This is a genomic window from Halomonas ventosae, assembly GCF_004363555.1.
In the GTDB taxonomy this organism is placed as follows: Bacteria; Pseudomonadota; Gammaproteobacteria; order Pseudomonadales; family Halomonadaceae; genus Halomonas; species Halomonas ventosae.
The window spans coordinates 54723-110720 of sequence record NZ_SNZJ01000010.1 but is presented as its reverse complement, the minus strand read 5'-3'; the positions used below and the strand labels follow the sequence as shown (position 1 = coordinate 110720).

The following is a 55998-nucleotide window of genomic DNA, read 5'->3' as shown; positions in this document are numbered from 1 at the left end:
CGGGCCATAGAGGCCGGCGGGGATCGAGGCCCGCGTGAAATAGGGGTAGGCATCCACCAGCAGGTCGACGAAGTCGCCCTGCACGTCGACGATCTCGGCATCGCACAGCCGGATGGCCTGGGCCACAGAGGCGTTGGGATGGCCCACGGTATAGACCATGGCGTCGATGTTGCCGTGGCAGAGCTCCATGGACTGCTGGTCGGCCGGCAGGTCGTGGGTCTGGCGGAAGTTGGTGCGGCTCCAGCCCCGGGCATCCATCAGCCTGAGCATGGTGCCGCGCTGGCCGGAGCCCGGGTTGCCGATGTTCACCGAGCGCTGCTGGAGGTCCTCGAAGTCGCGAATCCCGGCATCACGGCGCACCACCAGGGTGAAGGGCTCGCTGTGCAGCGAGAAGACCGAGCGCAGCGCCTCGTTCGGGCCGTCATTGCGGAACCCTTCGGTGCCCAGGGTGGCGTACAGGTGCAGGTCCGACTGGGCCATGGCGAGCTGCAGCTCGCCGCGACGCAGCGCGCGCAGGTTGGCACTGGAGCCGTCGCTGGGCTGCGCCCGGCAGGGCGTCTCGACGACTCGGCACAGCGCCCGGCCGACCACGTGGTAGACCCCGGCAGGGCTGGCGGTGGCGATGATCAGGGGATCGTCGGCCTGCGCCGACGGCGGGTTCCAGAGGAACAGGCTGGTAACGCCGATGCCCAGCAGCCTTGCGGTAATTCCATGATTCCAGAGCTTCATGACTCACCTCGCGTCAGTGAGTCGGCCAGAGGCACTCCAGAACCAATGAGGGGGCTGGGCGGAAGCCGAAGGGCGGGACTTCGCATCGCGTCTGGTCGACGTAGCGTATTGTTCTGTTGATCTTGTCGTGTCTTGTTGTTGCGCGATCAGCCGATGCGGCATTCGACAAGGCCCGAAAATTCCTGCAAGTAGACGGGCCTGCTTGAGGTATAGCAGGTGCATAAAAACCGGAAGGGACTATCGACGGAATTTTATCGAATATGGTTAGAGCACGCCTGCGTCCAGCCCCGCGGCCATCGCCATGCCCAGTTCCTCCACCTGGTCGACGAAGGCCTCTTGCCACTCGCCGCGCAGGAGAAGCGGCGCCTGCAGGCCCGAGTGATTGCGCAGGAATCCCAGATACCCGAGTGTGAACACACCTTACGCGCAATGCATGACGACGATAAACTCAGGAAAGCCATCTGCACTAGCTGCTAATGAAAGCCCGTTTTACCGGAACTGCGGACGGCCAAGATAGAAGAAGATCGAGTCATAGCCCCCTTCGGCATGCCCGTAGCCGAGGTAGAGCGGGCCGATAGGACTGTCGGCACCCAGGAAGACACTTCCTGAAGATATGGCGTCATCGAAGAGGTCGCCCTTGTCCTCCCAGACGCCGCCGTACTCGAACGACCCCCCCAGGTACCATGACAGGAAGGGGAGGGCCTCGAACCGCCTGTAGTAGATGGCAGTGAGCACGCCTGCCTGCTGGCCGCTCAGGCTGTCTTCCGTATAGCCCGACAGGTTGAGAAATCCGCCGAGTCGAAAGCGGTCCTGGATGTCTGCCGATCCACTGATGGTCGAGTTGACCAGGCCACCAAGGCCTACCACATGGCCATTTCCGAGGCTGGTAAAACCATTGGCGACTAGCCTGACTTGTTCAAACTCGCTATCGCCACCGAGGTCTTCCCGAGCGATGTCGTACTCGACGGCGCCCAGCCAGCCTTCTTCCGGGAAGTTGTAGTTATCCAGGCGATCTACCGCAAGGCGAGCGAAGGCATTCCCGCTTTCATAGCTGAACTCGGGCAGCTCGGGCGAACCTGTCTTGACGTCGACTTCACCGTCACGATAGCGATAGCCGAGCCGGGACTCGCCATAGACGCTGAGCTCTCGCCCGAGGGCAAGCTCGGCACGTGCCTCCTTGACCCGGTATTCCGCGACCGCATCCCGCCGACCATCGAAGACATCCACGTTGGTGGCACCGTAACGGGCCCCGGTGTAGACGAAATAGCGTGACAGGCTATCGAGGGGTTGGTGCCACTCCGCCGCTAGCAGCGGGTCCTGGCCGATCTGTGTCGCCAGGCGGATTTCGCCGCCCAGGGGGTTGATCCCTGTGCGAAGGTAGGCTGCCCCCAGGTCATAGCTGTTGGTGCCCCGGATATCGCTGGACAGGTCCAGGCCGAACTGGAGGTAGTTCGGCCCCCAGCTCTTGGCGCGTGCGTCGACCAGCAGGCCGGTCTCACCCTGCTCCTCGACGAGGTCGTAGCGAACGTTCTGGAACAGTTCAAGGCCGTAGATGTGTGCGATGTCCTGTTCCAGCTGTTGTCGGTCAAGCGGTTCGCCGGTCCGTTGGCGTATGCGGTCATGAATCATGGCGTCGGATATCCCGGCGTCGTTCTCGATGCGGACGAACTGGATGATGGGCAGGTCACGCGGGGGCCTGGCGGTGCGGGCGGCCAGATGAGCCTGGTAGTCGCCTGCTGGCAGTGACAGCCGCCGCAGCTCGCTCCTCTGCGCATCGGCGGCCTGGTAGCCGATGGGCACCGCATCAGTAGCATTCACGAAGTCGGAGCTGGAGAAATCCCCGAGGGCAGGAATGATCAGGACGTCGGCTTCCGTCAGTGTCGCCAGCTGCTCCTCCACGTTGTTGCGGGTCAGGAGTGACGTCAGCTGGCCCGTGATCGCGAAGAGGTTGATGACCTCTTCCGCCGGCTTGATGGGGGTGCTGATATCCACGGCAATCACGATATCGGCGCCCATCTCCCGCACCACGTCCACCGGCAGGTTATCGGTGATGCCACCGTCCACCAGCAGGCGACCATCGACCTCGGCGGCGGCGAAGAGGCCGGGGACCGCCATGCTGGCACGCATTGCGGTTGCCAGGTCGCCTTCTCCGAGCACGACCTTCGCTCCACTGCCGATATCAGATGCCACCGCGCGGAACGGGATATGGAGGCGGTCGAAGTCCGTGGTATTGGTCACCGGCAGGGAGAGCGCTCGCAGCGCCAGGTCGAATTTCTGTCCCTGTATGGCACCGGTCGGGAAACGCGGCTTGCCGTCATCGGAAATCCCCAGCCGGGCCTTCACCAGGTAGAGGTCGTCGTCACGCTTGCGCCGGAAGGAGCGCTCGACTCGGGGTGGGGCGTCACTGAAGATATGCTCCCAGTCCATGGTCTTGAGGGCTTGCTCGATCTCATCCGGCGTCATCCCCGAGGCGTAGAGCCCACCGACGATGGAGCCCATGCTGGTGCCGGCGATATAGTCGATGGGGATCTTCATCTCCTCCAGCACCCTGAGCACCCCGAGGTGGGCTGCGCCCCGTGCGCCGCCGCCACTGAGGGCCAGGCCCACCTTCTGGCGGCCCGGCTGCGCGGCCTCGATGTTTGCCGCTACGGCCTGGGGAAGCAACAGCCCCCCCAGGCAGCAGCCGAGCACGATCAGGGTTCTTGTCACCATCTTGATCATCGTTATCGCCTTCTATCCCCTGGGGTATCGCGGATGCGCGGGATGGGGGCGCCGTCAACGGCCGGGCTGTATCCGGCTGAAGCGGGTTCCCTTCGCTGACCAGCCGCCCATCAACCCCTCGCTGCCGAACGCAAAGGCGGCTACGGCCCCCTGGTTCCTGAGGGTGTCGGCCGAGATGCCGGTGCCCACCTCGACGAGGGTCAGTCCAGCCTCGGCGCCTACCGTCCAGCCATCGCCGCTGCGAAACTTCTCCAGGGCGTCGTCGGTGAAGAAGATGAAGACCTGATTGGTCTTCTGGTAGCCGGCCTGAAAGCCGGCAGAGCCGGCCTCCATCTTGTAGTAGTCGGTGGTGCGCCCCTCCACCTGAAGGGCGCCTGTTCCCCACTGGGCCGCTACCAGGAAGCCGACCTTCCTGACATCCGGGATGACCAGCACGCCCTTGGCCTCGCTGAGGTAGTCGTCGGCACCGTCGACCTCGTCGCGAAACGCCCTCAGGGCGTTGGCGACACTGGCCTCGATCTCCGCCGCCGTGGGCGTAGCGGCCTGTACGCTGGTCGTTGTCACCATCAGGCCGGCAAGGACGATGGCCAGCAAGGCGGTCAGAATAGGTGTCTTCAGGGCTTTCATGTCAGGTTCTCCACGAGGTCATGGGCTACCCATCCATCGGTACGGGGCTAGTTCGGAAACACCAGGGTATAGGTCAGACGCCATCCCCAGCCGTCGGGCCCAGCTTCAGGGGCATCTGCCCAGTAGCGTGTTCCCAGTTGTAGGGACATCGGCTGCTGACCGACACGGAACAGCTGGGTGGCCAGCAGGTTGACCGGAACCGACCACGCCTCGGCCTCCCAGTCGTAGGTGGATTCGCTGTTCAAGGTTAGGGTCGTTAGCGTCGGGGTCGTGTAGGCCAGGAAGGGCTGCATGAACGTGGCACTGACGTCATTGCGATCATCGTCGCCTGCAAACGACCAGACATGATTCACCAGTCCGCCATAGGTCCAGCCGTTCTGCTGCTTCAGGGCCACGGCGGTTGGTCCCGCCGCCCACTTCTCTGCACCCAACAATTCATCACTGGCTGTCGGCAGCAGTAGCGCCGGCCCGGCCCCCCAGATCCAGCCACCGGCCGTCGGCGACTTGGGCGAGAAGAACACGCTCTGGAAGACATCCCCCACGCCGCTCTCGTCGGTGCCGGGTGGGAGATCCTGCTGGTCGATCAGCGGCAGGATGGTGCGGGAGATGACATTCCAATCCGCATTCAGGCTGAAGGGGATCACCGGCTGTATGTTAAGAACCCAGCGGCTTCCCTTGTCCGTCACGCCGATGTTCTCGTCGTAATTGAATTGGAAGGGCACGCTGGTCAGGGACGCAATCGGGTTACTCAGCTTCTTGGCAATTTCCAGGTCATCGCTGGCGGTCGCGGCCATGGTGAAGGCGCAGCCGACCGCTATTGTGGCAACCCAGGCAGCGTAGCGACGACTGCCAGCTTTGGTATCAATTTTAAGTGCCATTTTTTTTTGCTCCGTACCCCTCAGCATGCCTCAAGCAGTCGCAGCTGCTGCACCTCGCTGGTCGACTGTTTATTCCATCAGCTCAATCTCGCGGAGCCTCCGGTCCTTATCGAACCAGGGCTCGAGGCCCGTAGAGCTGGAAGATCGCGTTCCAGCCACATTTTTGAACTCACTGCGCGATCTGCATGCGCTGTTTGAAGCGCCCAGCATAGTAGGTGAGGGTCTGGCTGATGGAGTCCCAGGAGAGGTTCTCGCCATCCGCTGAGCTCGGTGCCTTGTCGGTCAGCACCCCCAGCCGCTTGCCACTGACCGAGTCAAGGACTTCGACCTCAAGGACGGCATCGCTCAAGATGATGCGTGCTCCCGCCGCATTGGCGGCCGCTGTGACAACGAAACCGATGGGGGTATACCCCATCAGGCCACGCTTCTTGTTATCCATTTTCACGTCAACGAGAGCCGCACGAATGTAGAGCACTCCAGGTCCAGGCTGACTGACCACGGGAACCTCCGGCTCCAGTGAAATGGTTACCGCTTCCACGAATCCGTCTGCCAGTGCCTTGAGCTCATTGGCCCTGAGCCCCTTCTCCTTGGACTCGGGACTGATATAGATGGTGATCGGCTCTATCATCACCCGGGTGTAGTCTTCTCTCCTGAAATCAGGGCTTTCCCAGATCATGGCCCCGGCACGATCCGGGTCCTGGGAAAGCTCGGGCATCTCCTCGATAAACTCGGACGCCCCGGCCATGGAAACCTGCAGGGCGACAAGCAACGTTCCTGTGGCCAGCGCCAGACGTCGCAGGTGGAATGACACTCTCATCTGACTCTCCTTGTGTTTCTCACGTTTTGCTGTCGCCCGGGCATGATCCCGAAGCGGTGTCGTGTGACTCAGCGGATGGTGTAGCCACGCCCTTCCATGCAGGCGGCGTAGGCGCGGCTGAAGGTGTCCATCTGCTGTTGCTGCTGACTATGTGTCTGCTGCTGCTGGACCTGTTGCTGCTGCATCTGCTGTTGCTGCTGCCGTGCCCGACGTCCCCCAGCCATGGTGCCGACCACGGCGCCGATGGCGGCCCCTTCGCCGGCATCGTCGTTGGCGATTTCGCCAATCAGCGCGCCACCCGCAGCTCCACGCACGGCGCCGCGAAAGCGCTCACCGCCACTGCCCGATGTCGTCCCAGCTTGTGGCGAGGATGGAGTGGGGCTTTGGGTGACGACTGCAGGGTCTATGCCTGTTGACTGCTTGGCCCATGCATGACAAGCGGCCTCGTCACTAGCTTGTTGTGTTGCTGTTTGTCCCTTGGCTGGGTAGACAATTGACTGTTGGGCCGATACGGAAAACCCGAAGCATAGAAACGAAACCCCAAGTAAAATTCGTGGCACAATGTTCATTCAATGGCTTCCATTGACGTTTGAATGTAACTTAATACTGTTTCTTTGATTTTTAGCCAACCCTTTTTTCTGGGTTGAGTTAATCATTATGATCGCCTTTCCAAAATGGTTCTTCTAAGATTTTTGTGAGCCGTGCAACCTTGCCTACATGCTAACCAGAGTGCTGTTGTTTATTTGGCAATAGTTCAGCTTTTTAGATTGACTAAAAGAACATGAGTTCTGATTATGCAGTCGTGGACCCGCGGCTGGACGTTCCGCGACTGTTGGCGGGACGGGTCGCTACTTCAGGGCGGTCAGATTTGTGAACTCTTGTCCCCTTCGCTCCAGCGATGGCGTACCGAACCAAGGCACGCCACACGCTTCGATGCGTCCTAGGGGAAAAACTTCAGAACAATCCGCCAAAGCCGACCACTAAGCCATGAAACGCGGCATCGAACTCGTTCCCGGCGTCTCCCTCAATGTCGTAGTGGAGACGGCGGTAACCGATGCGTGCCGCCCAGGTGTCCGTAATCTTGTACTGGAACTGCGGCCAGAGTTCCCACGTGCTATCGGAATCCCCTGTACCGAAGGAGAGCGTGGGGTTGAAAAGCCAGCGCTCGTTGATCGGCAAGCTGGGCCGAACCACCACCACAGCATCCGTATAGTCCTTGTCACGCGTGAAGGTACCAACGCCGCTGATGGAAAGCTCGTTGTCCAGAGAAAGTTGCCGTGCACCCAACATGACGTCGACGTGCTGGCCAGGCATCCAGCCATCAAATTGGTAGCCCGCCGCCAGCGTCCAGATGACGGAATCGGTCTCCAGCTCAGCGCTCGCGCCGGATGGCGTATCCACTGCACCAGTGCTCAGGCTGAAGTAGTCAACCTGGCCCCAGAACACCAACCTATCCCGTCTCAGCACCCCCAGTACCGAACCGGCGAGGTCAGTGTTGTCGAGAAGGTCATCAAAGCCAACATCGATCTCGACGTCATTACCTTGAACCGTCGCATCACCGTCAATACCCGCCGCCCAGAGGTAGGGAGTGATTTCACCACTCCACTGAGCATGCGCTGTTGAAAACCAGACCGACCCGATTGTCGCTACCCCGGCTACGATAACCGTAGGAATGATCGTTCGCATTTGAGATCCCTCAGTTCACTCCAGATGCCAGAATTTAGGTATAGAGCATTCAGGCGGAAGCGTTCATTGGACCTTGGCCCTACTTGATCCTGCATAATTCGTGCGCCAGAAGGAGTCTGGTCACTCGTACATCGGCTATGAGCAGCCGGGGCGGTTGTCTTTGGAGTCTTGTGGGCAGCCAACCTCACCCGGTCAAGGCTGCCCACCAGCAGGAAGCGAGCCTTGGGTTGGTACGGGTGACCCTGCGGGCGAAGCAATGGGGTAGAGCCCTCCCCACCCGATACAGGCGCTGTTGCGCCCCAATGACAGAAGTGAGGGCCACTGCCCTGCCCACGGTTGAGGAGCCTATCCCATGACCACTTCTCGCGTCGGTGTCGGTATTACCAAGGCGGTCTTCCATACCACGCTGTTGACCGCCATGACCAAGCACAGTAGCGCGGCGAGTATGGCCGTATTCAGGCTCGTTAACTGGTGGCCGTGAGTCACTCCGGAGGTTCTTCCGGCAAGTGCGGGCCGACAATGCCGAGCATCTGACACTGTCTCGCCAACTCTGCCACGCTGCGGACGCGCATCTTCGCCATGACCCGGCTGCGGTGCACCTTCACGGTCTTCTCGGCAATGCCGAGGTCCGCGGCAATCTGCTTGTTGAGCCATCCACCGACCACATGTTCCAAGACTTCAAGTTCGCGTCGGGTGAGCCGAGCCATCGCCTCGCAGACCCGCTGCTCGGCGGCCAGCCTCGCCAGTGTGCAGGCACTTCGCCGCAGGGCTTCGCGGACTACCGGAAGAAGCGTCTCCTCGGAGGCCGGCTTGATGAGGTAGTCGACGGCGCCATGCTTCATGCCGTTGACGGCGGCACCAAGTTCGCCGTTGCCCGTGAGGAAGATCACTGCCAACGCCGGACTGTGGGTGGCCAGTAAGGCTTGCAGTTGAACCCCGTCCATGTCCGGTAAGCCAATATCTAACAGGGCGCATCCCGTGGAATTCTTCGGCAGCGTCGTGAGCATGCTCTCGGCGCTTTCATGACAGGCCACCGCGTAGCCGTTGGCCATGAGAAGTCGCCCGAGGGACCGACGAACGCTGTCGTCATCCTCGACAACGTACACCCGAGGCTCGCTCGTTGCCTGGTTCGTCATGACCTGTTGCCTCGTCCTTCGGCGCGCTGACTCGCGAATTGCGACTCTTGGGCGGGTAACGTAAACCGGAAGGTGGTACCTGGCTCCGGCTCGTTACTCTCTGCCCAGATGCGCCCGTCCTGCCATTCGATGATGTTGCGACAGACGGCCAGCCCGATTCCCATGCCCTCCGGCTTGGTGCTGTAGAAGGGGGTGAAGAGGCGGTGCATCTCGGAAGCCGGTATGCCCTGCCCGCTATCCCGTACCGAAACCTGCACCGCCCCGGACTCATCCAACTCGGCGCGTACATCGACCCGGCGGGACCCTTCGGGCTGCTGTTCCACGGCGTGGATGGCGTTGAGCAGCAGGTTGAGAAGGACTTGCTGGATCTGCGGCTTGTTCGCTGTCGCGATGCAACTCGGTTCGAGGTTCCTGCGGCAGACAACACCTTTCAGTGCCATTTCGGCACCCAGCATGTCGAGAACCTCGCGTACCGCCTCCGAGAGGTCGTCTGGCTCGTGCGGTGATGGCGTGTGTCGCGTCATATCCCGCAAGGTTCTCACTATCTGGCTCGCACGCTTTGCATCAGCGGCGATGTCGGCCAACACTTCGCGGATAGGCTCCATCGACAAGGGGTGAGCCTCCAGAAGTCGCAGTCCCGCCTGAGCGTTGCTCAGGGTTGCGGTGAGCGGCTGCATGAGTTCGTGGGCGAGGGAGGCGCTGATCGCGTCGAGTCGTGTGACCCGCTCCATGTGCGTGAGTTGCTGGCGAAGCTCGAGCGCTTCCAGGTCGGCATTCCGCGAGGCTGTCACATCCTCCGAGACGCAGCCGTAGGCCCAGATGTGGTCGTTGGAATCGAATACGGGGAAGCGCCGCGAGCGCAGGAAGCGGATACCATCCGGTGACTGCACCCTCTCCTCCGTCTCCACTTCGTCCCCCTTCGTGAAGGTATCGGTGTCGGCCTGGTGGCTCGTCGTGAGATCCTGGCCCGGGAATAGCTGCCGATCCGTGCGACCCCGCAGCCTGGCCGTGTCAAGACGGTACTCATCCGTGAATGCCTTGTTGGCGAGCAGATACCGTCGATTCCGGTCCTTCAGGGTGATCATCGCCGGGACGTGGTCCAGCAGCGCCTGCATCCAGTTCAGGCGCTGATCTTGTCCTACCGCCGCGCTCATCAGCACGAGCGCGGGAAGCAGACTCAGCTCGAAGGCCGGGGAGGTGTCCGCCAGCTTCAGCAAGCGCATCAGCTCGAGCAGGGTACCCACGGTGAACACGGCGAGTGCCACGCCGACTGCCAGGTGGCGGCCTGCCGTCCCCGACCGATACCGCCGTCGGCAGGCGAGGATGCCGTCAAGCTGGGCCGTTACCAGCCCCAGGAGCAGGGCGGTATAGAGGAGGGTGGGGGCAGAGAGTGGGGCCTCCGGTTGTTCCGCGGCATGCCAAGGGGCCAAGCCATCGGCAAGAGGCCCCGTGGCGGGAACACCAGCCACGCCGAGCGCAATGATCAGGACGTAGAGACTCAGCGCGATACGCGGCCATCGGGGCCGAGCGTTGGTGAATTCGACCAGGAACCAGGGCAAGACGGCGAACGCCATTGCGGCGGTGATGACCTCGGCGCGCCACCCGCCCGTGAGGGCATCATACGAAAGCGTGTGATGGCCGATGGCTCGCACGGCGAGATGTCCGGCCATCAGCGCGCAGAAGACGGCAAACAGCTGCTGGGAGCGCTCGACTTGTCGCCCACGGCTCAACATCCCGTGGTGGAAAGCCCCGAACAGCCACACGCCCGCCAGCACGAAGAGGGCTGACGCGTAGATCTCGTCCTGCATATTGGGCACCTCACAAGCACCGCCACCAAGGTTGGCAGCGATGCTTGCCCCGAATTCCTTCCAGACTAGCCCAGATTCCCAATAGGGTGTTGATGCAGATCAAGTCGTCATCACCCTGGCCGACCACCAGGGAATCAGCGCCTGAAGGGGAGGGGCGGCGATGGGGAGGGCGTGCGTCGCCTTCCGTGATATCGAGATGGGCCCGAATGTCGGGCGCCCCCGGGCTCCATGCCAGCCCGTTGTGGGTGCCGACTCGTCCATTGCATCAGCCATCGTTCTGGTTCAACGCGGTCACCCACTCGATGGCGTCGAGCAATGCCTTGTCGTCGACAGGCTTGCTGAAGAACAGTTTTGCCCCGCGGCGTTTGGCCATTCGGCGGGTGAGCTCGTCGTCAGTCGCCGAGAGGGCAATCACTGGTATGTCAATGCCCCGCTGACGCATGCGTTCGATCGTCAGTAGCCCGCTTGAACCCGGCATGGTGATATCCAGGAGCAGGCAGCAACTATCTGTCTTGTTGAAACGCACGGCGTCGAGAAAGTGGTCGGGAGCGTCGAAAACGGCGACCTGGAACCCGGCGGCGCCTAGCAGTCGCAACAGGCTACGACGCACGGAAGCATCGTCATCGACCACGAACACGGACACATCTGAGCGATTCGATGCCAACTCTTGGCCCTCCTGCATGAACTAGAAGGTTTAGACCTTTTCCAGTCCTGGCGTCATTGGCCCTTGGTCCCACTCAGCATTTTCGTGCCTGGCGATTCGGCCAGCGCGGATCAGCCGTTGCCCACTTTCCGAAAGAGCCAGTCGATGATCGGCAGTGTGTCGATGGTACGTGTTTTCAACTTCTACCCAACGCCAGGCGCTGAGAGCGGCACGGAGCGAAGAAGCCTTTGCCAACCCTATGTTTCCGACAGGGCCGCGATGAAACGCGATGGGACCAAGGTCCAACTACCGCCTACCAGGCCAAGTGCCTAGGCTTTTTCCAGCGACGAGTCGTGTGCCATCAACATTCGGCTCCCGATTTCAGGCGTACCGATAACTAGCCATTGCTGAAAAAAGCCGCATTCGGCTCGATAGCGAGGCATGTCATTCCTGGTCGGAAGGCACAGGAGTCGTCATACGGCTACTGCTGTGAAAGGGCGCCGCTTCGGCTGTGGGGCGCTGATCCTGTCCAAGATCGTGTAGGTGAGGTAATACGCACCCTCGGGGACCTGGGAGGAGTGCTGATATGCGTGGGTGGTTGTTAGCTGTCCAGTTTTTAATCCCGTTCAACAGCAAAGGACACACAAGATGACAAGACTCACAAGACTCATCGCGCTGGGGTGCATCACGGCGCTGCTTGCGCTTCCACAGATCCAGGCTCACGCCCAAGATAAGATCAGTGCTGCGGAAGCACGCGCCATCGCCAAGGAAGCCTACATCTACGGTTATCCCATGGTGGACGGCTACCGCATCCAATACGGCTACTTCGTTGACAAGACCGACCCCGAATACAAGGGACAGTGGAATGAGATCCACAACATCCCGCGCGTCTACACCCCGGAGGACAAGGCCGTCCAGACGCCCAATTCCGACACGCCATATTCCTTTATCGGTGCAGACCTCCGGGCCGAACCGCTCGTTCTGACGGTCCCGGAAATTCCAGAAGGTCGCTATTATTCGATTCAGTTCATCGACGCCTATACGTTCAACTTTGCCTATGCCGGCAGCCGAACCACCGGTAACGAAGCGGGTAGCATCATGCTGGCTGGCCCGAATTGGAATGGCGAGAAACCGCAGGGAATCAAGAAGGTCATACAGTCCGAGACCGAGATAAACGTGCTCATCTATCGCACTCAACTTTTTGATCCGTCCGACATCGACAACGTGAAAAAAATCCAGGCCGGATACAAGGTGGAGCCGCTCTCGTCCTTTCTCGGTACCGCAGCGCCTACCCCGGCCCCGGCCATCGACTACATCAAGCCGATCAGCCAGGAAGAGCAGAAAAGCTCTCTAGAGGTGTTCACTATCCTGAATTTCATCCTGCAATTCAGTCCGACTGTTCCGTCCGAGAAGGAGCTCATGGAGAGGTTCGCCAAGATTGGCATCGGCGCCGGAAAGACCTTTGATCCCAAAAAGCTTTCCCCTGAAATGAAGAAAGCCTTCGAGGAAGGCATGGTCGACGCTTGGAAAGAATTTTCGGACGGCGCGAAGTTATTGGCGGAAGGTAAAATTACCGCCGGCGATGTCTTCGGCACGCGCGCATCCATGAAAAACAATTACTTTTATCGCTGGCTTGCAACCATTGGCATCTGGGGAAATTCAAAACATGAAGCGATGTACCCTATTTATTTTACTGACGCTAGCGGCCAAAAGCTCAACGGCGCTAACCGCTATACTCTGCATTTCCCCAAGGGGAAACTGCCACCAGCGCATGCATTCTGGTCGCTCACCATGTATCAGCTGCCGGAGAGCTTGCTGGTAGCCAATCCCATCGACCGCTACCTCATCAACTCACCGATGTTGCCGGACATGAAAATGGATGACGATGGCGGCCTCACGCTCTACATCCAGCACGAGTCACCCGGAAAGAACATGGAATCGAATTGGCTTCCTGCACCCAAGGGACCATTTTCATCTTACCTGCGTATCTACTGGCCGAAGCCCGATGCGCTCACCGGAAAATGGAACCCTCCGCCGGTAAAGCAAGTGCCCTAGCACAATGAATCGGCCTGACATTGGGATTCGTCAGGCCAGCTAACAAGTCGATCAACCGGAGCGGCGGTTGGGCGCGGAATCTATAATCAATGCCTCTGTCGCCGCCCGGTTAGCTCAGGCGTTGGACGGCATGATACAAGGACTATTCTATGCCCGATATAACGGCTATTCGCGACATCTCGCGAACCTGGCCACTACCGAGGCGTGAGGGGCGGTGAGTTTCCAGCAGATACTTGATTCACTGCCGATCGGTGGCGTCTTCGTAGCGTTCGGCATCTTCGCGCTGACCGTTATCGAGGTTGGTTACCGCTACGGGTATTGGTGGCAGGAGCGCACGCATGACGAGAAGGAGGGCCCCACGGGCATGATCGTGGGCTCGCTCCTGGCCCTTATGGCGTTCCTGCTCGCGGTCGCGATGGGGATGGCATCCGATCGCTTCGACACGCGCCGCGGGCTCGTGCTGGCCGAGGCGAATTCCATAGGTACCACTTACCTCAGGGCCGGCTACCTGCCAGAGCCGGCCTCGAGCGAGATCCGGGATCTGCTCCGCGAGTACGTTCCCCTGCGCATCGCGACCGACGATCTGGCGGACGTCCGAGTGAGAATAACTCGATCGGTCGAGCTTCAAGAGAAGCTCTGGTCAGTCGCCGAAGAGTTGGCCCGCGCCACACCCGAATCTGACGTCCTGGCTCTGTTCATTGACTCACTGAACGAGACGATCGACCTAAACGAGACGCGGGTAACGGCGGGCATCTACGCACGCGTACCCGAAACGATCATCCTCCTCCTCTTCTGCGGCTCGATGCTGACGCTGGGGATGGTGGGCTACAACGCAGGCTTGATCCAGCGGCGCAGCCCCATTACTACCATCGTGCTGATCGCCCTCCTTGGTGCGGTTATCACCCTTGTGGTCGATCTCGATCGACCGCGCGACGGATTCCTCAAGGTGAGCCAGCAGCCGCTCATCGATCTGCAGGAGCAGGTCGGAGCACTTCCGCCAGCGAATCCACCTAAGTAGCTGGCGTGCCACCCAACAAGGCGCGCCAGCCGACGGCCAACCCGCTTCGCGAGCTGTCTGCGGCTGAGCTGAAACGTTATCTGGCCTATCAACTGCGTAGTTCAATACGGAGTTCAACGAGAAGGGGAACACCATCATGAGAACTTGTACCGGAATGGCTCTTTCCTGCCTTCTGCTTCTAACGCCCATATCATCGTTCGCGAGTGCCCAAGTCGAAGCAGGACCGGAGGAAGCCCGCGAGATCGCCAAGGAAGCCTATATCTACGCCAATCCGGTGGTAGATAACTATCGAATCCAGTATGCCTACTTCGTGGACAGGAAGAGTCCGGAGTTCAGGGCGCCGTGGAACCAGATCTATAACATGGCTCGGGTTTTCACGCCTGATGACAAAGCGATTCAGACCGCTAATGGTCAGCCTTTGTCGGAAAGCGCCTGAAGTGTCGTTAACCGTGGGGGAACAAGACCCGATGGAACTGAGAAAAAAGCTGACCCACGAGCTAAAAGCGGTGGGACTGTTAACGCTCTATTTTGGCTGCTGGTTGGCCGCCTTTCTCTTGCTGAAGCAGCTCATTCTGGCGGAATACCATATCGAATTCAGTGGTATATCCAAGGCGGTTGTGGGCGCGCTGATCCTGTCCAAGGTCGTGCTGGTGATGCAGCACGTACCCCTGGGGACCTGGGTGCGGCGGCAATCAGCTTGGGTAGATGTTGTACTGCGTACCACCTTGTACGCCCTTGGTGTACTGGTCGTCCTGCTGCTGGAAAAGGGCTTCGAGGGAAGGCACGAGTATGGCGGCTTTATTCCCTCGCTGAGTGCGTTGTTCCGGGACCTGGATATGCCCCACGTCTGGGCGAACGTCATCTGCCTGTCTGGTGCTTTGCTGGGCTACAACGTGTTGTCCGTGATCCGCACACGCCTGGGCGCGGGCGTGCTGGCGAGGATGTTCCTGACGCCCCTGCCGGAAGAGCCAGAAGGGAACGGCGACTGAGCCGTGGTCAAGAATACCGGGTAACCTTGCAGGTCGCCTATCGGTTTGGACCATTTCCCCAACAACTGCCTCATCCAACCGGTTAACGCTCGGCCTGTGCTGCAGTAGTTATAAAGACTGAGTGCGGTGCAGGGGCGCCGCATTCAGCCCCGATGGCCACATCTTGCGTCCTACGCCATGAGGTAGGGGTGGCCCTTGAGGCGCTGCTGCAATATTAAGTGGGCCCAAGGTCCAACTACCGACCTCGCGGCGAAGCACCTAGGCTTTTCCAGCAGAGAGATTAGCCTACAAGTTCCCGGTGCACCCTTAGGGCGCAATGGTGAAGTCCTTCTCTGGCTGGCTATCTCGCACTCGTGATGGTTGGCGGTTTTTTATGCCCATGGAGGGTATCGGACATGCACTCCAGACAGTCCATCGTATCGCGGATCGCGAGGGAACCCTTGGTGCACTTCCTGCTGATCGGAGGAGTGCTCTTTGGAGTCTATGGCGCGACGGCAGATCCGGAAGCCAATTCGCCTGACAACCGGATCGTGATGACGGCGGGGGATATCGAGCGGCTGGAAACGCTGTGGCAGAAGCGTTGGCAACGGCCCCCGACAGAAGCCGAGGTCGCCGGCCTCATCAATGAACAGGTTCGCGAGGAGGTGCTCTACCGCGAGGCGCTAGCGCTCGGGCTCGACCGCGACGATACGGTGATTCGCCGTCTGCTGAGACAGAAGTTCGAGTTCGTCACCCAGGACCTCGCCGCGTTGCGCGAACCTTCTGCCGAGGAACTCGCCGGCTGGTTTGAGGCGAACCGCGAGCAGTATCGCACGCCGCCCCGGCTCTCCTTCACTCAGGTCTACTTCGACCTGGATCGGCGCGGCGCGGCAGGCGAGCAGGCGGCTCGAGTGGTGCTGGCAAGCCTGCGCACGGGCGATGCCGGTCCGGACGGGTTGGGTGACGGCAGGCTGCTCGATCGAACCTATCGTGGCAGCACGGCACAGGAGGTCGCACTCCTGTTCGGACAGGACTTCGTGAACGCGCTCATGCGACTTGAGACGGGCATCTGGTCCGGGCCGATCGCGTCCGGCTATGGATTGCATCTGGTCCGACTGGAGGGGCGGCAGGCGGGCGTGACCCCGCCGCTCGCGGAGATAGAGGCGAAGGTCAGGGCAGACTGGGCGCACGCGCAACGCCAGCAAGCGAACGAGGCGATCTATCGCCAGCTCCTCGCCCGCTACGAGGTGGTGATCGAGGAAGAAGCCGACGCAATGCCGGCTGGGCTGGCAATGGGCAGGGGGCGGCCATGATCGCCCGGCTCGCTATCGCATTGGCCGTGCTGCTGTTCTGGGCAACGCCCGCAAGCGCCCATGAGTCGCGCCCGGCCTATCTCGACATTCGCGAGTTGCCATCCGGCCAGTATGAGGTGCTCTGGAAGCGGCCGGCACGCGGTGACCAGGCGCTGGGCCTTTCGGTCGGCTGGCCTGGGGCCTGCTCCGAGGTTGCCGCCGGCACCGGCCCTGCCGTCCCCGGCGCGCTGGTCGAGCGTGGCCTGATCGACTGTGGCGCGGATGGTATCGTCGGTCAGCGCGTCGTCATCGAGGGGCTTGAAGGCATGCGCACCGATACGCTCGTCCGGGTCGCATTCGGTGATGGTACCGCACAGACCAATCTCGTGAAGCCATCCGCCCCGTGGGTGGACATCGAGGGCCCTCGCCCCGCGCTTGCCGTCTCCGGCGATTACTTCGTCCTGGGCATCGAGCATATCCTGCTCGGGCTTGACCATCTGCTCTTCGTGCTCGGATTGACGCTGATCGTTCGAGGAACCGCGTTGCTGGTCAAGACCATCACCGCCTTCACGATCGCGCACAGCCTGACGCTTGCCGCCGCCACCCTCGGCGTCGTCGCCGTGCCGCAGGCGCCGGTCGAGGCGGTGATCGCGCTCAGCATTCTCTTCCTGGCGAGCGAGCTGGCGCGGCAGGGGCGCGGGGAGCCGGGACTCACCGCGCGGCATCCTTGGATCGTGGCATTCGCCTTCGGTCTTCTGCATGGCCTCGGATTCGCGGGGGCCCTGGCGGAGGTCGGCCTGCCCTCCGCTGATATTCCGCTGGCGCTGCTGACCTTCAATCTCGGTGTCGAGGCGGGACAGCTCGCCTTCGTCGCCGCCGTCGCCGCCTGCCTTTGGGCCTGGCGTCGTGTGAGTGTTGCACCCTCGCGATGGGGGGCGGGAGCGTCCGCCTACGCCATCGGCTCGCTGGCGGCCTTCTGGCTGATCGAGCGCGTGACAGGCTTTTGATGAGCACCGCGGATGGGACTGTACGACCAACCCTTTTGATTCAAGCGATGGAAGGAGAAAGACGATGTCCTGGGTAACGCTTCACCGAGTTCTACTTGCCGGCTCAACGGCGGCCGTATTGAGCCTTCCGGCCGTGGCGCAAGAACGTTCGACCGTGGGTATCAACACCAGCACGATGGATGAGGAGGCACTTCAGGGTATCCAGCAGCCGCGACCGTACTCGCCTTATGCCGGGCGCAATTTCCCCACGCGACCGTTTTTCGGCGACACGCACCTGCACACCGGCATGTCCATGGACGCCGGTGCCGCCGGCGCGCGGCTCATGCCGCAGGACGCCTATCGCTTTGCAAAGGGTGAAGAGCTCATGGCCTCGAGCGGTCAGCAGGTGAAGCTTTCGCGCCCGCTCGATTTCCTGGTCGTCGCCGACCATTCCGATAACATGGGGTTCTTCCCGCAACTGCTCTCGGGCGCCCCTTCCTCGCTGGCGGATCCAACGGGAAGAAAGTGGTACAACATGGTCCAGTCCGGCAAGGGGATGGAGGCGGCACTCGAGATCGTCAACTCTTTCTCGGATGGATCCTTCCCGAAGGATCTGCTGTCGATGCCGGGCGCGAGTGTCTATCGCTCGGCCTGGGAGGAAACCATCGAGGCGGCCGAGGCGGCCAACGAGCCGGGCCGTTTCACCGCCTTCATCGGCTATGAGTGGACCTCGAACTCCGGTGGCAACAACTTGCACCGCAACGTCATCTACCGCGACGGCGGGAGCTATGCCCGGCAGATGGAGCCCATGGTGACCCTGGCGCCCTGGGGCAGCGACAACCCCCGCGAGCTTTGGAAGTGGATGCAAGCCTACGAGGAGAAGACCGGCGGCGACGTACTCGCCATTGCGCACAACGGCAACCTCTCGAACGGCCGCATGTTCCCGCGCATCGAGTCCTTCACCGGTCAGCCAATCGATGATGCCTATGCCGAGGGCCGGGCCCGCTGGGAACCGCTCTACGAGGTGACGCAGATGAAGGGTGACGGCGAGGCCCACCCCTTCCTCTCGCCGAACGACGAGTTCGCCGACTACGAGACCTGGGACAAGGGCAACCTGGTCCTGAGCGAGGCGAAGACGCAGGACATGCTGGAGTTCGAGTATGCCCGCTCGGCGCTGAAGAACGGGCTGGCCCTTGAGCCGGAGCTCGGCACGAATCCCTACAAGTTCGGCCTGATCGGTTCGACCGATTCGCATACCGGCCTCGCCACCGCCGAGGAGGATAACTTCTTCGGCAAGGTCTCGAGCATGGAGCCGGGGCCGGAGCGGATCAAGCGACCCTTCATGAGGCGAGGTGACCTGCAGATCATGGAGTGGGAGGTGACCGCCTCCGGCTACGCCGCCGTGTGGGCCACGGAGAATACCCGTGAAGCGATCTTCGATGCCATGGAGCGGCGTGAGGCCTATGCCACCACCGGCAGTCGCATTATCGTCCGCTTCTTCGGCGGCTGGGATTATACGCCCGAGGATGCGCACAGTCGGCTCCCGGCCGAGACCGGCTACACCAAGGGGGTGCCCATGGGCGGGGACCTCAGCGATGCGCCGGAGGGCAAGGCCCCGACCTTCCTCGTCGCCGCGCTCAAGGACCCGATCGGCGCCAACCTCGACCGCATACAGATCATCAAGGGCTGGGTCGATGCCAACGGCGAGACGCAGGAAAAAGTTCATGACGTGGTCTGGAGCGATGCCGATGAGCGCGAGCTGGGCACCGATGGCACGCTGCCCCCGGTCGGCAACTCGGTGGATGTGGCCGAGGCGACCTGGACCAACACCATCGGAGCCCCCGAACTGATCACGGTCTGGACCGACCCGGACTTTGACGCCTCTCAACGCGCCTTCTACTACGCCCGCGTTATCGAGATCCCAACCCCGCGCTGGACCGCCTACGACGCCAAGTTCTACGGCTTGACGATGCCGGACGAGGTGCCGATGACCACGCAGGAGCGGGCCTACACCTCGCCAATCTGGTTCACCCCGAAGGGCTGAGTGTTAACCAAGAAGGCGGTCCCAGGACGGCCGCCTCTCGGACCTCTCCTCGAGACCGTGTTTCTGCGCTCGAACAAGCGGCACTGATCACGAGAGGAGGGCCGATGGATGAGAGCATATGGAAGGATCTCTTGACCAAATTATCTACGCGAACGTGAGAAACAGCACACTAGAGAATCCCGCTTTCCAGCCCTGCGGCCATCGCCATGCCCAGTTCCTCCACCTGGTCGACGAAGGCCTCCTGCCACTCGCCGCGCAGGGTCAGCGGTTCCTGCACCCACTTCCAGCGCAGGCCGGTGACGATCCCCTCCACGGCCCGGCGGGTGCCGGTGCCGTCGCGGCCGGCGCGGATATAGAGCGCGCAGGGCAGCCCCTGCTTCTCCTCCAGCACCGGGTAGTAGCTGCGGTCGAAGAAGTCCTTCAGGGCGCCGCTCATGTAGCCCAGGTTCTCGGTGGTGCCGAGCAGGATGGCATCGCAGCCCAGGACATCCTCGGGGCCGGCCTCCAGGGGTGGCTTCACGGTGACCTCGACGTCTTCGATATCGGGGTGGCGGGTTCCACGCTCGGCGGCCTCGCGCAGCCGGAGGGTATTGGGCGAGGGGGCATGGGCGACGATCAGCAGGCGAGGCATGGCGGTCTCCCGGGTTGAACTCATGGCTTGCGGCCATCATGCCATGGAGAGGTGGCGTTGACAGGCGCCGGGCTTTCTCCGACGCTGAGTCGGCGCTGTCTCACCGTCTTGCCAAAACGCAGACATCTTCAACTCTTGGATATCCAGGGAGGTTGATCACCATGGCCTTTGCTCTCTCGACCATGCAGCTCGAAAGCTCCGCCTTTGCGGCGGGGGGTGCCATTCCGACGAAATACACCGGGGAGGGGGACGACGTCTCGCCGGCCCTCAGCTGGCAGGGCGCCCCGGAGGGCACCAAGGGCTTCGCGGTGATCTGCCATGACCCGGATGCCCCCCTGGTGCAGAACGGCAGCTACGGCTTCGTGCACTGGGTGCTCTACAACCTGCCCGCCGCCACCAGCGAGCTCAAGGAGGGCAGCGGCGAGGGGACCCCCGGGCTCAACGACTTCGGCAAGACCGGCTACGGCGGCCCGATGCCGCCGGAGGGCCACGGGGTGCACCAGTACTACTTCTGGGTGCTGGCGCTGGACAAGGCCACCGACCTGCCGGAGGGCCTCTCTCTGCCCGAACTGCTCAAGCAGGCGGAGCCCCACCTGATCGGCATGAACCGCCTGGTGGGCACCTACCAGCGCGACTGATGGGCGCGGCGCCTGATGGCGCTTCGCCAGAGCAAGGCGGGCCCGTGTCGCTGGACGACGCGGGCCCGCGGCGTCTATGGCCCATGACTCAGGTGACGGCCTCGCTCGGCGCCGGGGCGGCCACGTCGTCGTGGTCGATCACCAGGTGCTCCAGTTCCTCGCAGAAGGCTTCCAGGGCCTCGCTGGTATGCCCCGGCCGGCGGTGCAGCTCGATTTCCACCTGCCCCAGGGGCGGCAGGCCTTCCGCCTCGCCGACGATGCGACACCCCTCGGGCACGCTGCGCGGGGTCTTCACCGTCATCGCCAGGCCCGCCTGGACCGGCAGGTTGATGCCGGTGGGCGACTGGCTGGAGTAGTGCACCTCCCAGCGCCGCTCCTCGCGGCCCAGGGCCGAGAGGGCATGGGCGCGGAAGATGCATCCCTCCGGGTTGAGTGCCAGGGGCAGGGTCGCCCAGTCGGCCGGCGAGACGCCCTCGGCCACCACCCACACCATCGGCTCCCAGCCGAGCAGCTGGCCCGACTGGGTCGGCAGGTGGCGGATCGACAGCACCACGTCCAGCAGGCCCTCCTGGAAGCGCTTCACCAGGCTGGCGCTCATGTCGCAGTGGATCTCCAGGCGCGTGTCGGGGAAGCGCTCGGCGTAGCGGGGCAGCAGGGCGGGCAGATAGGCGGCGGCCTGCTCCTCGGAGGTGGCGAAGCGGATCAGCTCGCCGCGCCGCGTGTCGCCCAGGGCCTCCCGGGCCTCGTCCTCGAGCTTGAGCATGTGACGGGCATAGGGCAGCAGTCGCTCCCCCGGGGCGGTCAGCAAGACGCTGCGGCTGGTGCGTTCCAGCAGCGCCTGGCCCATCTGGTCCTCGAGACGCTTGATCTGCAGGCTCACCGCCGACTGGGTGCGATGCAGCACCTTGCCGGCGGCGCTGAAGCCCTGGCACTCGGCCACGGTGACGAAGGTGCGAAGCAGCACGGTATCCATGAACAATGAGCTCTTGAAATTGGTTGTATCTCAATCATTCATTTTCATTATGAATGAGGCGTCACTATGCTGTCCAGCGACATCCCGCAACACTCAGGAGCAGGAGAGCCATGCAGGCAACCGCTGACGTCCAGACGACCAACACCCTCGATGGCCTGATCGACCTGGCCCGCTATCCCGTCAATGACCTGGACGGCGAGGCCGGCCGCGCCCTGATCGAGCAGTGCCGTCGCCAGCTCGACGAGGACGGCTGCGTGGTGCTCAAGAACTTCGTCCCGGAGGACGCCCTGGCGCGGCTCGAGCGCGAGACCGAACGCCTCTCGCCGGAGGCGCACTACAACCAGACCGAGACCAACCCCTACAACAGCGCCGGCGATGCCGAGAAACCGGCCAGCCATCCGGTGAACCGCTTCGATGACCGCACCAACGGCTTCGTGGCCGGCGATCGCATCGATGGCGACACCATCATCCGCCAGGTCTACGAGCATCCCGACTTCCAGCGCTTCATCGGCGCCGTGGTAGGCATGGAGGAGATCCACCAGTACGCCGACCCGCTGGCCGACCTGGTGGTCAACGTGCTGCGCGAGGGCTGCCAGCATCCGTGGCACTACGACACCAACGAGTTCATCGTCACCATGATGACCCGCCAGTCCCACGGCGGCGGCCGCTTCGAGTATGCCCCGGGCATCCGCAGCCCGGAGGGCGAGAACTTCGCTGAGGTGGAGAAGGTGATCGACGGCGACCGCACGCGCCTCAAGTCGCTCGACCTCCAGCCCGGCGACCTGCAGGTCTTCTTCGGCCGCTATTCGCTGCACCGGGTCACCCCGGTGGAGGGCGACAAGGAGCGCCATACCGTGATCTTCGCCTACGCCAAGGAGCCGGGCTTCATCGGCCGCCCCGAGCGCGCCCAGCGCATCTTCGGCCGCATGGCGCCGGTCCACGAGCGGCTCCTCGAGGAGGGCATGGACCGCTCGGACAGCCTGGCCGACTGAGCCCCGACGTCGCTTCCTGCTACCTCCCTTGCCGATGGCCGCGCGTGCAGGCGGCCATCCCCCTGACGACACAGCGAGAGACCCCATGAGCATCGTAGAGTCAGAGAAACTGACCGACAGCGAACCGGACCACATTCCGGTGGTGCCGTCCGCGCCGATGGCCAACGGCGACAGCATCCCGACCGCCTTCGACCCCGTGCAGCTACGCGCCGGGCGCCTGGCGCGCCTGCGCGCCATGATGGCCGAGCAGGGCTACGCCGCCCTGGTGCTGTTCGACCCCAACAACCAGCGCTACGCCACCGGCTCGCGCAACATGTTCGGCTACTTCCTGCGCAACTCCACGCGCTACATCTACGTGCCGCTGGAAGGCCCGATCATCCTCTTCGAGTATCCCGGCAGCGCGCATATCTCCACCTGGCTGGAGACCATCGACGAGTCGCGCACCTCCAAGGTGGTGTGGTCAGCGGTGAACCAGCGCGATAACCTCTCCTCGGACCCCTTCGGCCTGGAGATCGCCGAGCTGGTCCAGGAACACGGCCGCGGCAACAAGAAGGTGGGCCTGGACCGTTGCGCGCTCAACCTGGCCCGCTCGCTGGAGGCCCAGGGGCTGGATGTCTTCGACTGCATGCAGGACACCCTGCACTGCCGGCGCATCAAGACCCCCGAGGAGATCGCCTGCCTGGCCCAGTCCATGGCGGCAAGCGAGGCCTCGGTGGCCGAGGTGGAGGCTGCGATCAAGCCCGGCGTCACCGAGAACGAGCTGTTCGCCATCATGTACGGCGAGGTGATCCGCGGCGGTGGCGAGTTCATCGAGACCCGCCTGCTCAACTCCGGGCCGCGCACCAACCCCTGGTTCCACGAGGCCAGCGACCGCAAGATCCGCCCCGGCGAGCTGGTGGCCCTGGACACCGACACCATCGGTTGCCACGGCTACTACTCCGACTTCTCGCGCACCTTCCACGTCGGGCCGGGCCGGCCCAGCGCCTACCAGCGCGAGCTCTACCGCATGGCCTATGACCAGGTGCACCACAACATGGGCATCCTCAAGCCCGGCATGAGCTACCGCGAGATCGCCGAGACGGCCTGGAAGATCCCCGAGCGCTTCCTGGATCGCCGCTACCCCTCGATCATCCACGGGGTGGGCATGCACGGCGAGACACCGCTGGTGGCGCACCACATGGACTTCGACCGCTTCTCCAAGGACGGCGTCCTCGAGCCCGGCATGGTGGTCTCGGTGGAGAGCTACATCGGCGAGGTGGGCGCCGCCGATGGCGTCAAGCTAGAGGAGGAGGTGCTGATCACCGAGACCGGGGTCGAGAAGCTCTCCCGCTACCCCTTCAACGAGGCCCTGCTCGGCCGTGAAGTCTGACCCACAAGGACGCGACATGCAGATCCTGACCCACTGGATCGGTGGCGAGCGCCTGGACGGCGACCGCCACCTGAACGTGACCAATCCGGCCAGCGCCGAGGTGATCGGCCGCGTGCCCCTGGCCGACACCGCCACCGTGGAGCGCGCCATCGACGCCGCCCGGGCGGCACAGCCCGCCTGGCGCGATACCCCGCCGGCCAAGCGCGCCCAGGTGATGTTCCGCTTCAAGATGCTGCTGGAGCGCGACGCCGATGAGCTCTGCGCCCTGGTCGCCAGGGAGCACGGCAAGGTGCTCGAGGACGCCATGGGCGAGCTCAAGCGCGGCATCGAGAACGTCGAGTACGCCTGCGGCGTGCCGGAGCTGCTCAAGGGCGAGTACTCACATAACGCCGGCCCGGGCATCGACACCTGGTCCAACCACCAGCCGCTGGGCATCGTCGCCGGCATCACGCCGTTCAACTTCCCGGCCATGGTGCCGCTGTGGATGTACCCCATGGCGTTGGCCTGCGGCAATGCCTTCATCCTCAAGCCCTCCGAGCAGGTACCCTCCGCCGCCCTCAAGATGGCCGAGCTGCTGGCGGAGGCGGGCCTGCCCGCCGGGCTCTTCCAGGTGGTGCACGGCGACCGCGAGGCCGTGGAGGCGCTGATCGACGCCCCCGAGGTGAAGGCGCTCAGCTTCGTCGGCTCCACCCCGGTGGCTAGATCGATCTACCGCCGCGGTGCCGACAACGGCAAGCGCGTGCAGGCACTGGGCGGGGCCAAGAACCATGCCGTGGTGCTGCCCGACGCCGACCTGGACAACGCCGCCAGCACCCTGATCGGCGCCGCCTTCGGCAGTGCCGGCGAGCGCTGCATGGCGATCTCGGTGGCGGTGTGCGTGGGTGATGTCACCGCCGATGACCTGGTGGCGAAGGTCGGCGAACAGGCCCGCACCCTGAAGATCGGCCCCGGCACCGAAAAGGGCCTCGACATGGGCGCCCTGGTCAACGCCGCCCACCGCGACAAGGTGGCGGGCTATATCGAGCAGGGCGAGGCGGCCGGTGCCGAGCTGGTGGTCGATGGTCGCCAGCACCCGCTGGTCAAGGCATCGCCGGGCTACTTCCTGGGCGCCACCCTGTTCGATCGGGTGACCCCGGAGATGGGTATCTACCGCGACGAGATCTTCGGCCCGGTGCTCTGCGTGGTGCGCGTGGCGACCTTCGAGGAGGCCATCGCGCTGATCAACGCCCACCAGTACGGCAACGGCACCTGCGTGTTCACCCGCGACGGCGAGGCCGCCCGGCGCTTCAGCGATGCCATCGAGGTGGGCATGGTGGGCATCAACGTGCCGCTGCCCGTGCCGGTGGCCTTCCACAGCTTCGGCGGCTGGAAGGAATCCCTGTTCGGTGACCTCCACGCCTACGGTCCCGACGCGGTGCGCTTCTATACCCGCCGCAAGGCCGTCTCCCAGCGCTGGCCCGCCCAGAACTCACGGGAACAGGCTCAGCTGAACTTCCCCTCCAGCTGACGCCGACCCGCCAACCCAGGCACGCGCATCGCCCATCACCCGCGGATGGGCGATGTCGTGTCCGACAGGTAGAGGGGAAGGTCAGTCGAACTACACTATACTGTTACACAGCAGGTATAAAAGGTTTGTCCGGATGATTCTTGCGGGGTTGCTACTTAGGAGCAGGTCATGAACAAAACGAAAATAATTGGTGCCATTTTGTTGACGCTGGGTCTGACGGGTGATGCCCTCGCAGAGAGTGGCTTCTATGGTGGAGCGGGCATCGGGCAGGCGACCATCGATGCGTGTGATGGTGTCACCAATTGCGACGATGAGGATACCAGCTGGAAGATCTTCGGCGGTTGGGAGATGAACTCGAATATCGCCTTCGAGGCCGCCTGGGTAGATTTTGGTGAGACCAGTGGATCCGTAGACGGTTCGGCAATCAGCGCCGAAGCGGACGGCTGGACGCTCGCTGCGAAAGGCATTCTGCCGCTCAACGAGCAGTTCGGCGTGTTCGGCAAGTTCGGCATGATTATGTGGGATGTTAAAGGGGGTGGTGCTGCTTCCGGCATTGACGACGATGGCACCGACCTCATGTATGGTCTCGGCGGTCAATATATGTTCACTGACCAGCTCGGTATTGTCGGTGAGTGGGAGTGGTATGATATTGATAATGACATCGATCTGTTTTCCGTCGGTGCATTGTTCAAGTTCTAAACTGCTCGATCACGCACCGAGTGAGTAGGAGGGGGGGTTGCCTCCCCCGTCCTCCCACACCACCGGGCAAGATTGACATCTGAAATCATCACCTGTCATTTCCGACGCCGGGTTCTGGGACACTTCTACTGTCGCCTTGTCACGCAATGCAGTCGGCAGCCATTGATCCAACGCTTCCAGAAGGCAGCATCGACCGGAATGAAGTAGCTGGCTCGTCCACGTAGAACTGGCCACAACCCTTCGATTAACCGTGGAATTTGACTCCCCTTCCCACGCTTCAGGATTTCACGGACACACGACATCAATCCTGACAACAGAGGGGGCTTGGCAGCCTTGCTGTTTTCCTGCATGTACTGAATGAAGAAGGTGAGCTGCTCGGGGAGGAGTGATTTTCCTAATTGCTCTTTAAGTCGACACGTCCTTACGACGCCCGATAGCTCAAGCGTTATATTAGCTTTGATCAATCGTCCGCTTCTGGCCGAAAGCTTCTGTATGCTATCCGGTCGTTTTCTTTACACACGTTGACCGCCCCTCCAGGATGCCCTGGAGGGGCGGTTTTTTGTAAAGGAATTGCGTAAACCTTTCTATTGAAAGAAAAAGGTGTGTTTTCTTTCTGCTGTCAGCCACGAATGAGCCGCGCGCCGGGCGTTATCTGGTAACGGAGCTCATCGCGGTCGCCGGGTTGTGCCCGGTATGGCGTTGTTGCGCCCCTGCATGATGCGCGATCTCGTCTTGAGTTGCCCAGCATCAATTGTCCTCCTGGTCGGCAGTCGCTAGGCTTCCTATATCCCCCTGGGGGGGATATGAATTGACATGCCTGGTGGCCTCGGGTCACCCCGCGTCAACAAGAGGAGCGGTATGGAGCTGATTCGGGATCGTCGCTATCGCCACCTGTTCTCCGCACAAGTGATCGCCCTGATCGGCACCGGGCTGACCACGGTCGGCCTAGCGCTGCTAGCCAGCGACCTTGCCGGGGAGCGCGCCGGTGAGGTACTGGGCACGGCACTGGCGATCAAGATGATCGCCTACGTGGGCATCGCCCCGGTGGTCGGCGCCTATGCCACCCGGCTGCCACGGCGTGCCTTGCTGGTCACCCTCGACCTGCTGCGCGCCGCAGTGGTGGTGAGCCTGCCGTTCGTGACAGAGGTGTGGCAGATCTACCTGCTGATCTTCCTGCTCAACGCCTGCTCGGCGGGCTTCACGCCGGTGTTCCAGGCCACGATCCCAGATATCTTCGAGGACGAGCGCCGCTATACCCGGGCGCTCTCGCTGTCGCGCCTGGCCTATGACCTGGAGAACCTGCTGAGCCCGCTGCTCGCCGCCCTGCTGCTGGTGGTAATGTCCTTCAACCTGTTGTTCGTGTTGAATGCGGCGGCCTTCCTGCTCTCGGCGTTGCTGGTGGTCAGCGTGTCGCTGCCCTCGCCGCATCCGCAGACGGCTGGCGGCGGCGTCTGGGCCAGGCTGACCCAGGGCATGAGTCGCTATCTCGCCACCCCACGGCTGCGTGGGCTGCTCGCCCTCAACATGGCGGTGGCCGCGGCCGGCGCCATGCAGATCGTCAATACCGTGGTCTACGTGCGTCATGCGCTGGGCCTGGGGGAGACCCAGGTGGCGATCGCCTTTGCGGCAGCGGGCGGTGGCTCGATGGTCGTTGCCCTTACCCTGCCAAAGATACTGGAGCGCCTGGACCAGCGGCCGGTGATGCTGGCGGGCGGCCTGCTGATGAGTGCCAGCCTGCTGGCGGGGCTGACGGCGCCTGGCTTCGTGACGTTGCTGCTGCTGTGGTTCGTGCTGGGCGCCGGGGCCTCGATGGTGATGACCCCCACCGGCCGGCTGCTCAAGCAGTCCTGCGCGGCCGAGGAGCGCCCGGCGCTGTTCGCCGCCCAGTTCTCGCTCTCCCACGCCTGCTGGCTGGTGGCCTATCCGCTGGCCGGCTGGCTGGGGAGTGCCCTGGGCATGATGTCCGCCTTCGCGGTCCTGGCCATCCTGGCCCTGGCCGCCACCCTGCTGGCCGCGCGTCTGTGGCCGGCGCTAGTGACAGAAGCGCACGCCTGAGCACGCAAGGCATGCCTTGTCATCGATGGTGGAAGGGCGGGTGGAGCCGGTGGGGCCAATCACGCCGCTACAGGTAGCGGACGATGGCCTTGAAGTCCTCGATCTGGGCCTGCTGGCCCTCCGTCCTGGCACCAATGGCCGCGTCCAGGCAGTGGTCGATGTGATCCTGCACCAGGGTGCGCTTGGCCTGCTGGATGGCCTTCTCCACGGCGTGCAGCTGCTGGGCGATGTCCAGGCAGGGGCGCCCTTCCTCGATCATCTGGGTGACGCTCTGCAGGTGGCCCCGGGCGCGGTTGAGCCGCTTGATGATGTCGGGGTGGCTCTCGTGGGTATGTGGTGGCATGTTTAGGCTCCCTGTCGTTGTTCCTATCCCCCTAGGGAGGATGTTAGGCTCTTGCCGGCAGCGTGCCAATGCCGCCCGTCGCGGCCCGGCACCTGCGCCCCGGTTTCCCTTGTCATCCTGGTTGGCTATTCATGCTCCACCGGCTGCGCCATCGTCTCGGCTACCTGCTCCTGCTGCTGCTCATCGTCCCGGGCCTGGTGCTGACCAGTGCCGGCGAGTCGCGTGCCCATGGGCCGCTGAGCACGGCAGCGAGCGAGGCGGCGTACCAGGCGGTGGAAAGGGAACACCATGGGCACTCCCATGTCCATGAGCATGACCACGGGGACGGTCGCCACCTGCATCACGAGAGTGGCAGCCACTTCCACGAGACGGCGGACCGTCTCGCGGCAGGCGTGAGTCTGGCATCGCTCTTCCGTGACGCCCTGCGGATCGGTGCCCAGCACGGCGTTCCGCTGCGCCGCGTCTATCGCCTGGAGCGCCCTCCACGGTCGGTCATCGCTGGATGACCGGGGCCGTCCACCGGACGGCCGATACCCAAGACAGACCCGTGGAGGTTTCATGTTCCCATCCCGAATGGGGGAGGCGTTCGGCGTGCCTGACAAGGCCCGACGCCATGCCCTGACCCTGCTTACGCTGCTGGTGATGCTCCTGGGAGCCAGCGGTGATGCCCTTGCCCATGCCGTCGCCGAAGGTGACAAGGGCTACATCCAGGAGATCTATGGCGTTCACCTGATCTCGTTCGTCTACCTCGGCGCCAAGCACATGGTGACCGGGTACGACCACATCCTGTTTCTGCTGGGGGTGATCTTCTTCCTCTACCGGATGCAGCACATCGCCATCTACGTCAGCCTCTTCGCCATCGGTCACTCCACGACCATGCTGCTGGGGGTGTACTTCAACATCGGCATCAACAGCTATCTCATCGATGCCATCATCGGGCTCTCCGTCGTCTACAAGGCGCTGGACAACATTGGCGCCTACCAGCGCTGGTTCGGCGTTCAGCCCAACACCAAGGCGGCGACGCTGATCTTCGGCTTCTTCCACGGCTTCGGCCTGTCGACCAAGATCATCGAGTACGAGATCTCGCCTGACGGCCTGCTGGCCAACCTGCTGGCGTTCAACGTCGGGGTAGAGGTGGGCCAGCTGCTGGCCCTGAGTGCCATCCTCATCGTCATGGGCTTCTGGCGTCGCACCGCCGGATTCCTGCGCCACGCCTACACCGCCAACGTCGCCATGATGTGCGCCGGCTTCGTGCTGATCGGCTATCAGCTCACCGGCTATTTCGTCGCCTGATTCAGGGAGTCCACGATGTACAACACCGATCTACCCACCCGTGCCGAGCTGCCCTCGACCGGCAAGCTGATCCGTTCCACCCTGGTGGCTGCGGTGGTGGCTGCTGGCCTGCTGGTGACCGTGGTGCTGCCCGCGGAGTACGCCATCGACCCCACCGGCGCCGGGCGCCTGCTGGGCCTCACCGAGATGGGGGAAATCAAGCAGCAGCTGGCCGAGGAGGCCGAACTCGACCGGGAAGCCTCACAGGCCGCCGCGGACGAGGCATCGCCGGTCGTCACAGAGCCGGCGCCCCAGGCCTCGGCAGAACGCCAAGCCACCGCCGACACCTCGCCCGAGGCAACCCCAGAGCAGCCGGCGACCGCTTCAGCTTCAAGTGGCGCGGCTGACCCAGTGACCTCTTCCGAGCCTGCCCAGGATGAACCGCAACCCGAGGCCAGCCAGGCGGTGGCTGACGCCTCCTCGTCCCAGGAAGAGGCTTCGGAAACTCCCGAGGTAGCGACCACCTGGCGTGACGAGGTGAGCTTTACCCTGACCCCGGGCGAAGGCACCGAGTACAAGCTGACCATGGAAGAGGGCGCCGTCGCGACGTTCGCCTGGTCGTCCGACGGGGGGCCGATCAACTTCGACACCCACGGTGATGGCAACGGCAACTCGATCAGCTACGAGAAGGGCCGCGGCGTGCCCGAGGACGAAGGCGAACTGGAAGCGGCCTTCACCGGGAACCACGGCTGGTTCTTCCGCAACCGCAACGACAACGAGGTGACCGTGGTACTGCGCATCGACGGTGACTATGGGGAGCTGAAGCGCATGCTGTGAGACTGGGCAAGTCTTGCATTGCCCCGGCCCGGCGGCCGGGGCAATGCGTCGGTTCCGGCTCAGGGAAAGCACCGCTGATGCCCATGTCGAGGACCACGATATGTGCCATGATCAAGGGGCACTCGCGCTGCTGCTCTACTTCTTATTCTTAGCGCCCTCTCCCGACCGCCTCTCGCCGTCGTCACCTTGCCGGCTATCATGCTCCTCGAAATCCTCATCGTTCTGTCCCTGATCGTACTGAACGGCCTGCTTGCCATGTCGGAGCTGGCGATCGTCTCTTCTCGCTCTACGCGCCTCAAGACGCGGGCCGCGGATGGCTCCCGTGGCGCGAGGATCGCCCTTGCCCTTTCCGCAGACCCTGCGCGGTTTCTCTCGACGGTCCAGATCGGCATCACCTTGGTCGGCGTACTCTCCGGTGCCTTCTCCGGGGCGACGCTGGGTGCCCGACTCGCCGACGCGCTGCCGGGCCTCGGGGTTCCAGCACGGCTGGCCGATCCACTAGGCGTGGGTATCGTCGTGGTCGTGATCACCTACCTCTCTCTGATCATCGGTGAACTCGTTCCCAAGCAGATCGCGCTGGCCAACCCGGAGACGGTCGCTTCCCGTGTGGCGCCGGCGATGCATCTGCTTTCTCGCGCCGCCTTGCCGCTCGTCTGGCTTCTGGTCCGGTCGGGCAAGCTCGTCCTCACCTTGCTCGGACACTCGGGCAAGCGGGAGGTCACCGTCAGCGACGAGGAGATCCGGATGATCATCGTCGAGGCGGAGGGGGCTGGCACCATCGAAAAGGGCGAAACCCGGATGATCACTGCTGTCATGCGCATCGCCGATCGCCTTGCGCGCGGCTTGATGACCCCTCGTCATGAAGTCGAGATTGCAAGTGTCGGCGAAACCCGTGCCGAGATCCTCGCCCGACTGCGCGCCTCTGGCCGGTCACGCCTACCACTACGTGAAGGTGGTCAGGACGACATCGTCGGTATCCTGCAAAGCCATGACCTCCTCCAGGTGGAAGAGGAGGGCTTCGACCCCAGGTCTCTTGCATGGCCTGCCCCGGTGGTCCACGACGCCCTGCCGGCCATGCAGGTGATCGAGCAGCTCAAGGCGGCCCCCGCCCAAATGCTGCTCGTCTACGACGAGTACGGCCATTTCGAGGGCATCATCACTCCGATGGACATCCTCGGCGCGATCACAGGGGGATTCGATGACTCGGAGGCGGACGAGCCCAAGCTGGTCGAACGCGCTGACGGCTCGCTGCTTGTCGCCGGGTGGATGCCCGTCGACGAGTTCGCCGACCACATCGGTCTCACGCTGGAGGAAGAATCTGGTTACGAGACCGTGGCCGGCCTCGTGCTCCACCAAGCAGGAGAACTGCCGCAGGTGGGCCAGCACGTCACCGTCGGCGACTGGCGGATCGAGGTCATCGATATGGATGGGCGTCGGATCGACAAGCTGCTCGTCCAAGGAATATCCGCGCTCGAGAAAAGCGCCGAGTAATTGACCGCCGAGATGGCCACCCTCATGGCTGTGATTGGGAGAATGCGGCCGGACGGCCTACCAGGCTCTGTTTCAGGAGCTCCAGTTAGGTGCCATCATGGAGCCTTGTCGGACACATCTCGATCCTTTGCTTCCCATGCCGGTATCCGATGCTGGCATGGCCACCAATGTGAGATTATGGCGTAAAGAAAACCAAGGTTTTTTTGCGAAGCGTGCACCAACAGTGCTGAGTAGATGATTCCGACGGAATGGTCCGCTTCTGGCCGAATGATGAATGTTAGTCTATGCTGATGGAATCATTATTGACTGTTCGCGACCCATAGCGGACATGCTGGCAAAGGCAGCAGGCACGTTCATTGGAGATATACAGCATGCACGATGATTGGTGTTATACTGCCGAACTATATTTAATTAATAGGGATTTCAATAGGATGAGAGGTGCTCGAGCGCGCAGCATAGCATTGTTGAACGGGCATGCGCGTTTAAGTGAAATATCGAGCACGCTATCTAATACCTGTTAAATTGCAGGAATAGCATGCGAGTAGGGAGCTTCATTTTCGTTGTGATTGGGCTCTTAGGAGCTGTTTTCAGCTTCCTGGAATTTTCTGGAGCCTCCCTTCCTTATCAGGATGCAACGCCAGCAATGTTGGAGCAGCAATCCGCTAGCATTCAGTTTTGGGGAGCGTCACTGAAGGCAAACCTTTTTCTTCTCATTGTTGGCGGGTGGGGTTTGTGGCGTACACGCCGCAGGAAATAATCACATGGTCGTAGTCGGCGTGGAGCTGCAAATTAACAAAGCCATTAAGTCTGTTCCGGGCCGTTGGCCCTCCACGGGACGCCCTTGTCAGGGCGCCCCTTATGACCGGCGTTATACATCAGGAAAAACTCAATGGCCGCTTCTGGCCGCGTGCAGTCCTTTCTTAAAAAAACGTCAACCCGACCTGGAAGAGCCGCTCCACGTCGCGTAGCCGGCGCTTGTCGATCACGAACAGGATGACGTGGTCGCCGGACTCCACCACCACGTCGTCATGGGCGATCAGCACCTCCTTGCCGCGCACCACGGCGCCGATGGTGGTGCCCTGGGGCAGGTCGATCTCGCCGATGGCGCGTCCCACCACCCGGGACGACTGGGTATCGCCATGGGCGATGGCCTCGATGGCCTCGGCCGCACCGCGGCGCAGCGAGTGGACGTTGACGATGTCGCCGCGCCGCACGTGGGTCAGCAGGCTGCCGATGGTGGCCTGCTGGGGCGAGATGGCGATGTCGATCTCGCCGCCCTGCACCAGGTCCACGTAGGCGGCGTTGTTGATCAGCGTCAGCACCTTCTTGGCACCCATGCGCTTGGCCAGCATCGACGACATGATGTTGACCTCGTCGTCGTTGGTCAGCGCGCAGAAGATGTCGCAGTCCTCGATGCTTTCCTCTTCCAGCAGCCGCTTGGTGGTGGCGCTGCCGTGCAGCACCACGGTGCGGTCGAGGCGTTCGGAGAGCTGGGTGCAGCGCTCGAGGTCATGCTCGATGATCTTGACCCGGTGGCTGTGCTCCAGGTGCTCGGCGAGGCGCTCGCCGATGTTGCCGCCGCCCGCGATCATCACTTGGCGGAAATCGCGGTCGAGGCGGCGCAGCTCGCTCATCACCGCGCGGATGTCGCGGCGTGCCGCGAGGAAGAAGACCTCATCGTCGGCCTCGATCACGGTGTCGCCGCGCGGGATGATCGGTCGGTCTTTCCGGTAGATGGCCGCGACCCGGGTGTCCACGCTGGGCATGTGGCGGCGCAGGAAGCCCAGCTCCTGGCCCACCAGCGGGCCACCGTAGATCGCCCGCACCGCCACCAGCTGCACCCGGCCGTCGGCGAACTCCAGCACCTGCAGGGCGCCGGGGTGCTCGATCAGCCGACGGATATAGTCGGTGACCACTTGCTCGGGGCTGATCAGCACGTCGATGGGCACCGCCTCGTGGGCGAACAGCCCCTTGCGAGTCAGGTAGGCGGCGGCGCGCACCCGGGCGATCTTGGTCGGCGTGCGGAACAGGGTGTGGGCCACCTGGCAGGCGATCATGTTGACCTCGTCGGAGTTGGTCACCGCGATCAGCATGTCGGCATCCTCGCAGCCCGCTTGGCGAAGCACCATGGGGTAGGAGCCGGCCCCGGACACCGTGCGGATGTCCAGGCGGGTGTGCAGCTCGCGCAGGCGCTCACCGTCGGTGTCCACCACCGTGATGTCGTTCTCCTCCCGGGCCAGGTGCTCGGCCAGGGTGCCGCCGACCTGGCCGGCGCCAAGGATGATGATCTTCACGACAGGGTCTCCTTCTCGTCGTCGGCAGGATCGTCGGCGCGTTCGGGCTCGATCATCAGGCGGTAGCCGATACCGGCCTCGGTCTGCAGCAATGACTGGTCAGCGGGATCATCACCGAGCTTCTGGCGCAGCTTGCTGATCACGATGCGCAAGTAGTGGGTATCGTCGGCGTGACTCGGCCCCCACACTTCGCGCAACAACTGTGTCTGGGTGACGACCCGGCCGCTGTGGCGGCATAAGCGTTCGAGCACGGCATACTCCTTGGGTGTCAGGTGAACGGGCGAGCCGTTACGCCAGACACGCCGTTCGACGGGGTCGATCACCAGTCCGTTGCCGCGGTAGCGCTGGCCTTCCGAGATCTCCTGGGAGACCTCGCGAAGGCGCAACAGGGCACGGATGCGTGCCAACAGTTCCTGGATGCCGAAGGGTTTGGTCACGTAATCGTTGGCGCCATGGTCGAGTGCCCGGACCTTCTCCCCCTCCTGGCCGCGCACCGAGACCACGATGATGGGCATCTGGCTGCGCGCGCGCAGCCGGTCGAGCACCGCCTGGCCGTCCATGTCGGGCAAGCCCAGGTCCAGCAGGACGAGATCGGGGACTTCCTTCAGAGCCAGCATCAGCCCTTCGCGACCATTCGCCGCCTCGTAGACCACGAAGCCTTGGGAGACCAGGCTGATGCGCAGGAAGCGACGAATCTGCGGCTCGTCGTCGATGACCAGGATGCGGTGGGGTTCATTCGGCATGGTGGCGAGGCTCCTCGGTGGCGTCGGGCAGTGGCAGGCGCATCACGATGCGCGTGCCGGTTCCCTCGTGGCCAGGCTCGGCGACGATGCTGCCGGCATGGGCGCCGAGCATGCCGCGACAGATGGCCAGCCCCAGGCCGCTGCCATGGCGGCCGCGATCGCCCTCGCCGCCGGTATAAAACATGTCGAACACTCGTTCGCGCAGGTGGGGCTCGATGCCGGGGCCCTGATCGGTCACCGCGAGCCATAGCTGACCCGACTCGACCCCGGCCTCAAGGCGCAGCGTCCCGCCTGGCGGCGAGAAGCGCGCCGCATTCTCGATGACATTGACCAGCGCCTGTTCGATGAGCGCCGGATGCACGTGCAAGAGCGGGAGGTCCTCCGGCCAATCGCGCTGCACGTGAAGCCCCCGCAGCGCAGGTCCCAGGCGCCGCAGGGCGCTGGCCACCAGGTCCTCCACGGAAATCCAGTCGCGCTCCAGCTTGAGGCCACCCTGCCCGAGGCGGGTCATGTCCAGCAGGTTCTGGATGTAACGGTCGAGTCGCTCACTTTCACTCAGGATGCCGTCGAGGAGTTCGCCGCGGTCGGCCTGGCTGAGCTGATCGGCAAGATCACGCAGGGTGCTGGCAGAGCCGATGATCGAGGCCAGGGGCGTTCTCAGGTCATGGGAAACCGATGACAACAGGGCCGAGCGCAGGCGCTCGTTCTCCTCGGAAAGCCGCGATGCCTCCAGGTCGGCGACCAGGCGGGTGCGCTCCAGCGCCAGTGTCAGCAGGCGCAGCATGGCATCGATGCGTCCGTCCTCGTCGGGGGATGGTGGGTGCTCCCGTTGTCCGAGGGCCAGGCAGACCAGCGCTACCAGCCGCCCCTGTTCCACCAGCGGAATGACCTGCCAGTCGGTGTCCAGCGGCTGCTCGGTCCCCTTGCCGCTGGGACGACGATGGAGACGGCTCCAGGCCACGGCGGTCTTGGCGTCGGGGGCGAGCTGATGTCCGGCCGGTGCACTATGGAGCAGTGCCACATCACCCTCTTCATCGGTGGCATCCAGCATCACCACCGGACAACCGAGCCAGCGCATCAGGGTGGCCACGCCCACCTCGCCGACGCGGTGCCGGTCCGTTGCCACCGCGAGCTCTCGGGAGAAGGTCAGCAGCTGGTAGGTCTGTTCGCGGCTCGCCCGCAGGGCGAGCAGGCGGGTTCGGGCGCTGCCCGCCAGTTGCCCGACCACCACGGCGACCAGCAGGTAGACCACCACGGTGACCAGTTGATCGTCCTCTACCATGGCCAGCGAGTAGCGCGGTTCGGTCAGGAAGAAATTGAAACTGACAAACCCCAGCACGGCGGCCAGCATGGCGGAGCGGGTTCCTGCCAGGGTGGCGCTGAGCAGTACCGCGCCGAGAAACAGCAAGGAGAGATTGCCCAGTGCCAGCCAGGACTTCAGGCCCGCCGACAGGCCCAGGGCCGCCAGGGTCGAACTCACGGCAATGCCGGCATCCCGCCACAGCCCGGGGCGTTGGCGGGGGCGAGGACGAAAGCGTGGCCGCTGGCGTGCCTCGGCGGCCACCACGAGGTCGAAGGGTCCGCCCAGGCGGGCCAGACGCTCTGCCAGAGGGCGACGCCAGAACCGCCAGCCCGAGGGGCGCCCATGGCCGACCAACAGGGTGGCAACCTTCAGCTCGTTCGCCAGTGCCAACAGTTCGCGGGCACGATCCTGTCCCGAGACCACGCGGACATCGCCGCCCAGGCGCTGGACCTGGGCAAAGTCGCGCTCCAGCATCAGCCGTCGCTGCGGATCCTCTCTGTCGCTCTCGACGTAGGCGGCACACCACTGGACGCGGTCACGCGTCGCCAGGCGATGGGCGGCACGCACCAGAGCGGCATCCTCTGCGCCACCGCTCAGTGCGACTAACAGCCGAATGGGCGCTGGGTGACGCGACGGACTGGCCGTGTGTTCTTCGAGCTCCTGCATGGTCTTCTCAAGGGCCTTTTGCATGGTGATCTATCGCCGCCAGAACATCGGGGTCAGGAGGACCAGCACCGTCAGGATCTCCAGACGCCCCATCAGCATGCCGACGCACAGCAGCCACTTTGCGGCGTCAGGGAGAGGGATGAAGTTGCCTGATGGGCCGATGATGTCGCCGAGCCCCGGCCCCACATTGGCCACCGCCGTGGCGGCGCCCGAGAGCGCCGTGATGAAGTCCAGCCCCATCAGGGATAGGCCGAGTGCCAGCCCGGCGATGGTCAGGAAGAAAAAGAACGAGAACGCCACCACGCCCCGCGTGATCTCGTCGGTCAGCGTCTGGCCATTGTAGCGCGAGACAAAGACGCCGCTGGAGTGGTTGAGAAAGCGCAGCTGGCTGACCAGTAGCAGCATGGCGACCTGGAAGCGGAAGATCTTCATGCCCCCGGCGGTCGAGCCACTGCAGCCTCCCACGAACGTGAGGTAGAAGAAGGCAACCGTCGCCATCGGGCCCCACAGGGTGTAGTCATCCGAGGCGTAGCCGGTGGTGGTGACCACGGAGATGACGTTGAAGACCACATGGGTGAGTGCCTCGAAGGGTGGGGTGCCCAGCCACATGCGCCACAGGGTCAGCAACAGACAGACCGTGGCCAGCAGGATCAGCAGCCCATGCACCTGCTGATCCCGCCATAGCGCCATCCGTGCCCCGCGCAACACGCGGATGTAGAGGACAAAGGGCAGGGCGCCCATCAGCATGAACAGGGAGCCCAGCCATAGCAGGTGGGGCTGTTCGGCATAGGCACCGAAGGAGGCATCGGAATTGGCGAAGCCACCGGTCGCCAGTGAGGTCATGGCATGCACCACGGCATCCAGCGGTGCCATGCCACCCAGCCAGTAGGCGAGCATCGCCGTGAGCGTGAAGCCGCAGTAGATGCCGAGCGTTGCCTTGGCGATGCCGCCTGTTTTCGGCATGACCTTGTCGGACCAGTCGGAGGATTCGGTGTGGAACAGCCGCATGCCGCCTACCTTCAGGAACGGCAGGATGGCGATGCCCATGACGATGATGCCGATGCCGCCCAGCCACTGCATGATGCCGCGCCATAGCTTGAGGCCATCGGAAAGCTGGTCGATGCGCGACAGGACGGTGGAGCCGGTGGTGGTAATGGCCGACACCGACTCGAACACGGCGTTGGTGAAGGTGAGTTGTGGCGCCCCCAGCACCAGCGGCAGGCTGGCGAAGGTACTGATACTCACCCAGCTGAGCGTGGTGACCAGAAACATCTGCCACGGCTTGAGGGAAACCGTGATACGCAGCGTGGCCAGCAAGCTGATGGCCACCGAGGCCAGCACGATGCCGGTGGACAGGGCGAAGGCGCGTGCATCGGGCTCTTCCTCGATGACCAGGACCAGCCAGGGCACCATCATGAAGACCGCCAGGACCAGCCACAGCACGGAGAGCACCTTGAGGATTGGCGCCCAGTTGAGCCACTGCTCACGGAGTACGCTCTCGCGCATGGTAGCCTCCTCGACGTTCTGCGGTTATGCCATCTGGCAGGGGAGACAGAGCCCTCATGGCATCACAGAGCCATCTAAAAAATCCGTAAAATCTGGACAGGACATCGCCGCTTTCCGCCCGGGCAAGTCGCGCCGTGGCGTGGCTCAAGGCCCGGCTGGTGGATACCCCACCCAAGGGATGATGTGTGCTGGAGCATATTGCGGAGCAGGCCCGCGTCCGGCTGACTTCCTGCCTCGGCCTCATGAGCGCAGGCGACGTGCACGGCCATTTTCCCTGCAGGTTGGCTGTCACGCCCTATCGAGAGGAGGCCAGGCAATGCAGTTGGCACGGTTTGCAGCGCACCAGGCGGCAGAGGTCCAGGCACTGTTTGCAAGGACCTTTTCCGACGCCGAGGGGCCGGCAGAAGGCGAACGGGTCGGGGGCCTGGTGCGCAAGTTGGTGGCTGATACCGACCCGCGGGATGTCCTGGGGTTCGTGGCCATGGAGAAGGGCCGGGCCGTGGCAGGCATCTTCTTCTCGAGGCTCAGGTTCGATACCCCGGTCGAGGCCTTCCTGCTGTCACCGGTGGCGGTGCATCCCGACTACCAAGGCCAGGGCATCGGGCAGCGCCTGATTCGTTTCGGCCTCGAGCGGCTGAAGGAGCGGGGCGTGACGCGGGTCTTCACCTACGGGGCCCCGGCGTTCTATTCGCGTGTCGGCTTCACGCCGGTCTCCGAAGAGACGGCGCCCTTCAGGCTGTCCCAGCCCGAAGGCTGGCTCGGGCAGGCGCTGGATGGGCATGAGATGACGTTCCTGCCCGGTGTGCCGCGGTGTGTCACGGCGTTCGACAATCCCGCATATTGGTAAGGCACATCGTGCCGAGGCGTGCCGCCGTTTGGTGAACCCCCACGGCCGAGTAGAGTCTGCCGCGGTAGGCCTCAAATGAAGGAGAGTGATTCGATGACCGTACTGCCACCGCTCAAGGTCTACTACGACGGTGCCTGCCCCGTCTGCCGGCGGGATCGTGCCCGCTACGAGCGCTGGGCGGGGGGAGCCGGCGACCAGGTGGCGTGGCGGGACGTGACCGAGCACCAGGCGACGCTGCGCGAGAAGGGCGTCGACCCCCAGGCAGCGCTGCTCTCCCTGCATGTAGAGGAGGAGGGCGGGCGCATCATGGATGGAATCGACGCCTATATCCTGCTGATGCGCCGGGTGCCACGCCTCAGGCCCCTGGCCTGGCTGATCGGCCTGCCGGGGCTCAAGCCGGCGCTGCGCTGGTGCTATGACCGCTGGGTAAGGAAGCGCCTGGCGCGAGAGGGTCGCCTGCCCTGAGCCTGCGCTTGGCCGCACGCGGTAGCATCCTCCTCGCCGCGGATGGCTCAGCGCTCCTGCCGGGCCGACCAGTGACGCTGCATCTCGAGGAAGGTGAGAGAGGCCGACCAGGTGATCAGCATGAAGCCGATCAGCGCCTCGGTGCCCGTCAGGAAGCGGATCGGGCCGGTGGGGAAGAGGTCGCCATAGCCCAGGGTGGTGTAGGTGATCGCCGAGAAGTAGACGTAGTCGAGAAAGTTGACGGCGGCGATGCCCGCGAGCTCGCCGGCCTGTGGGTGCTCTCCGAGCAGGGCCATGGCCACGGCGAACAGCCATATCTCGGCAATGTGCGCCCCGAAAAGGCCGAAGGCCAGCTTGAGGAAGCGCCGGCGCAGGGTGCTGCGCGACTGTTCCAGGCGTTGCCAAAGCCTCAGCGACACCTCGTAGTGCAGCAGGATGCAGGCCACGACGGCGATCAGGGTGATGGCCACGGCCCAGAGGTGGCCGGCATCCAGGGCAGCATCGAGCACGGGCGGTGGTCCTCCTGTCGGGATGCGGCCAGCCTAGCGCGATCACGGGGACGCCGTCACGGCCCTTGGCCGCGCCCGAATGACGCCCCGCTGAGGCGCTGCTAGGATGGGCCCATTCGTCACCCGCGTGACGCGCGGCCGGCAGGCCGGCACCTGCCGCAAGGAAGGCTGTCATGAAGACGACCCATGCCACCCGGGCGGAAGCCCTGGACGATATCCTCTCGCCGCTCTCGCTCAAGCGGGTCGGCATCGACACGTACCGCGAGAACGTGGCCTACCTGCACCGCGAGTGCGGCCTCTATCGCGCCGAGGGCTTCCAGGCGCTCTCCAAGGTGGAGATCCGCGCCAACGGCCAGCGTATCCTGGCGAGTCTCAACGTGGTGGACGATGCCGCCATCGTCGACTGCCAGCAGCTCGGCCTCTCCGAGGACGCCTTCGAGGCCCTGGGCGTGGAGGCGGGCCATCCGGTGAGCGTCTCCCAGGCGGAGCCTCCGGCCTCGATACCCGCCCTGCACCGCAAGCTTGCCGGCGAGCGGCTCTCCCGGGACGACTTCCGGCACATCATCCGCGACATCGCCGAGCTTCGCTACTCCAAGATCGAGCTGACCGCCTTCGTGGTGGGCTGCGACCGCGGCGAGCTCGACCGCGAGGAGGTCTTCTACCTGAGTGATGCCATGAGTCGGGTGGGGCGCCGCCTCGACTGGCACGAGCATCCGGTGGTCGACAAGCACTGCATCGGCGGCATCCCGGGCAACCGCACTTCCATGCTGGTAGTGCCCATCGTCGCCGCCCACGGCCTGCTGTGTCCCAAGACCTCCTCGCGGGCCATCACCTCGCCCTCGGGCACCGCCGACACCATGGAGGTGCTGGCCAACGTCGACCTGCCCTTCGACGTGCTGGGCGAGATCGTGCGCACCCATCGCGGCTGCCTGGCCTGGGGCGGCACCAGCGAGCTCTCGCCCGCAGACGACGTGCTGATCTCGGTGGAGCGCCCGCTCTCCATCGACTCCCCGGGCCAGATGGTCGCTTCCATCCTCTCCAAGAAGGTGGCCGCCGGCTCCAGCCACCTGCTGCTCGACCTCCCCGTGGGCCCCCATGCCAAGGTGCGCTCCATGCCCGAGGCGCGGCAGCTGCGCCGGCTCTTCGAGTTCGTGGCCGGCCGCATGGGCCTGACTCTGGACGTGGTGATCACCGACGGCAGCCAGCCCGTGGGGCGCGGCATCGGCCCGGTGCTGGAGGCCCGCGACGTTATGCGTGTGCTCACCCACCACCCCGAGGCGCCCATGGACCTGCGCCAGAAGGCGCTGCGCCTGGCCGGACGGATGCTGGAGTTCGACCCGGACGTGCGCGGCGGTGCAGGCTTCGGCATCGCCCGTGACATCCTCGATGACGGCCGGGCCGCCGAGAAGATGCAGGCGATCATCGAGGCCCAGGGCCGCAGGCCCTTCGACCCGGAAAACCCGCCGCTGGCCCCCCACAGCTTCGAAGTGCTGGCCGCGGCGGACGGCGTGGTCACCGGCATCGACAACCTCAAGCTGGCGCGCATCGCCCGCCTGGCCGGTGCCCCCAAGGCGGCGGGAGCCGGGGTCGACCTGCTCCGGCGCATCGGCGACCCGGTGACCCGGGGCCAGCCGCTCTATCGCGTCCATGCCGCCTACCGCAACGAGCTGACCTTCGCCCACCAGTCCACCGAGCGGGACACCGGCATCGCCATCGGCCGCGCCGAGGAGATCATCCGGCTCAACGTCGAGTTCTGAACAGGGAGGTTCGATGACCCGCGCACTGCTGCATTTCCAGGACGAGGCGGCCCCCGCGCGGCGCGTCGCCGAGGCGGCGGGCCTGCCCGCCCACGCCGTCGAGCGCCACCGCTTCCCCGACGAGGAGCTCAAGCTCCGGCTGCCCTTCGCCGAGACGGGCGCCTTTCCCGAGACCCTGGTGCTCTATCGCAGCCTCGACCGGCCCAACGACAAGCTCGTCGAGCTGCTGCTGCTGGCACGCCACGCCCGCCAGCAGGGCGTGACCCGCCTGGTGCTGGTGGCGCCCTATCTCGCCTACATGCGCCAGGACATCGCCTTCCACCCCGGCGAGATCGTCAGCCAGACCATCGTCGGCGGCTTCCTCGCCGAGCTGTTCGATGCCGTGATCACCGTGGACCCGCACCTGCACCGCATCGAGCGTCTCGACCAGGCGATTCCCCTCGAGTACGCCATCGCGCTCTCCGGTGCCCCGCGGCTGGCCGCGCTGATCGCCGAGAAGCGCCACGCCCCCCTGCTGCTGGGGCCGGACGAGGAGGCCCTGCAGTGGGTGCGTCAGGCCGGCGAGGCCACCGGCTTCGAGGTCGGCACCTGCCGCAAGACCCGCAACGGCGACCGCAACGTGCAGATCGAGCTGCCGAATATCGAAGTCGCCGGCCGCCAGGTGGTGCTGATGGACGACGTGGCGAGTTCCGGCCACACCGTCGCCCGCGCCGCCGAGGCGCTGCTCGACGCCGGGGCCGCCTCGGTGGACGTGGCGATCACCCACGCGCTGTTCGCCGGCGATGCGCTGGCGGTGATCGAGGCCGCCGGGGTCGGCGAGGTGTGGAGCACCGACTGCATCGCCCACGACAGCAACGCCATCGCCATGGCGCCGGTGCTGGCCGAAGCGCTCGCCGCGCTGGGCTAGCGCTGTCCAGAAGGCCGCAGGGCGGGCCCTGGGCCCGCCCTGCGGCATGCGTCTCACCCGCTGGGTGCGTTACTTGTCGGTTTTCTCGGGCTTGTCGGAACCCTGGTGAGCCAGGAGACCGGCCTCGTCCAGGCGCGGGTGGTGGTCGAGGAACTCGCGATGCGGGTCCGGCAGGGCGTCCAGCGCCTGCACGGTATGGGTGATGGCATGGATCGCCGCCAGCACGTCCCGGGTGTAGCCGGTCTCCGAGATGGTGTGCATGTTGCGGATCGGGAAGCCGATGGAGGTTGCCACGCAATCCACGGCGGCGAGCACCCCGGCCATGCCGTCGGTGCCGGTATCCACGCCGACGATGTCACGCTGCATGGGAATGCCCTGTTCCCGGGCGGTGGTCTCGATGATCCGGTTGAGCTGCTCGCTGGCGATGGCGCCCACCGACATGGTGAAGCCCTTGCCCATCTCCAGCGGCTGCATGCGCCGGTCGCCGATGCCGGGGGCGGCCACGTAGTCGTGGTTGACGTCCACGGCGATGATGGCGTCGGGCTCGAGCTCTCCGGCCAGCACCCGGCTGCCGAAGCGGCCGATCTCCTCGTAGCTGGCGATGGCGAACATCACCCGCACCTGATCGGTGCCGCCCGCCTCGGCGATCAGCCTCGCCACCTCGGCGGTGACGAAGCAGCCCAGGCCGTTGTCCAGGTAGGCGCCGTAGAAGGTGTCCGGGCTGAAGCCGTGGCGGATGGGCCGGTCGAGGAGGATCGAATCCCCGGGCCGCACGCCCAGGTTCTCCACCTGCTGTTTCTTGTTCTCGCCGTGGATCTGCAACTCGAGGTAGAGCTGCTCCTTCTTGATGCCCTTATCGCCGTTGCGCTGGGCCGGGTCGGAGAAGTGGATGGCACCCAGCGCCTCTACGGTGCCGCCCTCGATGCGCCGGTAGCGGCCGGGCGCCTCGGGGTCCTCGCTGAACAGCGTGACCTCGTGGCCGATCACCACGTTGGGCAGGAAGGAGTCGCTGTTGATCCAGATCTTGCCGTCCTCGCCGATGGAGCGCACCTGCATGCGGATCTTGTCGGCATGGCCGATGATCATCACCTTGAAGAGGTCGTCGCGGCCCGGATGGGTGTCCAGCACCACGCCGGCGTGGCCCTTGAACTGGTGCAGCTGCCAGCTATCCGGGGCGAAGCCCTCGAAGTGGGGCTTGAGCACGCCGTAGGTCATGGCGGCCTCGAGCCCCACCGGGCTGGGGGCGGCGAGGATGCGCCGCATCAGGTCGAACTGCGGCTCGGGCATGGGGCTGTTCCAGGGCTTTTGCGTATCGCTCATGGCGGTCTCTCTTGCTCGTTCAGGAAAGTGGGGGAGGGGGCGAGCGCCTCAGCGCCGGCGGCGTATCCAGTAGCGCCGGCCCATGGCCCCCGGGCGCTCGAGGATCTCCGGTGGCGCGTGGTGATTGTCGTCGTGATGGTCATGCAGGGAGGCGTCCCTGGTCGCCTCGACGCCCATCAGCCGGCGGATGCGCTCCTCCGTCGGCGGGTGGGTGCGCAGCCAGTCGAGCCCCGCGGGCGGATGGCGGCCGAACAGCGCGGCCAGCCAGCGGCCGTGGTGGCGCTCCAGCACGGCCAGCGCCGAGGCCAGCCCCTCAGGGTCGCCTGTCAGGGCCACGGCGTCCAGGTCGGCGGTGTACTCGCGGTTGCGGGAGAGGGCCAGCTGGAGCAGGGTGCTCAGGCTGGGGGCGAAGGCCACCACCAGCAGCAGGCTCCAGGGCAGGCGTAGCTCGCCGGCCAGGATCAGCGGCACCAGCAGCAGCAGGCTGAGCTGAAGCACCGTGGTCAGCCAGAGGGTGAGCCGGGTCATGGCCGCGGCCATGGACATCACCCGGGTATCGCCATGGCGCAGGTGGCTCACCTCGTGTGCCAGCACGCCGGCCAGCTCACGCAGCGTCAGGGTGCGCAGCAGGCCCTCGGTGACGGCGATGCCGCCGTCGTGGCGGGTGCCCACTGCGAAGGCGTTGAGCTCGGGCGAGGGCGCGTAGAAGAGCTGCGGAGGCCGGGTGAGGCCGGCGCGCCGATAGAGCGTATCGAGCAGGCGGTAGAGCGAGGGCGCCTGGTGGCGATGGAGCAGGCCGGCCCCGGCATCGGCGAGGATGACCCGCGCCGGCACCCAGCTGCCGGCTAAGGCCCCGGCCACCACCACCCCCAGGCTCACGACGATGCCGAGGCCGCCGGCCAGGAGGTAGCCGGGCACCGCCAGCACCAGGGCCAGGGCGGCCATGATCAGCAGGGTCTGCAGGCCGTTCTTCACCCGGCTGCGCCAGAGGCGTTGTGTCCCGATCGGCATCGCGTTCCTTGGCGAGGGTCAGCCGTGCAGCCGGTGCAGGCTGTCGACCAGTCGGCCGCAGATGGCGTCCAGTTTCTCCCGCTGCTTCTCGTCGCGCAGTCGGCCGGTGTCGTCGAAGGCCTCCGCGGCCTTCGCCACGGCGAGCTGGTCCGGCAGCACCGTCACCCCGATGTTGGCCAGCAGCTGGCGGGCCAGCCCCAGGCTGCGGATGCCACCCAGACCGCCGGGCGAGGCGGAGACCAGGGCGGCCAGCTTGCCCTCGAAGAGCGCGAGGCCGCTTTCGCCCTCATGGGGGCGGGTCAGCCAATCCAGGGTGTTCTTGAGCAGCGGAGTGATGAAGCCATTGTACTCCGGCGACGCGATCAGCAGCCCCTCGTGGTCGGCCAGACCGCGACGCAGCACCAGGGCGTTCTCGGGCAGGCCCTGTTCGGCCTCCAGGTCGCCATCATAGAGCGGCATGGGGTGGTCGCGCAGGTCGATGAAGGTGGGGCGTCCGCCCAGCTGCTCGATGCGCTCGGCGGCCAGGCGCGCCAGTGCCTTGTTGTAGGATCCGGCGCGGCTGCTGCCGGCAAAGACCAGGATGCGGGGGTGAGGCTGGCGATCCGTCATGTAGGCTCCTTCGGGGTCGATCGTTCTCCCGGCGGGGACTTGTCGGGTTGGGCGGGGCCCGCCGGGTCGCCGGGATCAGGCGTGGTGGGGCAGGTGGCCGGCAAGGGTGCGGCGCAGCGGTTTCACCGCCAGCCCGACCAGCACCACGAGCCCTACCCACTCGACCCAGGCCGGCAGCAGTTCGTTCACTGCCTCGATCTGGCGGGCGATGTCGAGCTGCCACCAGCTTGCCACCGCATCCACGCCCAATCCCAGCAGCACCGCGCTTGCCAGGATGCCGGCGAGATAGGCCACCAGGGCCCGATTGCCCATCTCGCGGCGAAAGACCCCGAGGGTGGCCAGGCTGGTGACCGGCGCGGCGATCAGGAAGACCAGCACGGTGCCGGGCGAGACGCCGGCCAGCAGCAGCCCGGCGGCGATGGGCGTGGCGGCGGTGGCGCACATGTAGAGCGGGATGCCGATCACCGCCATGACCAGCATGGCCCCCAGGCCGCTGCCCAGGGCGGCCAGCTGCTGTGGTGGCACCAGGGCGATCAGGGCCCCGGCGACCAGCAGGCCCACCAGCAGCCAGAGGCTGATGTCGTCGAGGATGTCGGTGAAGGCATAGCGAAGCCCATCGGCCAGTCGGCTGGCGAGCCCCGGCGCGGCGCTCTCGGCAGGCGTATCCCGCGCATCGCCGCCGCCGCCGCCGCTGGCGCAGCAGCTCCCGCAGCCATCCTCCGCCTCGGGCTCGACGTCGGCTGGCACGCTCGTCGACATGTCCGTCGGCACAGTACGGCCTACCAGCAGGCCGGTGACGATGGCGGTGAACACGGCGCTGGTCGCCCGGGCCACGGCCATGAAGGGGCCGAGCAGGGCATAGGTGATGGCCATGGAGTCCACGCCGATGCCCGGGGTGCCGATCAGGAAGGCGGTGGCCGGGCCGCGTGATGCTCCGCCGCGATACATGGCCAGTGCCGTGGGAATGGCCCCGCAGGAGCAGAGCGGCAGGGGGGCGCCGATCACCGCCGCCCGGGCGATGCTGCTAAGCCCCTGGCCGCCGACCCAGCGCTGCAACAGGGCCTCGGAGACCAGCGCCTTGATCAGCCCGGCCATCACCAGCCCCAGCAGCAGCCAGGGGGCGGCGGAGAGGGCGACGGCCAGGATGGCGTTCAGCAGGGACATGGGACGCTCCTCGGGGTAATGCTCTATTCTGGGGCCGGCAGTCACCCGTCCGTCAAGCGTGGCGCACGCCGGCGGCGCGATGCGCCCCTCGTCAGCCCCGGATCTCGGCGATGACCTCGCCGGTCTCCTCGCTCAGCCCCGTCTCCTGGAAGCCGAGGCTGGCATAGAAGTCCCGGGCGACCTGGTTGGTGGCCACATAGCAGATCGCGATGCGCTCGAAGGGGCCCAGCGCCCGGATCTCGTCCAGCACGCACTGCATGGCCCGGTACCCGATGCCTCTTCCCTGATGGTGTCGGTCGACCATGAGACGGAAGATGTTGTAGGCCGGCGGTCGGTCGTCGTGATCGAAGGATTCGTACATGAGAAAGCCGACCACCTCCCCGTCGCAATAGATGGCACGAGGCCGGTAGGTAGGATGCAGGCTCGATTCGGCAATGGAATAGAGGTTGTCAGCGACATAGCCACGCTGTGATGCCGTGACCTCCAGCGCAATGACGGCCTCGAAGTTATCGCGGGTGACGTCCCTCAGTGCGATGTCCATCGCCTGCTCCTCCCGTTGGGGGCATGACTCGCCGACTGGGGTGAGGCGTCGCGGCTACCTCAGGCAGGACCCGGTGCACCGGGTTCCCCGGGGATCGGTATCGTCCGCTGCACCTCACCCAGCCGCGGGCTGCCGACCCGCACGGTCACCTCGCCCTCGCCCAGGACCACCCAGCATACACGGGCCTGGTGGCTGTTGCCTCGGGAGCGCTGGAACCAGGGCATGTGGGCGGCGTCACCGAGGCCGCGGCCCCAGCCGTCCAGGTGCCCCAGCACTCGGCGGGCCCGATCGGGTTCATGCAGCCGGCAACCCCGGGCGGTGGCCTCGGCCTCCACGCCACTGTTCCAGGGGCGCTGGCGCGCGGCCTCCACGCCATGGCTCGGCAGGTAGCCGTGGTTGGCTATCGTCACGTCTAGCGCATGGGCGCCCTCGCCCAGCGGCGTGCAGTGCACCGCCTCGATCACCAGCCGCGGCATCAACGAGGCGACCTGCAGCCAGTAGGCCGCCAGGCCGTCGCAGATTGCCGGCAGGATTTCCGGCGGCGGGTTCCAGATGCCGAGGCACGCGTCCAGCCCGCCGACCTCCACCTCGCCCAGTTGGGGGTGTGTCAGCGGCCGCCAGTCACCGAACAGCCGCCGGCCATTGCCCACCAGGTCCCATTGCGCCAGTCGCTCCATCGCCTCGCGGTCCAAGGCGGTGTAGTGGTCGATGAAGCGCGCGGGACGGGGCAGGCCGAGGCGCTGGAAGAGGTCCCAGAGCTCGCAGACCTGGGCCAGGCAGCCGCGCTGGTGGTAGGCGAACTCGATGAGGTCGCCATGCAGCGGGGTCTCGGGCTCGTAGCTGAACTCCTCGTAGCTGCTCACGGTGGGGTAGCCGGTGAGCGACTGCGCCCAGGCGGCGAGCTGGCGGTAGAGCGCGAGGTCCTGCGGGGCCATGTCGCTGTCCGGGGCATCGACCGGCGGGCGGATGAAGACGCCGCCGAAGGTGTGCAGGTTGAGCCAGGCATAGAGGTTGGGGTGGGCGAGGGCGAAGTCGATGACGGCCCGGGTCTCGGGGGCGTCGCCGGGGTAGTGGCCGGCGCCGACCTGTTCCGGCTCGGGCCGCCATCCCCAGGGGAAGTTGCGGTTGAAGTCCGGGGTGTCGGCCAGCCAGTCGGGCTCGGGGATCGTCTCGCCGTCCCAGTGCTCGATCATCCCCTCGGGGTAGAGTCGCCAGTAGGGCGGCGGGTCCTCTACCCGGCGCGGCAGCATCAGCCCCGGATGGTCGGGGGAGGCGACGAAATCGCCCGCCTCGTCATGGCGGCGCAGGTAGCGGCAGCGGCCGTCGCCATCCAGGTCCTCGGCGTGCCAGCGCGGGCGGTCGGGGCTACCGGCGGTGCGCCGCGGGGCGGAGCGCACGAAGCCGCCCTGGCGCAGCACCTGCTCGGCACCGTCCGGGGAGAGGCGCGGGCAGATGTAGAACAGCACCTCGCGCAGCTGCCGGCACTGGTGCTCGGGCCAGCCCACTGGCAGGCACTCGGGGGCCAGGTGCAGGGCCAGCACCGTTTCCGCCACGGCCAGGGCGACGCTGGAACCGGCCAGCTCGGTGCCGTGCATGTTGCCGTCCACCCACACCGCGGGGCGCCGCCGGTCGGGCTCGGGGCCGAGGGTCAGCACCCAGAGGTCTCGTCCCTCGGGGCTGGTGCCGAGACTCTCCAGCCGGACCAGCTGCGGGTGGTCCCGGGCCCAGGTCTCGAGCTGGCCGGTCAGCGCCTCGTGGCTCAGGTAGCGGTGGCGGAAGGGGCCGTTCAGCGTGTCATGGGTCATGCCGAAGCCTCGCCGTGGCGTATTGCGCTGTCAGTATGGTGCATCCTTCGGGAACGGGACGTCGGCGATGGGCCTTACCCGTCTCGGGCCGGCTGTGCCAAGCTGGAGCCAGGATCAATCATGCATCGACGAGAGGCCCCATGAACGATCAGCGGCGCGAGGCGCTGGAGCACGAGCATCGCCCGGAGGTGATCGAGCGGCGGCTGCGCGCCCCCTCCCGGCTCCGGCACTTGCCCGATGCCATCCTCGGCGGTATCGACGGCTGCGTGACCACCTTCGCAGTGGTCTCCGGGGCCTTCGGCGCGGGGTTCTCGTCCACGGTGGCGCTGGTGCTGGGGGTCGCCAACCTGCTCGCCGATGGCTTCAGCATGGCGGTCAGCAACTACGAGGCGATCCAGGCCCAGCGCGAGCATGTCGAGGGGGTGCGCCGCACCGAGAACCACCATATCGACGAGGTGCCGGAGGGCGAGCGCGAGGAGATCCGCCAGATCTTCCGGCGCAAGGGGTTCGCCGGTGAGACCCTGGAGCGGGTAGTGGAGACCATCTGCAGTGACCGCAAGGTGTGGGTGGAGACCATGGTCTCCGAGGAGCACGGCCTGCAGACCGTGGGGCTTAGCCCGATGCGCTCGGCGCTGGCCACCTTCCTCGCCTTCCTGGTGGTGGGGACCATGCCGCTGCTGCCCTATGCGATCCCCGGGCTGGATACCACCCGGCAGTTTCTGGCGAGCCTGGCGGTGGCCGGGCTGATGTTCTTCCTGATCGGCATGGGCAAGAGCCTGGTCTACCACCAGCCGGTGCTGAAGTCGGGGCTGCGGACCCTGCTGATCGGCGGGGCCGCGGCGGGGCTGGCCTTCCTCACCGGCCATCTGGCGCAGGCGCTGTTCGGCGTGGGGCTGTAGGCCGTCCCGCCCGCCTTGATTCCTGGCACTTGCCAACCGGGTCTCTTACCCGCCCGCGAGGGTGAGCGGGACCCGGTTGGCCCGGACGCTGGCATGCTCGGGCCAGGGCGGCGTAGGCTGGGGGTATCGTCACGCCAGGGAGTCAACGAATGGATCGCTTCATGCAGGCCGCGCTCGAGGAGGCCCGCCATGGCCTCGAGGAAGGCGGCATCCCCATCGGCTCGGTGCTGGTGCACCGCGGAGTGGTCATCGGCCGTGGCCACAATCGTCGCGTGCAACTGGGCAGCGCGGTGCTGCACGGGGAGATGGATGCCCTGGAGAACGCCGGGCGCCATCCGGCCGAGACCTACCGCGAGAGCATCCTCTACACCACCCTCTCGCCTTGCCCGATGTGCAGCGGTGCCATCCTGCTCTACGGCATTCCGAAGGTAGTGATCGGCGAGAACCGCACCTTCCTGGGCGAGGAGGCCCTGCTGAAGGAGCGTGGCGTCGAGGTGGAGGTGCTCCAGGATCCCGAGTGCATCGCGATGATGGAGGGCTTCATCGCCGCCTCGCCCGAACTGTGGCACGAGGACATCGGCGAGTAGCGCCTGCTCGTAAGGGCATGACGAGAATCATGCTGATCTGGGTCAAGTCGGCCGGGCAGGGCTGGACTATCTTGATGCTGAGGCGGGCCTGCTCGAGGAACGGCAGTGGTGCTTGCCGGTATCCGGCACCTCGAGTATCCATCGGCTTCGCCATTCGTGATATGCATTCGAGGAGTCATCGACATGGCCAAGAAAGCGTCCAAGGATGTCCCGGTCTCGACCGAGAAGTCTTCCCAACCGGCGGAGTCCCGGGCGATGAGTCCGTTCCGGGAGTTCGATCGGATGCTCGATAGTTTCTTTGATCGCGGCTGGATGCCCTCACGCTGGGAGCACCCCCTCTGGCAGCGCTTCGCCGCCTTCGAGAAGGGCATGCCGAAGGTCGACGTCATCGACCGGGATGCCGAGGTGGTGGTGCGCGCCGAGGTCCCGGGCTTCGAGCGCGAGGAGCTCGATGTCTCGGTGACCGATGGCGCGGTGACCATCAAGGGCGACCACCGCGAGGAGAGCAAGGAGGAAGAGGGCGACTACTTCCACTCCGAGATCTCCCACGGCTCCTTCACCCGGACGGTTCCCCTGCCCAGCGAGATCGATGCCGAGAAGGCGGCCGCCAGCTTCAAGAACGGCGTCCTCGAGCTGACGCTGCCCAAGTTCAAGCAGGCCAACCGCCGCAAGGTCGAGATCAAGTAACCATCCGGGAAGCTCGGCAGGCCGGGACGCCCGGCCTGCCGGCTCCCCTCGCGTGAGGGAACGACATGGACACTACCTGGGTAGTGGTCGCCGATCAGGCACGGGCACGGCTCTTCTCGGCGTCCGACTCGAGAGGGCCGCTGGACGAGGTGGAGGACCTGGCCAATCCCGAGGGCCGCCTGCATGACCAGGATCTGAATGCCGACAGCCCGGGACGCGCCTTCGACTCCATGGGCGAGGGACGCCATGCCATGGGCAAGCACCATTCGCCCAAGGAGCAGGAGGCGATCCGCTTCGCCCATGAGGTGGCGGAGCGCCTGGCCGCCGGCCTGCACGACGGCGCCTTCCGGCACCTGATCATCAGCGCCGCGCCGCGCTTCCTGGGGCTGCTGCGCGAGACGCTGCCCGACGCCGTCGCGAAGTGCATCGTGCTCGAGCTGCACAAGGACCTCACCGCCCTGGGCCCCGAGGAGATCCGGGCCCACCTGCCGGAGCGGCTACCCCGGGCGCCCCTCTCCTCGCAGGGGTAGGGGCCGGGACCCGGATCGGGGAAGACGATGACCGGCGTGACCCTCTGGCTGACCGGCGACGTGATGACCGGCCGCGGCATCGACCAGGTCCTGCCGCATCCCGGCGATCCCCGGATTTTCGAGTCCTGCATGGCCTCGGCCGTCGACTATGTCCGGCTGGCCGAGCGCGTGACCGGCCCGATCCCGCATCCCGTCGACTTCCCCTACGTCTGGGGCGACGCCCTGGCGTGGCTAGAGCGCCAGGCGCCCGACCTGCGCCTGATCAACCTGGAGACGTCGGTCACCACCAGCGACGATGCCGAGCCCAAGGGCATCCAGTACCGCATGCATCCCGCCAATCTGCCGGTGCTGGCCGCGGCGGGGGTGGATGCCTGCGTGCTGGCCAACAACCATGTCCAGGACTGGGGACGACGCGGGCTATGCGAGACGCTGAAGGTGCTCGGGGAGGCTGGCTACTCCACGGCCGGTGCCGGCCTTGACCGGCGTCAGGCGAGGGTTCCGGCACGCTTCGAGGTCCCTGGCGGGCGGGTGCGGCTGCTGGCCTTCGGGTTGCCCAGCAGCGGCGTGCCCCTCGACTGGGCGGCCGGTGACGGCAGGCCCGGGGTCAACGTGCTGGACGACCTCTCGTCCGCTGCCGTGTCGACCATCGCCGCGGACGTCGCCCTTGGGCGCGAGCCTGGGGAGCTGGCCCTGGTCTCGCTGCACTGGGGCGGCAACTGGGGCTACGCGATCCCCGATGTGCACCGGGCGTTCGCCCACCGGCTGATCGACGAAGCCGGCGTGGACCTCGTCTGGGGCCACTCCTCCCACCATCCGCTGGGCATCGAGGTGTACCGTGGCAGGCTGATCCTCTTCGGCTGCGGTGACCTGATCAATGACTACGAGGGCATCACCGGCCATGAGGCCTTCCGCGACGACCTGGCCCTGCTCTACTTCCCTTCCCTTTGCCCCACGGACGGCCGCCTGGAACGGCTGGTCATGGTGCCCCTGCAGCGCCGCCATTTCCGTCTCGAGCGAGCCCCCCGCAAGGAGGCTGAGTGGCTGTACCGGATGCTGAACCGTGAGGGAAAGCCGCTCGGTACCCGGGTACGCCGCGATGGCCCAGACCGGCTGGTGCTCGAGTGGCAAGGCGAGCAGTGATGCCGCTCAACTCATGGGGTGCCTGATGGCTCGTCCGGACCGGCGTCGGTTGGAGTGCTCGGCGTATCCTCTTCGGCGACGAAGGCACTTCGATGGAAGGCCGCCGCGGCTTCCACCTCGGCGAGGCCGCGCTGGCCCGGCTCCGGTGGCTCATCGCCGGCCAGCACCTTCAGCACCGACCTGACGCCGCGCGACAGCGATATCAGGTTGTAACCGCCCTCCAGCACGAAGACCAGCCTGCCCCCGCACTGCCGACGTGCCAGGCTCTGCAGGATGCCGGTCATGGCGGAAAAACCGTCATAGGAGACATTCAGCGCCAGGTCATGGCTGTGGGGATCGAATCCTGCCGAGACCAGGATCAGGTCGGGTCGGAACCACTCGGCCGCCGGGACCAGGATCTCGTGGAAGGCCTTGAGATAGGCGGCGTCGCCGGCATCGGCAGGCAGGGGGACATTGATGATGGCGCCATCCCCGAGGCCCACCCCGACCTCCTCGAGGTTCCCCGTGCCGGGGTAGAAGGGAGAGGCTCGGTGGATATCGAAGAACAGCACATCCGGGTCGGCCCAGAAGATGTCCTGGGTACCATTGCCGTGATGGGCATCCCAATCGATGATCAAGACCCGCTGACAGCCGAGTACGGCCCGCGCATGGGCCGCCGCCACCGCCACGTTGTTGAACAGGCAGAAGCCGCGGGCGCGCACCGGTTCGGCATGGTGTCCGGGGGGCCTGACCAGCGCGAAGCTGCTCTCGGCGCGCCCTTCGACCACCGCTTCCACGGCGGCGATCGCGGTGCCGGCGGCGATCTCGGCGGCCTCGAGGCTGCCGGGTGACACGGCCGTGGTATCCACGTCCAGCCAGGCGTTCTTGCCGCGCAGCTGGTAGATGCTGTCGAGATAGGAGAGGGTGTGGACCCGTGCCAGCTGTTCGCGCGTCGCGACCATGCCGGCCTCGAAGGTCACCCCGGGGAGCGGCTCGAGGTCCAGCAGCTGACGGATGGCGGTAAGCCGGGCGGGGTGTTCGGGATACTTCCAGGGGACGCCCAGGCCCGACAGCAATGAGCGGACTCGCTTGTCAATGCGCCCCGGCAGGAAGGGCACCTCGATATTCGGCTCATGGGCCAGCATCCGCTCGTCATAGAAGGCGATCACGCTGTTCTGTTCGGCCACGGCAAGGCTCCCTGTTGTGCGCCGCATATGGGCGAGACCCTGCTACAGCATATCAGGGGGATGGCACCGTGGGGGGAGAATAGCCTATCACATCAGCGCATGGCATCGAGCAGGCGTTCCATCGCCAGGAACAGCTGACGGCGCGGCTGGGCACCCTCGAGCACGCCGGCGTGCTCGCCGTCCAGCGAGAAGCGCAGGCCCGGCACCCCGCCGATGCCGAGCTCCCGGGCGGTCTGCTGGTCGATCCGTACCTCCTGGCGAAAGTTGCCCTGGGCCAGGGCCTGGCGCAGGGCCTGGCCATCCAGTTCGAGCGTCTGCGCCTCGCGGACCAGTGCCTCGGGGTCGGCCAGGTCGAGGCTCTCCTCGAAGAAGCCGCGGAACAGCGCCGTGCGCATGGCGCCGTCGGCGCCGGGCCGGAGGGCCTCCTGGGTCCGGGCCCAGGCACTGGCCTCATGGGCCAGCCGCGAACGGGGCTGGAGGCGGGGCAGGCGCAGGGTCATGCCGCGCTCCGCGGCCATGGGATAGACCGCCCGTTCCCAGGTGTCGTGCAGGTAGTCGCCGTCGGGGTCGAGGGTCGGCTCGGGCTCGGGGCGCAGCTCGAAGGCGTGCCAGCGGATCGCCACGACGTCCCCGAAACGCTCTTCCAGGGCGTCGAGCTCCGGGACCTCCAGGTAGCAGAAGGGGCAGACGAAGTCGCTGAAGACATCGAGGGTAATGCGCGGGCGGGTCATCGGGTTCCTCCTGTGGCGATCCGGCAGACCCCGGGAGGATAACAGCGCGTCGCCCGACAGGACATGGCGGGAGGAGAGGGCGGACGGCGGTCTCAGGCGCTGCGGCTGGCCGGTTCGGCGCGAATGTGCAGGTGCACGGCGCAGGCGACCCTCAGCAGGGAGGCGAGGTTGGGTACCGCCCCCTTGGTGGCCATCACCTCCCCGTAGAGCTCGCTGATGAACTGCCCGGTGGAGAGTTGCTGGTTGCGGGCCAGGTGATCGAGGATCTCCCAGAACTCGTTCTCGAGTCGAACGCTGGTCACGCTGCCCTGCAGGCGCAGCGAACGGGTGGTGCATTCATAGCGTTGGGGATCGGTGGAGGCATAGACGTGGCACATGACATTCACTCCGCAGGAAACAGGGTGCCGGATCCGACCCGGCTCGTTCGACATTGCCCTCTGTGACCGTCCATGAGCATTAGACCATCGTCGATGTAGTAACCCGCTGTTACCCGTCCCGCGATGCATGGGCCTACTCTCCTTGGAGGTGGTCCGGTCCACCGTCAACTCCCTACAACAATAAGTCAGGCGCGGTTCACCCTCCCCGGGCGCTGCGCC

Annotated in this window: 55 protein-coding genes (1 of these 55 cut by a window edge); 27 read left to right on the top strand and 28 right to left on the bottom strand. The window is 65.1% G+C overall.

Going from position 1 to position 55998, the window contains the following annotated elements:
- The 8 genes from DFP85_RS10475 to DFP85_RS10440 all read right to left on the bottom strand — a co-directional run.
- On the bottom strand, positions 1-729 hold the 5' portion of the coding sequence (locus DFP85_RS10475; RefSeq protein WP_133636232.1) for a TAXI family TRAP transporter solute-binding subunit. Its footprint begins 306 nt before the window's first position; 729 of the gene's 1035 nt are visible here — the first part of the coding sequence; the start codon lies at positions 727-729; the stop codon falls past the left edge of the window.
- Between the two features lie 264 nt (positions 730-993).
- The gene (locus DFP85_RS10470) at positions 994-1146 is read right to left on the bottom strand and encodes a hypothetical protein (RefSeq protein WP_341776973.1); all 153 of its coding nucleotides are present in this window, start codon (positions 1144-1146) and stop codon (positions 994-996) included.
- 72 nt (positions 1147-1218) lie between these two features.
- The gene (locus DFP85_RS10465; protein WP_166644632.1) at positions 1219-3441 is read right to left on the bottom strand and encodes a patatin-like phospholipase family protein; all 2223 of its coding nucleotides are present in this window, start codon (positions 3439-3441) and stop codon (positions 1219-1221) included.
- A gap of 63 nt (positions 3442-3504) precedes the next feature.
- Entirely contained in the window at positions 3505-4077 is a 573-nt protein-coding gene (locus tag DFP85_RS10460) for a lipid-binding SYLF domain-containing protein (RefSeq protein ID WP_133636230.1), read from the bottom strand.
- A 47-nt stretch (positions 4078-4124) separates the two neighbouring features.
- Entirely contained in the window at positions 4125-4955 is an 831-nt protein-coding gene (locus DFP85_RS10455; protein ID WP_133636229.1) for a transporter, read from the bottom strand.
- 169 nt (positions 4956-5124) lie between these two features.
- Positions 5125-5772, bottom strand: a complete 648-nt coding sequence (locus tag DFP85_RS10450; protein ID WP_133636228.1) for a DUF3313 domain-containing protein — start codon at positions 5770-5772, stop codon at positions 5125-5127.
- A 68-nt stretch (positions 5773-5840) separates the two neighbouring features.
- The gene (locus DFP85_RS10445) at positions 5841-6341 is read right to left on the bottom strand and encodes a glycine zipper domain-containing protein (protein ID WP_133636227.1); all 501 of its coding nucleotides are present in this window, start codon (positions 6339-6341) and stop codon (positions 5841-5843) included.
- 385 nt (positions 6342-6726) lie between these two features.
- Positions 6727-7458, bottom strand: coding sequence for a porin family protein (locus tag DFP85_RS10440; protein ID WP_133636226.1), 732 nt, complete (start codon positions 7456-7458; stop codon positions 6727-6729).
- A gap of 352 nt (positions 7459-7810) precedes the next feature.
- Between DFP85_RS10440 and DFP85_RS19215 the strand changes: the two genes are divergently transcribed.
- Positions 7811-7939 (top strand): hypothetical protein, encoded by a 129-nt coding sequence (locus tag DFP85_RS19215; protein ID WP_279512934.1) that lies wholly within the window; start codon positions 7811-7813, stop codon positions 7937-7939.
- A 1-nt stretch (position 7940) separates the two neighbouring features.
- On the opposite strand, the gene DFP85_RS10435 is transcribed toward DFP85_RS19215, so the two are convergent.
- From DFP85_RS10435 to DFP85_RS10425, 3 genes are all read right to left on the bottom strand, one after another.
- Positions 7941-8594 (bottom strand): response regulator transcription factor, encoded by a 654-nt coding sequence (locus tag DFP85_RS10435; RefSeq protein WP_133636225.1) that lies wholly within the window; start codon positions 8592-8594, stop codon positions 7941-7943.
- Positions 8591-10402, bottom strand: coding sequence for a sensor histidine kinase (locus tag DFP85_RS10430; RefSeq protein WP_133636224.1), 1812 nt, complete (start codon positions 10400-10402; stop codon positions 8591-8593). Before DFP85_RS10430 ends, DFP85_RS10435 begins: the two co-directional genes overlap by 4 nt.
- A 265-nt stretch (positions 10403-10667) precedes the next feature.
- Entirely contained in the window at positions 10668-11066 is a 399-nt protein-coding gene (locus tag DFP85_RS10425) for a response regulator transcription factor (protein ID WP_166644631.1), read from the bottom strand.
- 627 nt (positions 11067-11693) lie between these two features.
- Here DFP85_RS10425 and DFP85_RS10420 point away from each other — a divergent pair.
- From DFP85_RS10420 to DFP85_RS10390, 7 genes are all read left to right on the top strand, one after another.
- Entirely contained in the window at positions 11694-13100 is a 1407-nt protein-coding gene (locus tag DFP85_RS10420) for a DUF1254 domain-containing protein (RefSeq protein ID WP_133636222.1), read from the top strand.
- A 214-nt stretch (positions 13101-13314) separates the two neighbouring features.
- Complete coding sequence (locus DFP85_RS10415; protein WP_133636221.1) at positions 13315-14118, top strand: bestrophin-like domain; 804 nt, start codon at positions 13315-13317, stop codon at positions 14116-14118.
- 136 nt (positions 14119-14254) lie between these two features.
- Positions 14255-14554, top strand: a complete 300-nt coding sequence (locus DFP85_RS18970) for a hypothetical protein (RefSeq protein ID WP_208108492.1) — start codon at positions 14255-14257, stop codon at positions 14552-14554.
- Between the two features lie 31 nt (positions 14555-14585).
- Entirely contained in the window at positions 14586-15107 is a 522-nt protein-coding gene (locus DFP85_RS10405; protein ID WP_133636220.1) for a hypothetical protein, read from the top strand.
- A 443-nt stretch (positions 15108-15550) separates the two neighbouring features.
- Positions 15551-16399 (top strand): peptidyl-prolyl cis-trans isomerase, encoded by an 849-nt coding sequence (locus DFP85_RS10400; protein ID WP_243737273.1) that lies wholly within the window; start codon positions 15551-15553, stop codon positions 16397-16399.
- Positions 16396-17385, top strand: a complete 990-nt coding sequence (locus DFP85_RS10395) for a HupE/UreJ family protein (protein WP_133636218.1) — start codon at positions 16396-16398, stop codon at positions 17383-17385. Before DFP85_RS10400 ends, DFP85_RS10395 begins: the two co-directional genes overlap by 4 nt.
- Positions 17386-17449: 64 nt before the next feature.
- Complete coding sequence (locus DFP85_RS10390; protein ID WP_133636217.1) at positions 17450-19408, top strand: DUF3604 domain-containing protein; 1959 nt, start codon at positions 17450-17452, stop codon at positions 19406-19408.
- Positions 19409-19577: 169 nt separating this feature from the next.
- Here DFP85_RS10390 and DFP85_RS10385 read toward each other — a convergent pair whose 3' ends face one another.
- The gene (locus DFP85_RS10385) at positions 19578-20039 is read right to left on the bottom strand and encodes a flavodoxin family protein (RefSeq protein ID WP_133636216.1); all 462 of its coding nucleotides are present in this window, start codon (positions 20037-20039) and stop codon (positions 19578-19580) included.
- A gap of 161 nt (positions 20040-20200) precedes the next feature.
- Between DFP85_RS10385 and DFP85_RS10380 the strand changes: the two genes are divergently transcribed.
- Complete coding sequence (locus DFP85_RS10380) at positions 20201-20677, top strand: YbhB/YbcL family Raf kinase inhibitor-like protein (protein ID WP_133636215.1); 477 nt, start codon at positions 20201-20203, stop codon at positions 20675-20677.
- Between the two features lie 88 nt (positions 20678-20765).
- Here the strand turns inward: DFP85_RS10380 and DFP85_RS10375 are convergent, their stop codons facing one another.
- On the bottom strand, positions 20766-21650 hold the full coding sequence (locus DFP85_RS10375; protein ID WP_133636214.1) for a LysR family transcriptional regulator: 885 nt from the start codon (positions 21648-21650) through the stop codon (positions 20766-20768).
- 110 nt (positions 21651-21760) lie between these two features.
- Between DFP85_RS10375 and DFP85_RS10370 the strand changes: the two genes are divergently transcribed.
- The 5 genes from DFP85_RS10370 (at position 21761) to DFP85_RS10350 (ending at position 28272) form a co-directional block, all read left to right on the top strand.
- Positions 21761-22642 (top strand): HalD/BesD family halogenase, encoded by an 882-nt coding sequence (locus DFP85_RS10370; RefSeq protein WP_133636213.1) that lies wholly within the window; start codon positions 21761-21763, stop codon positions 22640-22642.
- A gap of 85 nt (positions 22643-22727) precedes the next feature.
- Entirely contained in the window at positions 22728-24011 is a 1284-nt protein-coding gene (locus tag DFP85_RS10365; RefSeq protein WP_133636212.1) for a M24 family metallopeptidase, read from the top strand.
- Between the two features lie 16 nt (positions 24012-24027).
- A complete protein-coding gene (locus tag DFP85_RS10360) occupies positions 24028-25518 on the top strand; it encodes a CoA-acylating methylmalonate-semialdehyde dehydrogenase (protein ID WP_133636211.1) in 1491 nt (496 codons plus the stop codon).
- A gap of 168 nt (positions 25519-25686) precedes the next feature.
- On the top strand, positions 25687-26217 hold the full coding sequence (locus tag DFP85_RS10355) for an outer membrane beta-barrel protein (RefSeq protein ID WP_133636210.1): 531 nt from the start codon (positions 25687-25689) through the stop codon (positions 26215-26217).
- 858 nt (positions 26218-27075) lie between these two features.
- Positions 27076-28272: an MFS transporter gene (locus tag DFP85_RS10350; RefSeq protein WP_133636209.1), complete on the top strand. Its 1197-nt coding sequence runs from the start codon at positions 27076-27078 to the stop codon at positions 28270-28272.
- A gap of 67 nt (positions 28273-28339) precedes the next feature.
- On the opposite strand, the gene DFP85_RS10345 is transcribed toward DFP85_RS10350, so the two are convergent.
- Positions 28340-28615: a metal-sensing transcriptional repressor gene (locus DFP85_RS10345; RefSeq protein WP_035414631.1), complete on the bottom strand. Its 276-nt coding sequence runs from the start codon at positions 28613-28615 to the stop codon at positions 28340-28342.
- Positions 28616-28746: 131 nt separating this feature from the next.
- Between DFP85_RS10345 and DFP85_RS10340 the strand changes: the two genes are divergently transcribed.
- From DFP85_RS10340 to DFP85_RS10325, 4 genes are all read left to right on the top strand, one after another.
- Positions 28747-29121, top strand: coding sequence for a hypothetical protein (locus DFP85_RS10340; protein ID WP_133636208.1), 375 nt, complete (start codon positions 28747-28749; stop codon positions 29119-29121).
- Between the two features lie 52 nt (positions 29122-29173).
- Positions 29174-29908, top strand: coding sequence for a HupE/UreJ family protein (locus tag DFP85_RS10335; protein WP_133636207.1), 735 nt, complete (start codon positions 29174-29176; stop codon positions 29906-29908).
- 15 nt (positions 29909-29923) lie between these two features.
- Entirely contained in the window at positions 29924-30724 is an 801-nt protein-coding gene (locus tag DFP85_RS10330) for a hypothetical protein (protein WP_133636206.1), read from the top strand.
- Between the two features lie 198 nt (positions 30725-30922).
- Positions 30923-32215 (top strand): hemolysin family protein, encoded by a 1293-nt coding sequence (locus DFP85_RS10325; RefSeq protein ID WP_133636205.1) that lies wholly within the window; start codon positions 30923-30925, stop codon positions 32213-32215.
- 920 nt (positions 32216-33135) lie between these two features.
- Here DFP85_RS10325 and trkA read toward each other — a convergent pair.
- From trkA to trkI, 4 genes are all read right to left on the bottom strand, one after another.
- Positions 33136-34509: a Trk system potassium transporter TrkA gene (trkA, locus tag DFP85_RS10320; protein WP_133636204.1), complete on the bottom strand. Its 1374-nt coding sequence runs from the start codon at positions 34507-34509 to the stop codon at positions 33136-33138.
- Complete coding sequence (locus tag DFP85_RS10315; protein WP_133636203.1) at positions 34506-35252, bottom strand: response regulator transcription factor; 747 nt, start codon at positions 35250-35252, stop codon at positions 34506-34508. The genes trkA and DFP85_RS10315 overlap by 4 nt, the downstream gene beginning before the upstream one ends.
- Positions 35242-37122, bottom strand: a complete 1881-nt coding sequence (locus DFP85_RS10310) for an ATP-binding protein (RefSeq protein WP_166644629.1) — start codon at positions 37120-37122, stop codon at positions 35242-35244. Before DFP85_RS10310 ends, DFP85_RS10315 begins: the two co-directional genes overlap by 11 nt.
- A 129-nt stretch (positions 37123-37251) precedes the next feature.
- On the bottom strand, positions 37252-38727 hold the full coding sequence (trkI, locus tag DFP85_RS10305) for a Trk system potassium transporter TrkI (RefSeq protein ID WP_133636201.1): 1476 nt from the start codon (positions 38725-38727) through the stop codon (positions 37252-37254).
- A 316-nt stretch (positions 38728-39043) separates the two neighbouring features.
- Between trkI and DFP85_RS10300 the strand changes: the two genes are divergently transcribed.
- Together DFP85_RS10300 and DFP85_RS10295 are read left to right on the top strand one after the other, a co-directional pair.
- Entirely contained in the window at positions 39044-39574 is a 531-nt protein-coding gene (locus tag DFP85_RS10300; RefSeq protein ID WP_133636200.1) for a GNAT family N-acetyltransferase, read from the top strand.
- A 93-nt stretch (positions 39575-39667) separates the two neighbouring features.
- Positions 39668-40039, top strand: a complete 372-nt coding sequence (locus DFP85_RS10295; RefSeq protein WP_133636199.1) for a thiol-disulfide oxidoreductase DCC family protein — start codon at positions 39668-39670, stop codon at positions 40037-40039.
- A 47-nt stretch (positions 40040-40086) separates the two neighbouring features.
- On the opposite strand, the gene DFP85_RS10290 is transcribed toward DFP85_RS10295, so the two are convergent.
- Positions 40087-40548, bottom strand: a complete 462-nt coding sequence (locus DFP85_RS10290) for a potassium channel family protein (RefSeq protein WP_133636198.1) — start codon at positions 40546-40548, stop codon at positions 40087-40089.
- 173 nt (positions 40549-40721) lie between these two features.
- Between DFP85_RS10290 and DFP85_RS10285 the strand changes: the two genes are divergently transcribed.
- Positions 40722-42305, top strand: coding sequence for a thymidine phosphorylase family protein (locus DFP85_RS10285; protein WP_133636197.1), 1584 nt, complete (start codon positions 40722-40724; stop codon positions 42303-42305).
- Between the two features lie 13 nt (positions 42306-42318).
- Positions 42319-43212, top strand: a complete 894-nt coding sequence (locus DFP85_RS10280; RefSeq protein ID WP_133636196.1) for a ribose-phosphate diphosphokinase — start codon at positions 42319-42321, stop codon at positions 43210-43212.
- Positions 43213-43281: 69 nt separating this feature from the next.
- Here DFP85_RS10280 and DFP85_RS10275 read toward each other — a convergent pair whose 3' ends face one another.
- From DFP85_RS10275 to DFP85_RS10250, 6 genes are all read right to left on the bottom strand, one after another.
- The gene (locus DFP85_RS10275) at positions 43282-44532 is read right to left on the bottom strand and encodes a M20/M25/M40 family metallo-hydrolase (protein ID WP_133636195.1); all 1251 of its coding nucleotides are present in this window, start codon (positions 44530-44532) and stop codon (positions 43282-43284) included.
- A gap of 48 nt (positions 44533-44580) precedes the next feature.
- Positions 44581-45543 (bottom strand): zinc metalloprotease HtpX, encoded by a 963-nt coding sequence (locus DFP85_RS10270; protein WP_133636194.1) that lies wholly within the window; start codon positions 45541-45543, stop codon positions 44581-44583.
- An 18-nt stretch (positions 45544-45561) separates the two neighbouring features.
- Positions 45562-46152, bottom strand: coding sequence for an NADPH-dependent FMN reductase (locus DFP85_RS10265; protein WP_133636193.1), 591 nt, complete (start codon positions 46150-46152; stop codon positions 45562-45564).
- A gap of 75 nt (positions 46153-46227) precedes the next feature.
- Positions 46228-47316: an SO_0444 family Cu/Zn efflux transporter gene (locus tag DFP85_RS10260; RefSeq protein WP_133636192.1), complete on the bottom strand. Its 1089-nt coding sequence runs from the start codon at positions 47314-47316 to the stop codon at positions 46228-46230.
- A 91-nt stretch (positions 47317-47407) separates the two neighbouring features.
- Entirely contained in the window at positions 47408-47857 is a 450-nt protein-coding gene (locus DFP85_RS10255; RefSeq protein ID WP_133636191.1) for a GNAT family N-acetyltransferase, read from the bottom strand.
- A 59-nt stretch (positions 47858-47916) separates the two neighbouring features.
- Positions 47917-49662, bottom strand: coding sequence for a M14 family metallopeptidase (locus DFP85_RS10250; RefSeq protein ID WP_133636190.1), 1746 nt, complete (start codon positions 49660-49662; stop codon positions 47917-47919).
- 140 nt (positions 49663-49802) lie between these two features.
- Here DFP85_RS10250 and DFP85_RS10245 point away from each other — a divergent pair, with 140 nt between their 5' ends.
- The 5 genes from DFP85_RS10245 to DFP85_RS10225 all read left to right on the top strand — a co-directional run bounded on the left by DFP85_RS10245 (position 49803) and on the right by DFP85_RS10225 (position 53505).
- Positions 49803-50561, top strand: coding sequence for a VIT1/CCC1 transporter family protein (locus DFP85_RS10245; RefSeq protein ID WP_133636189.1), 759 nt, complete (start codon positions 49803-49805; stop codon positions 50559-50561).
- Positions 50562-50710: 149 nt separating this feature from the next.
- On the top strand, positions 50711-51148 hold the full coding sequence (locus DFP85_RS10240; RefSeq protein ID WP_133636188.1) for a nucleoside deaminase: 438 nt from the start codon (positions 50711-50713) through the stop codon (positions 51146-51148).
- 183 nt (positions 51149-51331) lie between these two features.
- Positions 51332-51835 carry an Hsp20/alpha crystallin family protein gene (locus DFP85_RS10235; RefSeq protein WP_133636187.1) on the top strand — a complete coding sequence of 168 codons (504 nt, stop codon included), beginning with the start codon at positions 51332-51334 and terminating at the stop codon, positions 51833-51835.
- Positions 51836-51900: 65 nt separating this feature from the next.
- Positions 51901-52365: a host attachment protein gene (locus DFP85_RS10230; protein WP_133636186.1), complete on the top strand. Its 465-nt coding sequence runs from the start codon at positions 51901-51903 to the stop codon at positions 52363-52365.
- A gap of 27 nt (positions 52366-52392) precedes the next feature.
- Positions 52393-53505 carry a CapA family protein gene (locus DFP85_RS10225; protein WP_133636185.1) on the top strand — a complete coding sequence of 371 codons (1113 nt, stop codon included), beginning with the start codon at positions 52393-52395 and terminating at the stop codon, positions 53503-53505.
- A gap of 11 nt (positions 53506-53516) precedes the next feature.
- On the opposite strand, the gene DFP85_RS10220 is transcribed toward DFP85_RS10225, so the two are convergent.
- The 3 genes from DFP85_RS10220 to DFP85_RS10210 form a co-directional block, all read right to left on the bottom strand.
- On the bottom strand, positions 53517-54671 hold the full coding sequence (locus tag DFP85_RS10220) for a histone deacetylase family protein (protein WP_243737267.1): 1155 nt from the start codon (positions 54669-54671) through the stop codon (positions 53517-53519).
- A 92-nt stretch (positions 54672-54763) separates the two neighbouring features.
- Positions 54764-55402: a DsbA family oxidoreductase gene (locus tag DFP85_RS10215; RefSeq protein ID WP_133636183.1), complete on the bottom strand. Its 639-nt coding sequence runs from the start codon at positions 55400-55402 to the stop codon at positions 54764-54766.
- A 92-nt stretch (positions 55403-55494) separates the two neighbouring features.
- Positions 55495-55779: a ribbon-helix-helix domain-containing protein gene (locus DFP85_RS10210; RefSeq protein WP_133636182.1), complete on the bottom strand. Its 285-nt coding sequence runs from the start codon at positions 55777-55779 to the stop codon at positions 55495-55497.
- Positions 55780-55998 lie beyond the last annotated feature (219 nt).

Excerpts from the sequence above, each read along its gene's own strand:
- DFP85_RS10465 (WP_166644632.1), bottom strand. The coding sequence starts at position 3,441 with ATGGTGACAAGAACCCTGATCGTGCTCGGCTGCTGCCTGGGGGGGCTG.
- DFP85_RS10460 (WP_133636230.1), bottom strand. The coding sequence starts at position 4,077 with ATGAAAGCCCTGAAGACACCTATTCTGACCGCCTTGCTGGCCATCGTC.
- DFP85_RS10455 (WP_133636229.1), bottom strand. The coding sequence starts at position 4,955 with ATGGCACTTAAAATTGATACCAAAGCTGGCAGTCGTCGCTACGCTGCC.
- DFP85_RS10450 (WP_133636228.1), bottom strand. The coding sequence starts at position 5,772 with ATGAGAGTGTCATTCCACCTGCGACGTCTGGCGCTGGCCACAGGAACG.
- DFP85_RS10445 (WP_133636227.1), bottom strand. The coding sequence starts at position 6,341 with ATGAACATTGTGCCACGAATTTTACTTGGGGTTTCGTTTCTATGCTTC.
- DFP85_RS10440 (WP_133636226.1), bottom strand. The coding sequence starts at position 7,458 with ATGCGAACGATCATTCCTACGGTTATCGTAGCCGGGGTAGCGACAATC.
- DFP85_RS19215 (WP_279512934.1), top strand. The coding sequence starts at position 7,811 with ATGACCACTTCTCGCGTCGGTGTCGGTATTACCAAGGCGGTCTTCCAT.
- DFP85_RS10435 (WP_133636225.1), bottom strand. The coding sequence starts at position 8,594 with ATGACGAACCAGGCAACGAGCGAGCCTCGGGTGTACGTTGTCGAGGAT.
- DFP85_RS10430 (WP_133636224.1), bottom strand. The coding sequence starts at position 10,402 with ATGCAGGACGAGATCTACGCGTCAGCCCTCTTCGTGCTGGCGGGCGTG.
- DFP85_RS10420 (WP_133636222.1), top strand. The coding sequence starts at position 11,694 with ATGACAAGACTCACAAGACTCATCGCGCTGGGGTGCATCACGGCGCTG.
- DFP85_RS18970 (WP_208108492.1), top strand. The coding sequence starts at position 14,255 with ATGAGAACTTGTACCGGAATGGCTCTTTCCTGCCTTCTGCTTCTAACG.
- DFP85_RS10405 (WP_133636220.1), top strand. The coding sequence starts at position 14,586 with ATGGAACTGAGAAAAAAGCTGACCCACGAGCTAAAAGCGGTGGGACTG.
- DFP85_RS10395 (WP_133636218.1), top strand. The coding sequence starts at position 16,396 with ATGATCGCCCGGCTCGCTATCGCATTGGCCGTGCTGCTGTTCTGGGCA.
- DFP85_RS10390 (WP_133636217.1), top strand. The coding sequence starts at position 17,450 with ATGTCCTGGGTAACGCTTCACCGAGTTCTACTTGCCGGCTCAACGGCG.
- DFP85_RS10385 (WP_133636216.1), bottom strand. The coding sequence starts at position 20,039 with ATGCCTCGCCTGCTGATCGTCGCCCATGCCCCCTCGCCCAATACCCTC.
- DFP85_RS10380 (WP_133636215.1), top strand. The coding sequence starts at position 20,201 with ATGGCCTTTGCTCTCTCGACCATGCAGCTCGAAAGCTCCGCCTTTGCG.
- DFP85_RS10375 (WP_133636214.1), bottom strand. The coding sequence starts at position 21,650 with ATGGATACCGTGCTGCTTCGCACCTTCGTCACCGTGGCCGAGTGCCAG.
- DFP85_RS10370 (WP_133636213.1), top strand. The coding sequence starts at position 21,761 with ATGCAGGCAACCGCTGACGTCCAGACGACCAACACCCTCGATGGCCTG.
- DFP85_RS10365 (WP_133636212.1), top strand. The coding sequence starts at position 22,728 with ATGAGCATCGTAGAGTCAGAGAAACTGACCGACAGCGAACCGGACCAC.
- DFP85_RS10360 (WP_133636211.1), top strand. The coding sequence starts at position 24,028 with ATGCAGATCCTGACCCACTGGATCGGTGGCGAGCGCCTGGACGGCGAC.
- DFP85_RS10355 (WP_133636210.1), top strand. The coding sequence starts at position 25,687 with ATGAACAAAACGAAAATAATTGGTGCCATTTTGTTGACGCTGGGTCTG.
- DFP85_RS10350 (WP_133636209.1), top strand. The coding sequence starts at position 27,076 with ATGGAGCTGATTCGGGATCGTCGCTATCGCCACCTGTTCTCCGCACAA.
- DFP85_RS10345 (WP_035414631.1), bottom strand. The coding sequence starts at position 28,615 with ATGCCACCACATACCCACGAGAGCCACCCCGACATCATCAAGCGGCTC.
- DFP85_RS10340 (WP_133636208.1), top strand. The coding sequence starts at position 28,747 with ATGCTCCACCGGCTGCGCCATCGTCTCGGCTACCTGCTCCTGCTGCTG.
- DFP85_RS10335 (WP_133636207.1), top strand. The coding sequence starts at position 29,174 with ATGTTCCCATCCCGAATGGGGGAGGCGTTCGGCGTGCCTGACAAGGCC.
- DFP85_RS10330 (WP_133636206.1), top strand. The coding sequence starts at position 29,924 with ATGTACAACACCGATCTACCCACCCGTGCCGAGCTGCCCTCGACCGGC.
- DFP85_RS10325 (WP_133636205.1), top strand. The coding sequence starts at position 30,923 with ATGCTCCTCGAAATCCTCATCGTTCTGTCCCTGATCGTACTGAACGGC.
- DFP85_RS10315 (WP_133636203.1), bottom strand. The coding sequence starts at position 35,252 with ATGCCGAATGAACCCCACCGCATCCTGGTCATCGACGACGAGCCGCAG.
- trkI (WP_133636201.1), bottom strand. The coding sequence starts at position 38,727 with ATGCGCGAGAGCGTACTCCGTGAGCAGTGGCTCAACTGGGCGCCAATC.
- DFP85_RS10300 (WP_133636200.1), top strand. The coding sequence starts at position 39,044 with ATGCAGTTGGCACGGTTTGCAGCGCACCAGGCGGCAGAGGTCCAGGCA.
- DFP85_RS10295 (WP_133636199.1), top strand. The coding sequence starts at position 39,668 with ATGACCGTACTGCCACCGCTCAAGGTCTACTACGACGGTGCCTGCCCC.
- DFP85_RS10285 (WP_133636197.1), top strand. The coding sequence starts at position 40,722 with ATGAAGACGACCCATGCCACCCGGGCGGAAGCCCTGGACGATATCCTC.
- DFP85_RS10280 (WP_133636196.1), top strand. The coding sequence starts at position 42,319 with ATGACCCGCGCACTGCTGCATTTCCAGGACGAGGCGGCCCCCGCGCGG.
- DFP85_RS10275 (WP_133636195.1), bottom strand. The coding sequence starts at position 44,532 with ATGAGCGATACGCAAAAGCCCTGGAACAGCCCCATGCCCGAGCCGCAG.
- DFP85_RS10270 (WP_133636194.1), bottom strand. The coding sequence starts at position 45,543 with ATGCCGATCGGGACACAACGCCTCTGGCGCAGCCGGGTGAAGAACGGC.
- DFP85_RS10265 (WP_133636193.1), bottom strand. The coding sequence starts at position 46,152 with ATGACGGATCGCCAGCCTCACCCCCGCATCCTGGTCTTTGCCGGCAGC.
- DFP85_RS10260 (WP_133636192.1), bottom strand. The coding sequence starts at position 47,316 with ATGTCCCTGCTGAACGCCATCCTGGCCGTCGCCCTCTCCGCCGCCCCC.
- DFP85_RS10255 (WP_133636191.1), bottom strand. The coding sequence starts at position 47,857 with ATGGACATCGCACTGAGGGACGTCACCCGCGATAACTTCGAGGCCGTC.
- DFP85_RS10250 (WP_133636190.1), bottom strand. The coding sequence starts at position 49,662 with ATGACCCATGACACGCTGAACGGCCCCTTCCGCCACCGCTACCTGAGC.
- DFP85_RS10245 (WP_133636189.1), top strand. The coding sequence starts at position 49,803 with ATGAACGATCAGCGGCGCGAGGCGCTGGAGCACGAGCATCGCCCGGAG.
- DFP85_RS10240 (WP_133636188.1), top strand. The coding sequence starts at position 50,711 with ATGGATCGCTTCATGCAGGCCGCGCTCGAGGAGGCCCGCCATGGCCTC.
- DFP85_RS10235 (WP_133636187.1), top strand. The coding sequence starts at position 51,332 with ATGGCCAAGAAAGCGTCCAAGGATGTCCCGGTCTCGACCGAGAAGTCT.
- DFP85_RS10230 (WP_133636186.1), top strand. The coding sequence starts at position 51,901 with ATGGACACTACCTGGGTAGTGGTCGCCGATCAGGCACGGGCACGGCTC.
- DFP85_RS10225 (WP_133636185.1), top strand. The coding sequence starts at position 52,393 with ATGACCGGCGTGACCCTCTGGCTGACCGGCGACGTGATGACCGGCCGC.
- DFP85_RS10215 (WP_133636183.1), bottom strand. The coding sequence starts at position 55,402 with ATGACCCGCCCGCGCATTACCCTCGATGTCTTCAGCGACTTCGTCTGC.
- DFP85_RS10210 (WP_133636182.1), bottom strand. The coding sequence starts at position 55,779 with ATGTGCCACGTCTATGCCTCCACCGATCCCCAACGCTATGAATGCACC.